The sequence below is a fragment of the Neorhizobium sp. NPDC001467 genome, from assembly GCF_050275975.1.
Classification (GTDB): Bacteria; Pseudomonadota; Alphaproteobacteria; order Rhizobiales; family Rhizobiaceae; genus Neorhizobium.
In genome coordinates this window covers 1-57,671 of the sequence record NZ_JBNNPS010000008.1, presented here as the reverse complement: position 1 = coordinate 57,671, position 57,671 = coordinate 1, and the positions used below count along the sequence as shown (strand labels likewise).

At 58.9% G+C, this 57,671-nt stretch carries 54 protein-coding genes (1 of these 54 running past the window's edge); 26 read left to right on the top strand and 28 right to left on the bottom strand.

The features are described from left to right. The 3 genes from rho to hemE all read right to left on the bottom strand — a co-directional run. Positions 1-1,213: the 5' portion of a transcription termination factor Rho gene (rho, locus tag ACQKKX_RS15865; RefSeq protein WP_427571951.1), read on the bottom strand. It extends 53 nt beyond the left edge of the window; only the first 1,213 of its 1,266 coding nucleotides appear in the window; its start codon is at positions 1,211-1,213; its stop codon lies off the left edge, out of view. 176 nt (positions 1,214-1,389) lie between these two features. Next, a complete protein-coding gene (gene hemJ / locus ACQKKX_RS15860) occupies positions 1,390-1,932 on the bottom strand; it encodes a protoporphyrinogen oxidase HemJ (RefSeq protein ID WP_427571949.1) in 543 nt (180 codons plus the stop codon). Further along, positions 1,929-2,963: a uroporphyrinogen decarboxylase gene (hemE, locus tag ACQKKX_RS15855; RefSeq protein WP_427571948.1), complete on the bottom strand. Its 1,035-nt coding sequence runs from the start codon at positions 2,961-2,963 to the stop codon at positions 1,929-1,931. Before hemE ends, hemJ begins: the two co-directional genes overlap by 4 nt. Positions 2,964-3,365: 402 nt before the next feature. Between hemE and ACQKKX_RS15850 the strand changes: the two genes are divergently transcribed. From ACQKKX_RS15850 to dnaQ, 5 genes are read left to right on the top strand one after another with little or no spacing between them, the layout of a single operon-like run. Beyond that, a complete protein-coding gene (locus ACQKKX_RS15850) occupies positions 3,366-4,187 on the top strand; it encodes a pyruvate, water dikinase regulatory protein (RefSeq protein WP_427571946.1) in 822 nt (273 codons plus the stop codon). Between the two features lie 29 nt (positions 4,188-4,216). Then, positions 4,217-4,810 carry a Maf-like protein gene (locus tag ACQKKX_RS15845; protein WP_427571945.1) on the top strand — a complete coding sequence of 198 codons (594 nt, stop codon included), beginning with the start codon at positions 4,217-4,219 and terminating at the stop codon, positions 4,808-4,810. Then, the gene (locus ACQKKX_RS15840; protein WP_427572095.1) at positions 4,803-5,657 is read left to right on the top strand and encodes a shikimate dehydrogenase; all 855 of its coding nucleotides are present in this window, start codon (positions 4,803-4,805) and stop codon (positions 5,655-5,657) included. Before ACQKKX_RS15845 ends, ACQKKX_RS15840 begins: the two co-directional genes overlap by 8 nt. After that, positions 5,654-6,262, top strand: coding sequence for a dephospho-CoA kinase (gene coaE / locus ACQKKX_RS15835; protein WP_427571944.1), 609 nt, complete (start codon positions 5,654-5,656; stop codon positions 6,260-6,262). Before ACQKKX_RS15840 ends, coaE begins: the two co-directional genes overlap by 4 nt. Next, a complete protein-coding gene (gene dnaQ / locus ACQKKX_RS15830; protein ID WP_427571942.1) occupies positions 6,255-6,956 on the top strand; it encodes a DNA polymerase III subunit epsilon in 702 nt (233 codons plus the stop codon). The genes coaE and dnaQ overlap by 8 nt, the downstream gene beginning before the upstream one ends. A 47-nt stretch (positions 6,957-7,003) precedes the next feature. Here dnaQ and secB read toward each other — a convergent pair whose 3' ends face one another. After that, entirely contained in the window at positions 7,004-7,483 is a 480-nt protein-coding gene (secB, locus tag ACQKKX_RS15825) for a protein-export chaperone SecB (RefSeq protein ID WP_427571940.1), read from the bottom strand. 85 nt (positions 7,484-7,568) lie between these two features. Beyond that, a complete protein-coding gene (locus ACQKKX_RS15820; protein ID WP_427571939.1) occupies positions 7,569-8,087 on the bottom strand; it encodes an FxsA family protein in 519 nt (172 codons plus the stop codon). 120 nt (positions 8,088-8,207) lie between these two features. On the opposite strand from ACQKKX_RS15820, the gene ACQKKX_RS15815 reads away from it, so the two are divergent. The 13 genes from ACQKKX_RS15815 (at position 8,208) to ACQKKX_RS15755 (ending at position 21,478) form a co-directional block, all read left to right on the top strand. Further along, the gene (locus tag ACQKKX_RS15815) at positions 8,208-8,906 is read left to right on the top strand and encodes a Tim44/TimA family putative adaptor protein (RefSeq protein ID WP_427571937.1); all 699 of its coding nucleotides are present in this window, start codon (positions 8,208-8,210) and stop codon (positions 8,904-8,906) included. Continuing rightward, entirely contained in the window at positions 8,903-10,018 is a 1,116-nt protein-coding gene (mltA, locus tag ACQKKX_RS15810; protein WP_427571935.1) for a murein transglycosylase A, read from the top strand. The genes ACQKKX_RS15815 and mltA overlap by 4 nt, the downstream gene beginning before the upstream one ends. After that, entirely contained in the window at positions 10,015-10,578 is a 564-nt protein-coding gene (locus ACQKKX_RS15805) for a Smr/MutS family protein (protein WP_427571934.1), read from the top strand. The genes mltA and ACQKKX_RS15805 overlap by 4 nt, the downstream gene beginning before the upstream one ends. Further along, positions 10,575-10,934, top strand: a complete 360-nt coding sequence (locus ACQKKX_RS15800) for a helix-turn-helix domain-containing protein (RefSeq protein WP_427571932.1) — start codon at positions 10,575-10,577, stop codon at positions 10,932-10,934. The genes ACQKKX_RS15805 and ACQKKX_RS15800 overlap by 4 nt, the downstream gene beginning before the upstream one ends. 136 nt (positions 10,935-11,070) lie before the next feature. Next, entirely contained in the window at positions 11,071-13,506 is a 2,436-nt protein-coding gene (gene gyrB / locus ACQKKX_RS15795) for a DNA topoisomerase (ATP-hydrolyzing) subunit B (RefSeq protein ID WP_427571930.1), read from the top strand. 198 nt (positions 13,507-13,704) lie between these two features. Then, positions 13,705-14,943: a polyhydroxyalkanoate depolymerase gene (locus ACQKKX_RS15790; RefSeq protein WP_427571928.1), complete on the top strand. Its 1,239-nt coding sequence runs from the start codon at positions 13,705-13,707 to the stop codon at positions 14,941-14,943. 164 nt (positions 14,944-15,107) lie between these two features. After that, complete coding sequence (locus tag ACQKKX_RS15785) at positions 15,108-15,527, top strand: DUF2852 domain-containing protein (protein WP_427571926.1); 420 nt, start codon at positions 15,108-15,110, stop codon at positions 15,525-15,527. A 77-nt stretch (positions 15,528-15,604) separates the two neighbouring features. Continuing rightward, entirely contained in the window at positions 15,605-16,366 is a 762-nt protein-coding gene (locus ACQKKX_RS15780; protein ID WP_427571924.1) for a M48 family metallopeptidase, read from the top strand. Positions 16,367-16,430: 64 nt separating this feature from the next. Continuing rightward, positions 16,431-17,102 (top strand): phosphoribosylanthranilate isomerase, encoded by a 672-nt coding sequence (locus ACQKKX_RS15775; RefSeq protein WP_427571922.1) that lies wholly within the window; start codon positions 16,431-16,433, stop codon positions 17,100-17,102. A gap of 3 nt (positions 17,103-17,105) precedes the next feature. Continuing rightward, positions 17,106-18,326: a tryptophan synthase subunit beta gene (trpB, locus tag ACQKKX_RS15770; RefSeq protein ID WP_427571920.1), complete on the top strand. Its 1,221-nt coding sequence runs from the start codon at positions 17,106-17,108 to the stop codon at positions 18,324-18,326. Position 18,327: 1 nt separating this feature from the next. Further along, complete coding sequence (trpA, locus tag ACQKKX_RS15765; protein ID WP_427571918.1) at positions 18,328-19,167, top strand: tryptophan synthase subunit alpha; 840 nt, start codon at positions 18,328-18,330, stop codon at positions 19,165-19,167. 42 nt (positions 19,168-19,209) lie between these two features. Next, positions 19,210-20,094 carry an acetyl-CoA carboxylase, carboxyltransferase subunit beta gene (gene accD, locus ACQKKX_RS15760; RefSeq protein WP_427571916.1) on the top strand — a complete coding sequence of 295 codons (885 nt, stop codon included), beginning with the start codon at positions 19,210-19,212 and terminating at the stop codon, positions 20,092-20,094. A gap of 31 nt (positions 20,095-20,125) precedes the next feature. Beyond that, positions 20,126-21,478: a bifunctional folylpolyglutamate synthase/dihydrofolate synthase gene (locus tag ACQKKX_RS15755; protein WP_427571914.1), complete on the top strand. Its 1,353-nt coding sequence runs from the start codon at positions 20,126-20,128 to the stop codon at positions 21,476-21,478. Positions 21,479-21,527: 49 nt separating this feature from the next. On the opposite strand, the gene trxA is transcribed toward ACQKKX_RS15755, so the two are convergent. From trxA to chvI, 12 genes are all read right to left on the bottom strand, one after another. Further along, positions 21,528-21,848, bottom strand: a complete 321-nt coding sequence (trxA, locus tag ACQKKX_RS15750) for a thioredoxin (RefSeq protein WP_427571912.1) — start codon at positions 21,846-21,848, stop codon at positions 21,528-21,530. A 70-nt stretch (positions 21,849-21,918) separates the two neighbouring features. Further along, positions 21,919-25,467, bottom strand: coding sequence for a double-strand break repair helicase AddA (gene addA, locus ACQKKX_RS15745; protein WP_427571910.1), 3,549 nt, complete (start codon positions 25,465-25,467; stop codon positions 21,919-21,921). Beyond that, positions 25,460-28,660 carry a double-strand break repair protein AddB gene (gene addB, locus ACQKKX_RS15740; protein WP_427571908.1) on the bottom strand — a complete coding sequence of 1,067 codons (3,201 nt, stop codon included), beginning with the start codon at positions 28,658-28,660 and terminating at the stop codon, positions 25,460-25,462. The genes addA and addB overlap by 8 nt, the downstream gene beginning before the upstream one ends. Then, positions 28,657-29,388: a nucleotidyltransferase family protein gene (locus ACQKKX_RS15735; protein WP_427571906.1), complete on the bottom strand. Its 732-nt coding sequence runs from the start codon at positions 29,386-29,388 to the stop codon at positions 28,657-28,659. Before ACQKKX_RS15735 ends, addB begins: the two co-directional genes overlap by 4 nt. Positions 29,389-29,410: 22 nt before the next feature. Further along, positions 29,411-30,925, bottom strand: a complete 1,515-nt coding sequence (tsaE, locus tag ACQKKX_RS15730; protein ID WP_427571904.1) for a tRNA (adenosine(37)-N6)-threonylcarbamoyltransferase complex ATPase subunit type 1 TsaE — start codon at positions 30,923-30,925, stop codon at positions 29,411-29,413. After that, positions 30,922-33,507: an ATP-binding protein gene (locus ACQKKX_RS15725; RefSeq protein WP_427571902.1), complete on the bottom strand. Its 2,586-nt coding sequence runs from the start codon at positions 33,505-33,507 to the stop codon at positions 30,922-30,924. Before ACQKKX_RS15725 ends, tsaE begins: the two co-directional genes overlap by 4 nt. A gap of 193 nt (positions 33,508-33,700) precedes the next feature. Further along, positions 33,701-35,101: an adenosylhomocysteinase gene (gene ahcY, locus ACQKKX_RS15720; RefSeq protein WP_427571900.1), complete on the bottom strand. Its 1,401-nt coding sequence runs from the start codon at positions 35,099-35,101 to the stop codon at positions 33,701-33,703. A gap of 150 nt (positions 35,102-35,251) precedes the next feature. Next, positions 35,252-35,521, bottom strand: a complete 270-nt coding sequence (locus tag ACQKKX_RS15715) for an HPr family phosphocarrier protein (RefSeq protein ID WP_427571898.1) — start codon at positions 35,519-35,521, stop codon at positions 35,252-35,254. 10 nt (positions 35,522-35,531) lie between these two features. Next, positions 35,532-35,933 (bottom strand): PTS sugar transporter subunit IIA, encoded by a 402-nt coding sequence (locus tag ACQKKX_RS15710; protein ID WP_427571896.1) that lies wholly within the window; start codon positions 35,931-35,933, stop codon positions 35,532-35,534. 101 nt (positions 35,934-36,034) lie between these two features. Next, a complete protein-coding gene (locus tag ACQKKX_RS15705; protein ID WP_427571894.1) occupies positions 36,035-36,526 on the bottom strand; it encodes an HPr kinase/phosphorylase in 492 nt (163 codons plus the stop codon). Between the two features lie 14 nt (positions 36,527-36,540). Further along, the gene (locus ACQKKX_RS15700; protein WP_427572094.1) at positions 36,541-38,301 is read right to left on the bottom strand and encodes a stimulus-sensing domain-containing protein; all 1,761 of its coding nucleotides are present in this window, start codon (positions 38,299-38,301) and stop codon (positions 36,541-36,543) included. An 89-nt stretch (positions 38,302-38,390) separates the two neighbouring features. Beyond that, a complete protein-coding gene (chvI, locus tag ACQKKX_RS15695; protein WP_427571892.1) occupies positions 38,391-39,119 on the bottom strand; it encodes a two-component system response regulator ChvI in 729 nt (242 codons plus the stop codon). A 329-nt stretch (positions 39,120-39,448) separates the two neighbouring features. Between chvI and ACQKKX_RS15690 the strand changes: the two genes are divergently transcribed. The 3 genes from ACQKKX_RS15690 (at position 39,449) to ACQKKX_RS15680 (ending at position 42,226) form a co-directional block, all read left to right on the top strand. Further along, positions 39,449-41,059, top strand: coding sequence for a phosphoenolpyruvate carboxykinase (locus ACQKKX_RS15690; RefSeq protein ID WP_427571890.1), 1,611 nt, complete (start codon positions 39,449-39,451; stop codon positions 41,057-41,059). Between the two features lie 98 nt (positions 41,060-41,157). Further along, positions 41,158-41,592 carry an alternative ribosome rescue aminoacyl-tRNA hydrolase ArfB gene (gene arfB, locus ACQKKX_RS15685; protein WP_427571888.1) on the top strand — a complete coding sequence of 145 codons (435 nt, stop codon included), beginning with the start codon at positions 41,158-41,160 and terminating at the stop codon, positions 41,590-41,592. A 22-nt stretch (positions 41,593-41,614) separates the two neighbouring features. After that, positions 41,615-42,226, top strand: coding sequence for an alpha-ketoglutarate-dependent dioxygenase AlkB family protein (locus ACQKKX_RS15680; protein WP_427571886.1), 612 nt, complete (start codon positions 41,615-41,617; stop codon positions 42,224-42,226). Between the two features lie 24 nt (positions 42,227-42,250). Here ACQKKX_RS15680 and coaA read toward each other — a convergent pair whose 3' ends face one another. From coaA to hisB, 7 genes are read right to left on the bottom strand one after another with little or no spacing between them, the layout of a single operon-like run. Next, positions 42,251-43,240, bottom strand: coding sequence for a type I pantothenate kinase (coaA, locus tag ACQKKX_RS15675; RefSeq protein WP_427571884.1), 990 nt, complete (start codon positions 43,238-43,240; stop codon positions 42,251-42,253). Further along, positions 43,237-43,560, bottom strand: coding sequence for a phosphoribosyl-ATP diphosphatase (locus tag ACQKKX_RS15670; protein WP_427571882.1), 324 nt, complete (start codon positions 43,558-43,560; stop codon positions 43,237-43,239). Before ACQKKX_RS15670 ends, coaA begins: the two co-directional genes overlap by 4 nt. 12 nt (positions 43,561-43,572) lie before the next feature. Continuing rightward, a complete protein-coding gene (hisF, locus tag ACQKKX_RS15665) occupies positions 43,573-44,361 on the bottom strand; it encodes an imidazole glycerol phosphate synthase subunit HisF (RefSeq protein WP_427571880.1) in 789 nt (262 codons plus the stop codon). Further along, on the bottom strand, positions 44,358-45,101 hold the full coding sequence (gene hisA, locus ACQKKX_RS15660) for a 1-(5-phosphoribosyl)-5-[(5-phosphoribosylamino)methylideneamino]imidazole-4-carboxamide isomerase (RefSeq protein ID WP_427571878.1): 744 nt from the start codon (positions 45,099-45,101) through the stop codon (positions 44,358-44,360). Before hisA ends, hisF begins: the two co-directional genes overlap by 4 nt. Beyond that, the gene (gene hisH, locus ACQKKX_RS15655; protein ID WP_427571877.1) at positions 45,101-45,751 is read right to left on the bottom strand and encodes an imidazole glycerol phosphate synthase subunit HisH; all 651 of its coding nucleotides are present in this window, start codon (positions 45,749-45,751) and stop codon (positions 45,101-45,103) included. Before hisH ends, hisA begins: the two co-directional genes overlap by 1 nt. Next, positions 45,751-46,233, bottom strand: coding sequence for a DUF2628 domain-containing protein (locus ACQKKX_RS15650; protein WP_427571875.1), 483 nt, complete (start codon positions 46,231-46,233; stop codon positions 45,751-45,753). The genes hisH and ACQKKX_RS15650 overlap by 1 nt, the downstream gene beginning before the upstream one ends. Before the next feature lie 20 nt (positions 46,234-46,253). Further along, positions 46,254-46,862, bottom strand: coding sequence for an imidazoleglycerol-phosphate dehydratase HisB (gene hisB / locus ACQKKX_RS15645; RefSeq protein WP_427571874.1), 609 nt, complete (start codon positions 46,860-46,862; stop codon positions 46,254-46,256). A 178-nt stretch (positions 46,863-47,040) separates the two neighbouring features. Here hisB and hslV point away from each other — a divergent pair, with 178 nt between their 5' ends. The 4 genes from hslV (at position 47,041) to ACQKKX_RS15625 (ending at position 51,516) form a co-directional block, all read left to right on the top strand. Beyond that, positions 47,041-47,568, top strand: a complete 528-nt coding sequence (gene hslV, locus ACQKKX_RS15640) for an ATP-dependent protease subunit HslV (RefSeq protein WP_427571873.1) — start codon at positions 47,041-47,043, stop codon at positions 47,566-47,568. Positions 47,569-47,638: 70 nt separating this feature from the next. Then, entirely contained in the window at positions 47,639-48,949 is a 1,311-nt protein-coding gene (gene hslU, locus ACQKKX_RS15635; protein WP_427571871.1) for an ATP-dependent protease ATPase subunit HslU, read from the top strand. Positions 48,950-49,123: 174 nt separating this feature from the next. Beyond that, on the top strand, positions 49,124-50,080 hold the full coding sequence (locus tag ACQKKX_RS15630; protein ID WP_427571869.1) for a DUF1402 family protein: 957 nt from the start codon (positions 49,124-49,126) through the stop codon (positions 50,078-50,080). Positions 50,081-50,118: 38 nt separating this feature from the next. After that, complete coding sequence (locus ACQKKX_RS15625; RefSeq protein WP_427571867.1) at positions 50,119-51,516, top strand: cytochrome P450; 1,398 nt, start codon at positions 50,119-50,121, stop codon at positions 51,514-51,516. Between the two features lie 66 nt (positions 51,517-51,582). Here the strand turns inward: ACQKKX_RS15625 and ACQKKX_RS15620 are convergent, their stop codons facing one another. After that, positions 51,583-52,254, bottom strand: a complete 672-nt coding sequence (locus tag ACQKKX_RS15620) for a L,D-transpeptidase (RefSeq protein WP_427571866.1) — start codon at positions 52,252-52,254, stop codon at positions 51,583-51,585. A gap of 183 nt (positions 52,255-52,437) precedes the next feature. Between ACQKKX_RS15620 and ACQKKX_RS15615 the strand changes: the two genes are divergently transcribed. Further along, a complete protein-coding gene (locus ACQKKX_RS15615; protein WP_427571864.1) occupies positions 52,438-52,926 on the top strand; it encodes an MmcB family DNA repair protein in 489 nt (162 codons plus the stop codon). Here ACQKKX_RS15615 and ACQKKX_RS15610 read toward each other — a convergent pair whose 3' ends face one another. The 3 genes from ACQKKX_RS15610 to hrpB all read right to left on the bottom strand — a co-directional run bounded on the left by ACQKKX_RS15610 (position 52,927) and on the right by hrpB (position 57,408). Continuing rightward, positions 52,927-53,508 carry an ActR/PrrA/RegA family redox response regulator transcription factor gene (locus ACQKKX_RS15610; protein WP_427571862.1) on the bottom strand — a complete coding sequence of 194 codons (582 nt, stop codon included), beginning with the start codon at positions 53,506-53,508 and terminating at the stop codon, positions 52,927-52,929. A gap of 81 nt (positions 53,509-53,589) precedes the next feature. Beyond that, complete coding sequence (locus ACQKKX_RS15605) at positions 53,590-54,924, bottom strand: ActS/PrrB/RegB family redox-sensitive histidine kinase (protein WP_427571861.1); 1,335 nt, start codon at positions 54,922-54,924, stop codon at positions 53,590-53,592. Positions 54,925-54,927: 3 nt separating this feature from the next. After that, on the bottom strand, positions 54,928-57,408 hold the full coding sequence (gene hrpB / locus ACQKKX_RS15600; protein ID WP_427572093.1) for an ATP-dependent helicase HrpB: 2,481 nt from the start codon (positions 57,406-57,408) through the stop codon (positions 54,928-54,930). Positions 57,409-57,671 lie beyond the last annotated feature (263 nt).

Sequence of the window (57,671 nt, the reverse complement as noted above, 5' to 3'; positions counted from 1 at the left end):
TGTCGATGAGGAACTCGATGGCATCGGTCGTTCCCATCGGCGCCAGAATGCGACGCAACACGAATATCTTCTGGAGATCCTGGCGCGGCACAAGCAGATCTTCCTTGCGGGTACCGGATTTCAGAATATCCATGGCCGGGAAGATACGCTTATCGGCGACCTTGCGGTCGAGCACGATTTCCGAATTGCCCGTTCCCTTGAACTCCTCAAAAATTACTTCATCCATACGGCTGCCGGTGTCGATCAGCGCCGTAGCGATAATCGTCAAGGATCCACCTTCTTCGATATTACGCGCCGCGCCAAAGAAGCGTTTCGGGCGCTGCAGGGCATTGGCATCGACGCCGCCCGTCAGAACCTTGCCGGAAGAGGGCACAACCGTGTTGTAGGCGCGTCCGAGGCGGGTGATTGAGTCCAGCAGGATCACGACGTCGCGGCCGTGTTCGACGAGACGCTTTGCTTTTTCGATGACCATTTCGGCGACCTGAACGTGGCGCACGGCCGGTTCGTCGAAGGTCGAGGAAACGACTTCACCCTTCACCGACCGCTGCATATCGGTCACTTCTTCAGGCCGCTCGTCGATGAGCAGTACGATGAGATAGCACTCTGGATGGTTGGCCGTGATCGAATGGGCGATATTCTGCAACAGCACCGTCTTACCGGTGCGCGGCGGTGCGACGATCAGCCCGCGCTGCCCTTTTCCAAGCGGCGCAACAAGGTCGATCACACGGGCGGAATTGTCCTTCGATGTCGGAATATCAAGTTCCATCTTGAACCGCTCATTCGGATAGAGCGGCGTCAGATTGTCGAAATGCACCTTGTGACGGATTTTTTCCGGATTATCGAAATTGATCGTATTGACCTTGAGAAGGGCGAAATAGCGCTCGCCTTCCTTCGGTCCACGGATCGGGCCTTCTACCGTATCGCCGGTCTTCAGCGAGAAGCGGCGGATCTGCGAGGGCGAAATGTAGATATCGTCCGGGCCCGGCAGGTAATTCGCATTTGCGGAACGCAGGAATCCAAAACCGTCCTGCAGGACTTCCACCACGCCCTCGCCGATGATTTCAACATCCTGGCTGGCAAGAACCTTCAATATCGCGAACATCAGCTCCTGCTTGCGCATGGTGCTGGCATTCTCAACCTCCATGGATTCCGCGAAGGCCAGCAAATCGGTGGGCGATTTGCTCTTGAGTTCTTGAAGCTTCATTTCAGCCATGAAGGAAGGACCATTTCAATTTCGAGGGGGAGCCGTGTCGGTGGAATTCGATCCCGCGGAGAAACCCGCAGACAGAGAACCTGCACACATGCACGAGAGAAGAGATAGTCGGGAAAATAGCCGGTCCGCCCCCTAACTGCAAGGGGGGCCGAACCGCATTTCTCATTAGTAATCCGTCAGAACGGTTTCACCACGACGAGAATGACGATCGCAATCATCAAAACAGTTGGTATTTCGTTGACCAGCCGCCAGTACCGCGCCGTTTTCCGCGGACCGTCCTCTGCAAATCGCCGCATGCTCCGTCCGAACATGACATGCACAACGGTCAGAAAAAACACCATGGCGATCTTTGCATGCAGCCATCCACCCTGGAACCCGTAAACCGTCCACGCGAGATAGAGACCCAAGCCCCACGTAAGCATCATGGCCGGGTTCATGATCACCTTGTAGAGGCGCTGCTCCATCATCTTGAACGTCTGTGACTGCTCCGAACCGATCGGCGCGTCCGTGTGGTAGATGAAGAGACGGGGCAGATAAAGCAAACCAGCCATCCAGGATATGACGGCAATCACATGCAGCGCCTTGATCCATAGATAGAGATCATCCGGCCGCCATGAAAAGACCCCGGCAAGCAAAATGACAAATACGCTCAATGCCGTTAGGGCCCGTCGCCTGGCACGCCGGCCGGGCTTTTCATCCGTTTGCCGTTCGTCTGTCATCGGCCCCGGCCTCGGATACGGTCTACCAGGGTCGTGACATGATCCGGGTTGGCGTCAGGCGTGATGCCGTGACCCAGATTAAAGATCAGCGGACCATTTCCCAGGATCTGAAGAATGCGGTCAACGCCATCGGTCAATGCCTGTCCCCCGGCAACGACACGCATCGGATCGAGATTTCCCTGTACCGGACCATCCTTCTGCAGCTCGGCGGCAAAGGCAAGCGGTACTGACCAGTCCAAGCCGATCGCATCGGCACCGGTTTTCTGCCTGTAAGTTTTCAGATTGTAGCCCGCTCCCTTGGCAAAGGCGATGATCTTCGCATTGGGTCGACGTGCGCGAACCCCGGCAATGATGCGTGCCACTGGCGCAATCGCGAAAGCGGCAAACTCCTCCTCGCCCAGAACGCCTGCCCAGGAATCGAAGATCTGTACGGCGTCGGCACCGGCATCGATCTGGCCCACCAGATAGTCGACGGAAATATCCGCAAGCTGCGTCAGCAGGGAAGCAAAGGCCTGCGGATGCCGGTAGGCGAAGAGACGGGCGGGCGCCTGATCGGGCGTGCCCTTTCCGGCAATCATATAAGTAGCAACCGTCCACGGGGCTCCGCAGAAACCGAGAAGCGTTGTCTGAGCAGGCAGCGCGGCGCGCAGACGTCTTACTGTTTCAAAAACCGGTGCCAGATGGGTCATAGCAGGCGCTGCATCCAACCTGTCGATCCCGTCCGAGTCGATCGGGTCCATCTGAGGACCGACACCTTCCAGAAACCGGACGTTCCTCTTCAGCGCGTCCGGGATGACAAGGATATCAGAGAACAGAATGGAAGCGTCGAAACCGTACCGCCGGATCGGCTGCAACGTCACTTCCGTTGCAAGCTCTGGATTGTAGCAGAGATCCAGAAAGCTTCCCGCCTGTGCACGGGTCGCTCTATATTCAGGCAGATAGCGTCCAGCCTGTCTCATCAGCCAGACGGGAGGAGGGGAGACGGTCTTCCCGTCGAGCACATCCAAAACTGTTCGGCGCACATCGCTCACACCGGCTCTCCTAAAACTAAATATCCTATATAAAGGATTCTTCTATTTCTTAGAGTCTGTGAGTAGCAAGGACTAATGGCTTTACCGATTTTTTCCACTGAGCTTCCGTCCGTGCGGTCATCATGAAGCGAACGGGACATAACCTGTGTTTTCAGAGATCGATCCCGTAAATATCATTGAATTCCAAATGATTATGGAAATCCGCGATCATCGGTTAACTGTGGATAAGCTGTGAAGATCGAAAGAACAGAGAGGATCTATCCATTATGCCCAAATCGGCCTCGGAAAGCTTTTCGTGCGACCGTCCGATGTGGATAAGTTCGAACTTTTCCAAGCGAGAGGCGCCTGGTCACACGCAGCGCGTTATGTCTCCCGAACTATCAACAGGGGAGCCTGTTTAGCGTGGAGAACCGGAAAAACTTCTTCCATCTGCATCTCATTTCTGACTCAACGGGCGATACACTGGTTTCCGCAGGTCGAGCGGCCGCGGTACAATTCACCAATGCCGTGCCGGTTGAACATGTCTATCCACTGATCCGTAACCCGAGACAGCTCTTTCCGGTTCTCGAAGAAATCGACGAAACTCCGGGTATTGTCATCTACACGGTCATGGATGCAGAGCTGGCAGCGCTGATTGAAACCCGTTGCCGGGAGATGAGTGTCCCGACGATCAATCTGCTCGAGCCGGTCATGGCGGTATTCCAAAGTTTTCTAGGCGCACCCTCACATCGACGGGTAGGCGCGCAACACGTCCTCAATGCCGAATATTTTGCGCGGATCGAGGCGTTGAATTTTGCCATGGACCATGACGATGGCCAACTGCCCGGCGATTACGATGGTGCCGACGTCGTCATCGTTGGGATCAGCCGAACATCGAAAACGCCGACAAGCATCTATCTGGCCAATCGAGGCATCAAGGCAGCCAATATTCCGCTTGTTCCGGGCGTGGAATTGCCGCCGGCGCTACTGCGGGCTACCCGTCCGATCATTGTCGGGCTCGTTGCAACAACCGACCGTATCTCCCAGGTGCGCGAAAATCGTGAACTGGGGAACTCAGGGTCCTACGATCACGGGCATTACATCGACAGAGCCGCGATCAACGAAGAACTCAAATATGCGCGGGCGCTTTGTGCCCGTCACAACTGGCCAATCATCGATGTGACGCGTCGTTCCATAGAAGAGACGGCTGCGGCTATCATTGCACTAAGATCGAGGCTACGCTAAGCCGAACTGCATATTGAGCAGGATATACCGTGACCGCTTCCCTTGTCTTGGCCTCTTCCAGTCCGTTTCGACGCGCGCTGATGACCAATGCCGGCCTGAGTTTCGATCATCAAGCAGCCGACATTGACGAGCGGGAGATAGAATCGACCCTTCATGGGGCAAGCCCCGAACGGTTGGCAACGGTTCTAGCTGCGTCGAAGGCGCAGAATGTTGCGCTGTCGCGCCCGGGCAGTCTTGTGATCGGGTCCGATCAGACCATGTCTCTCGGTTCGCGCATCTATCACAAGGCTTCAAGCCACGAGGAAGTGAAGGACAATCTTCGCTCCCTGTCGGGGAAGTCGCATCGCCTGAACAGTGCCGTTGTTATCGTTCGCGACGGAGAAATTTTATGGGAATTCGTCGGGCATGCGGAATTGACGATGCGGCCGCTCTCTTCGGCGTTCATCGATCATTATACCAGCCGCGTCGGGCCCGATGTGTTGAAGAGTGTCGGTTCGTACCAACTGGAAGGCGAGGGTATCCAGTTGTTCTCGAAGATCGACGGAGACTATTTCACGATTGTCGGGCTGCCAATGCTGGCGCTTTTGGAAAAGCTGCGTGAACTGGGGGCTATCCTTGGTTGATTCACGTGAAACCCTGCCGGGTGCATTCGTCGCCGGATTTCCGATCCGCCATTCCCGCTCTCCCATCATTCACAATTACTGGCTCAGTCAGTTCAACATACGAAGCCATTACGAAGCGCTGGAGGTCAGTCCAGATCAGTTGCCCCAATTCATTGCCGAGCTTCGAAAAGGGCAGGCGTGGCGAGGCGGCAATTTTACCATTCCCCACAAGGAGGAAGCCTACCGGCTGGCCGACAGGCCCGACGATCTTGCCAAGGAACTCGGCGCCGCCAACACGTTATGGCTGGAAGACGGGCTTATCCACGCGACCAATACCGACGCGCACGGCTTTGCGGCCAATCTGGATTCGGAATTGCCTGGTTGGGACAAGGTAACAAGTGCCGTTGTGCTGGGCGCTGGCGGTGCTAGCCGTTCGGTCATCCAGTCGTTGCGCAATCGCGGGATCAAGGAAATCCATGTCGTCAATCGAACAGTTGATCGGGCCAGACAACTGGCAGATCGCTTTGGTGCGAACATTCATGCGCAGCCTTTACCTGCTTTGAGTGAGGTACTGAAAGGCGCTGGCCTGTTCGTCAACACCACCTCGCTCGGAATGGATGGATCGGAAGCAATGGCCATCGATTTCAGTCCGCTTGCCGAAAAAGCGCTGGTCACTGACATCGTGTATACGCCTCTCAAGACGAGTTTTTTGGCGCAAGCCGAAGCGCAGGGTTTCGCCATTGCTGATGGTCTGGGCATGCTTCTCCACCAGGCCGTTCCGGGTTTCGAAAAATGGTTCGGCCATCGTCCGATCGTCGATCAGACCCTGCGCCAGCGCGTCATGGACTCCATGGAACACCACGGATGATCATCGTCGGTCTCACGGGCTCGATAGGCATGGGGAAATCGACCACCGCAGCCCTGTTCGCAAAAGAGGGAATCCCGGTTTACGATGCGGATGCCGCGGTCCATGAGCTCTATCGGGGCGATGCTGTGGCAGCCGTCGGCAAGGCGTTCCCAGGCGTTATCAGGGACGGCGTTGTCGATCGACAACAATTGGCGGGGCAATTAAAGACGACACCGGAGGCGCTTCAGCGGCTCGAAGCCATCGTACACCCTCTGGTACGTGACAAAGAGAAACAATTTCTCAAGCGACACCAATTGCAGGGGACCGACATTGTCCTTCTCGATATCCCTCTCCTGTTCGAGAGGGGACGCATTGAAGATTTCGACAGTATCGTCGTCGTGACCTGCGACGCTGACATTCAGCGTCAACGTGTTCTCGCCCGGCCCAATATGACAGAAGAGAAATTCCGACTTATCATGGCACGCCAGACGCCCGACGAGGCAAAGCGCGCCAAGGCAGACTTTCTGATCGACACCGGGCAGGGCCTGGACACCGCCGCGTCCCGGGTAAGAGATATTGTTCGGGCCCTCAAAGCCGGACGAATGAGTGAGAAAAACGATGCGTGAGATCATTTTCGATACAGAAACGACGGGTCTGGAATCCAAGGCGGACCGCATCATCGAAATCGGTGGCATCGAGCTGATCGATCACTTTCCCACTGGCCGAACCTTTCACAAATATATTTCTCCTGGCGATCGCAAGGTTCATCCCGATGCCTTGGCCGTTCACGGCCTGACGGACGAATTCCTGAAGGACAAGCCCACGTTCGCCGAGATCATCGGGGAGCTTCAGGAATTCTTTCACGATGCGAAGTGGATCGCCCACAACGCGAATTTCGATATCGGCTTCATCAATGCCGAGTTTGAACGGTTAGGCGTTGCACCGGTCCCGAGCGAGCAGATTATCGATACGCTCGCTATGGCGCGGCGGAAACATCCGATGGGGCCGAACTCGCTCGATGCGCTCTGCCGTCGATATGGCATAGACAATTCTCACCGCACGAAGCACGGCGCCTTGCTGGACTCCGAACTTCTCGCTGAAGTCTACATCGAGATGATCGGGGGGCGCCAAACTGCCCTGGGCCTCGTGAATGTCAGCGAGACGATCAAGGTGATCGATGATTTCGATGACGATATTGTCGTGGTGATCCCGCCACGTCCCGGGCCGCTACCGTCCCGACTGTCATCGCAGGACATGGAGGATCATCGAAAGCTGGTGGCCGCCATGGGCGAAAAGGCAATCTGGAACCGATACCAATAAGAAAAGCCCGGTCGGAGCCGGGCTTTTTGTCTGTAAGACTGCTTGTATCAGCTGTCGAGCGGCTGGACCTTGGCGCGGGTCTGCTCTTCCGCAATGCGCTGTGTGAACATCTGTGCGAAATCGATCGGGTCGATCATCAGGGGCGGGAAACCGCCATTGCGCGTCACGTCCGCAATGATCTGACGCGCAAACGGGAACAGCAGACGCGGGCACTCGATGAAGAGAACCGGCAGCATGTGCTCCTGAGGGAAGCCGGTGACGCGGAAAACGCCGCCGTAAACCAGTTCCGCCGCGAACACGACCTTGTCACCGTCCATCGCCTGAGCGTTCAACGTCAGGACGACATCGAAATCGGAATCAGACAGCGGATTGGCGTTCACATTTACATTGATGTTGATCGCCGGGGCGGTATCGCGAGCCTGCAGCGAACGGGGTGCGCCCGGATTTTCGAACGACAGGTCCTTCGTGTATTGCGCAAGGATACTGAGCGACGGATTGGAAGCCTGGGTCTCTGTTTCGTTTGCCATTGAATTCCTCGCGGCTTTGGACTTTCAGGCCGTCTAACATTTCAGTTTCGCGCTTACAACCCTACGGACCAGGAAGGCTACCAGGTCAGTCCTTACGGTTATCAGGGTCCGACCAAGGCGATGACGTGTTGGGCGCGCGGTGGAAATCCCGTTCATCCAGATCGAGCACGGTTGGTTCGCTGGCGTGTTTCGTATGCTGAGGATTCTCGGATCGGTATGTTGCGGATGTTCCGCGCGCGGTCCGCATCACGACAACCCGTTTGCCTATGAGCGACCAGAGAAGATGGCGCACAGCGGGAATAAAAAGGAGGAGGCCGATGATATCGGTAAAAAAGCCTGGCAGGATGAGAAGCACGCCGGCGATCACAACCATCGCGCCACTGACAAGCGATTTGCCCGGGAGCCTGCCCTCCTGGCTTTCGCGAGTAGCGTTCCGCAGCATGCTGAGCCCCTGATTGCGTAGGAGTACGATGCCTGCGAGCGACGTTAGTATAACAAGGGCAAGCGTCCACCAAAGACCGATCGTCTTGCCCACCAGCACGAAACCGGCAATTTCGATCAACGGTAGGCCGAGAAAGATGATGGGCAGAAGAATGATGGGCATTGCGCCTGAAGTCCTGTGGTTGGGCCGAAGCCTATTGCAGGCTTCGGCATTTGAATGATCGACGGTTGCAGACTATATGTGAAAGCCAGCGGATAAATTAAATAATCACTGCGGGTGAAGATGGGCGCGAACGATTTTATTACACTGTTTTTTCTGGTGGCCGCGGTGCTGATTTTCCTGCAGCTGCGCAGCGTTCTGGGCCGTAGAACGGGGCATGAGAAGCCTCCCGTCGATCCCTTTTCGGCACGAGAGGCGGCGAAACCCGTGGCTGCTGAGGATGACAGGGTCGTGACCCTCCCAAAGCGTGATCAGATGGACGAGGATCAGCGCTGGGCCGATGTCGATGCGGTCGCGAAACCGGGAACGGACCTCAACGCGGCCCTTCGCGATCTGATCCAAACAGATCAGGCCTTCAAGCCGAAGGAATTCATCAAGGGCGCGGGCATGGCCTATGAAATGATCGTCATGGCCTTTGCCGATGGCGATCGCAAGACCTTGAAGGGGTTGCTGTCGAAGGAAGTCTACGAAGGTTTCGATGCCGCAATTTCCGATCGGGAGGCCCGAGGCGAAACGGTGAAGTCGAGCTTCGTTGGAATTGACAAGGCCGAGATCGTCGGCGTCGCTCTCAAGAATTCCGAGGCCCAGATTACCGTTCGCATCGTCAGCCATCTGATATCGGCGACATATGACAAAGCCGGGACCGTCATCGATGGCGAGGCCGATACCGTTGCCGAAGTGACAGACATCTGGACCTTCGCGCGCGATGTTCGCTCGCGCGATCCGAACTGGAAGCTGATCGCCACCGAATCCGAACAATGAGCACGACCGACTACGACGTCACGCCTGCAGCCTATTCGGACCTCGTCGGCTGGGAGGAAGATGACCCGTCTGCTCTTTTTGCCGCCTTGCAGAACTGTCTGTCGTATGTCGAAACCGTCAAACCCTATCGAACCGGTTCGTTGGGGCTGACCTCCGATGATCTGCGGCCTCTGTTGAAGGCAGCAGCGGGGTTCTCGGTTTCTGGACCTGAAGCATCGCGCCGCTTCTTTGAGGATGAATGTGTACCTTTCAGGCTCAGCAGACGGGACGGGGAGCGCGGATTTGTCACCGGCTTTTTCGAACCGGAAATCGACGTGTCGGACCACCCTGACGGAACCTACCTTTACCCTTTCTACCGGCGCCCGTCTGATCTGATCGACCTGAACGACGGTAACAGACCGCCTCACATCGATAATTCCTATGCGTTCGCCAGATTTCGCAATGACACGATCGACTTCTATCCGGATCGGGGGGAGATTGATCGCGGCTACCTCAACGGAAAAGGTTTGGAAATTGCTTGGGCGAAATCCAGGGTCGATGTGTTCTTCGCCCATATCCAAGGCGCTGCCCGGTTGCGATACGGCGATGGCCGGACCCAGCGGATCACCTATGCCGCGAAGGCGGGGCATCCGTTTACCGCAATAGGACGAATTCTAATCGACCGGGGGGACATCGAAGCGGCGTCCGTTTCAATGCAGAGTATCCGGGCCTGGCTATTGGAGAATCCGGCTAAGGTTGAGGAGGTTCTGTGGCATAATCGATCATACATCTTCTTCCGGGAAACGCCCGGAGGCGACCCGCAGACGGGACCGATCGCGGCGGCCAAAGTGCCGCTTGTTGCGGGCCGTTCGCTGGCGGTGGATAGGCTGATCCATACCTTCGGCTTTCCCTTTTTCATCCATTCCCCGACCTTGACCCACCTTGATGCCGGAAAGCCGTTTTCCCGCACCCTGCTGGCGCTCGATACGGGTTCGGCAATCGTCGGCCCAGCGCGGGGCGATATTTTTACGGGCTCGGGTTTCGATGCCGGTGAGCAAGCCGGGACGATCAGAAACGCCGCTGACTTTTTCATTCTTATTCCGAAAGCTGCGTCAGTGAGGTTTTCCGGATGAGCGGCCGCAAGCTGAGCAGCGAAGACCGCATTCTGTGGGGGAAGGTCGCCCGCTCTGCGAGGGCCATGCCGGGACGTATGGAAAGTCTTCTGGCGTTCGAAACGCTTTTTGAGGACGAGAGTCCCAGCACACACTCCGGCAAAGCAGGCTTAGCGCCAAAGAGCCCCGTCCTTTCATCCAGCTTACAGCCGAAACCCGTTCCGCTCGAACGCAAGATGCATCATCCTCTGGAAAAGCCGGTCAAGCGCAAACTGGCGCGCGGGCATCTGTTGCTGGAAGCGAGGATCGACCTGCACGGACTGGTGCAGAGCGAGGCGCATGGCATCCTCCTCGATTTCCTGTCGAGAGCGCATGAGCGAGGCTTACGGCATGTCCTCATCATCACCGGCAAGGGCAGTTCATTGGGAAGCGAAGGGGCGCTGAAACGCGCTGTCCCGCTGTGGTTCGCCAAACCGGAATTTCGTTTCCTCATCTCATCCTATGAGACGGCGGCCCGCCAGCATGGCGGTGAGGGCGCCCTGTATGTTCGTCTTAGCCGCCATCGCGGGAGCGGCGCATGACACCTTTCGGTCACGCGCTGCGCGAGTTGCGACAGCGCAAGGGGGTGAAACAGGCCGATATGGCTGCCGCCATCGGCGTATCGGCGGCCTATCTCTCGGCGCTGGAACATGGTCACCGCGGCAAACCAAGTTTTGATTTCCTTCAGCGCGTTGCCGGATACTTCAACATCATCTGGGACGAAGCCGAAGAGCTTTTCATGCTGGCGGAAGCGTCGGATCCGCGGGTGGTGCTCGATACCCGTGACCTGCCGCCGCAATATACCGCTTTCGCCAATCGGTTGGCGAAGGAGATTCGCTCTTTATCACCGGATGTGCTAGATCAGATGGCGAAGGTTCTTGGCGGTGCTTCTGGCTAGCGGCCGCATAATCCCGGGTTTATTGCGCCGGAGCTGCCTCTGCGCTTTGGATATCCGCCCGGATTTCTTATATTCGGTGGCACGAAATACGGTGATTCGCCAGATCGCCGCACCACATTAATTGGAAAGATCATTGATGAGCGGAACACCCGTCAACGACAGCGGCGCGACTTCTGAATACGGCGCGGACTCGATCAAGGTTTTGAAAGGCCTCGATGCGGTCCGCAAGCGCCCGGGCATGTATATCGGCGATACCGACGACGGGTCCGGCCTACATCACATGGTCTACGAAGTCGTCGACAATGCGATCGATGAAGCACTTGCCGGTCATGCCGATATCGTCACGGTAACGCTCAATGCCGACGGTTCCGTCAGTGTGACCGATAATGGGCGCGGCATTCCCACCGACATCCACCGCGAGGAAGGTGTTTCGGCGGCAGAGGTTATCATGACCCAGCTGCATGCCGGCGGTAAGTTCGACCAGAATTCCTACAAGGTATCCGGCGGTCTTCACGGCGTCGGCGTTTCGGTTGTGAACGCGTTGTCGGTCTGGCTGAAGCTGAGAATTCGGCGCAATGGTAAAATCCATGAGATTGGTTTCACGCACGGGGTTGCGGACGCACCGTTGAAGGTGATTGGCGATTACGAAGGTCGGTCGGGAACGGAAGTCACCTTCCTGGCAAGCCCGCAAACGTTCACAATGACGGAGTTCGACTACAACACGCTCGAACACCGGTTGCGCGAACTCGCTTTCCTCAACTCTGGTGTCAGAATCCGGCTAACGGACAAGCGCAAATCCGATATTCGCGAAGAAGAGATGATCTATGACGGTGGTCTCGAAGCCTTCGTTCAGTATCTCGATCGCGTCAAGAAGCCGCTGGTCGACAAGCCAGTCGCGATCAAAGGCGAGAAGGACGGCATTACCGTCGAAGTCGCGATGTGGTGGAATGACAGCTATCACGAGAATGTCCTGTGTTTTACCAACAACATTCCGCAGCGTGACGGCGGAACGCATATGGCCGGTTTCCGCGCCGCCCTGACCCGTCAGGTCACATCTTATGCCGATACGTCAGGGATCACCAAGAAGGAGAAGGTTTCGCTCCAGGGCGAAGACTGCCGGGAGGGTTTGACGGCCGTGCTTTCGGTCAAGGTCCCGGACCCGAAGTTCTCATCGCAGACCAAAGACAAGCTTGTGTCCTCGGAAGTCAGGCCAGTGGTGGAAAGCCTCGTCAACGAAGCGCTTAGCACCTGGTTCGAGGAACATCCCGCAGAAGCCAAGGTTCTGGTCGGCAAGGTCGTTGAGGCCGCCGTCGCCCGCGAAGCGGCGCGCAAGGCGCGAGAATTGACCCGCCGCAAGGGCGCGCTGGATATCGCATCGCTGCCAGGCAAATTGGCGGATTGCTCTGAGCGGGACCCGTCAAAATCCGAGGTTTTTCTGGTTGAGGGCGATTCCGCTGGTGGCTCTGCCAAGCAGGGTCGTTCGCGTGAAAATCAGGCCATCCTGCCGCTACGCGGAAAAATTCTGAACGTGGAGCGTGCTCGGTTCGACAAGATGCTGTCGAGCCAGGAAATTGGCACGCTGATTACCGCGCTCGGAACTTCGATAGGCAAGGACGAGTTCAACGCTGACAAGCTGCGTTATCACAAGATCATCATCATGACGGACGCCGACGTCGACGGCGCCCATATCCGCACTCTGCTTCTCACCTTTTTCTTCCGTCAGATGCCGGAACTGATCGAGCGCGGTCATATCTATATCGCTCAGCCGCCACTTTATAAAGTCAGCCGCGGCAAGTCGGTTCAGTACCTGAAGGATGAGAAGGCGCTTGAAGAGTACCTTATCAGCATGGGTCTCGAAGAAGCGACCTTGACCCTGGAATCAGGCGAGGTACGCGCGGGCGCCGATCTGCGCGAGGTCATTCAGGATGCATTGCGCCTGCGTACGCTGATCGACGGGCTTCATTCCCGTTACAATCGATCGCTGGTCGAGCAGGCTGCAATTGCCGGCGCTCTCAATCCGGACCTGACGGACAACCGGGAACGTGCGCAGCAGACGGCAGACGAGATCGCGCGGCGCTTGGATGTGATTGCCGAGGAGACGGAGCGCGGTTGGACCGGTCATGTTACGAACGAGGGCGGTCTAAGGTTCGAGCGGATGGTCCGTGGGGTGAAGGAAATTTCCGTTCTCGACAATGCGCTGATTGGCTCGGCCGATGCCCGTCATATCGATCAGCTGAAGCCTCGGCTTCACGATATCTATGAGGCGCCACCAGTTCTTTCCCGGAAGGATGGGACCATTGGTATCTCCGGCCCTCGTGCCTTGCTGGATGCAATCTTTGCATCCGGCCGCCGCGGCCTCTCCATGCAGCGGTATAAAGGCTTGGGAGAAATGAATGCTGAACAGCTTTGGGAAACGACGCTTGATCCGAACGTTCGATCCTTGCTTCAGGTCAAGGTCAATGATGCGACAGATGCCGACAGCCTGTTCTCACGGCTGATGGGCGATGAAGTCGAGCCGCGGCGCGAGTTCATTCAGGACAATGCCCTCAGCGTCGCGAACCTCGACATTTAAAGGGTTAAAAATGCGTGTTTCACGTGAATCTTTCCTGTGGGTGATTCACGTGAAACATTTTGTTAACCGGCAAACTGAAACTTCCAAACGTGAAACGGAGTGAAGTCCTGAGGCGGCAACGCGGGGTTCGGTAAAGAACGTTTAAAGGGCAGTTCGCGATAAGCAGCTCAGGTCCACGTTCTCGAAGGGCGATAGTGGATGTTCTACCATCTCTATGAATTAAATCACGCTGCTTTGGCGCCGCTCAGGGCAAGTACCGAAGCTGTGCGACGGTTTTACGGAGATCCGCAGAACCCGATGTCGCAGACGGTATTTGGAAAGACGCTCGCTGCCGGTCTGGAGGTGTTCGAGCGCGCCACCCGTCGCTACGCCAAACCCGAATTCGGTTTGAACGAGACGATCATAAACGGGAACCCGGTAGCCGTTACCGAAGATGTCGTTTGGTCTAGGCCCTTCTGCAATGTCGTGCGTTTTGTCCGGCAAGGCGAAGAAGCAAGCATGGACCATCCCAGGATCCTTCTTGTTGCTCCCATGTCCGGTCATTATGCAACCTTGTTGCGAGGTACGGTGGAAGCTTTGTTGCCCCATGCCGACCTTTACATTACCGATTGGACAGATGCCCGTATTGTGCCCGTGACGGAAGGCGCTTTCGATCTCGATGATTACATCGATTACGTGATCGCGATGCTTCATGCGCTTGGCTCCCAAACGCATGTCGTCGCCGTGTGTCAGCCCTCTGTTCCCGTCCTTGCGGCCGTTGCGATAATGGAAGCCGCAAGAGATCCATTGTCGCCGGCGTCTATGACCTTGATGGGTGGACCGATCGATACCCGTATCAATCCGACCGCTGTGAATGCAATGGCGCAGGACCGGCCGCTTTCCTGGTTCAAGGACAATGTCGTCATGAGCGTCCCGTGGCCGCATCCGGGCTACATGCGGCCGGTTTATCCGGGCTTCCTGCAACTGTCGGGCTTTATGTCGATGAACCTTGACCGCCATCTTACCGCGCATAGGGAATTCTTTGATCAATTGGTCGAGAATGACGGCGAGTCGGCCGAGAGGCATCGGGAGTTCTACGACGAATATCTCGCTGTCATGGATCTGACGGCGGAATTCTATCTGCAGACGGTCGATACGGTCTTCATTCGCCATGCGCTGCCGAAAGGGGAAATGATGCATCGCGGCATGCCTGTTGATACGACGGCGATCCGGGATGTGGCCCTGATGACGGTCGAGGGCGGGAACGACGATATTTCCGGTCTAGGCCAGACGGAGGCGAGCCATCACTTGTGCCCCAATATTCCGAACGGCAAGCGACTGCATTATGTCCAGCCGGACGTCGGGCATTACGGTGTCTTCAACGGTTCACGGTTCCGGCAGGACATTGCTCCGCGCATCATTGCCTTTGCCCGCAAGCATTCAAACGCACAGAAATAGGAACAGCGTTAAGACGTGCTCTTCTCCACGTCCGCTGAAATGCGCAGGTCTTTTCAAACGCTTCAGCGATTGAGCCCCCCGTTGTCTTGAAGGGCTGACCGACATTTCCCAAATCGAATCCACGCCGATATCTCGTCGGCCGTATCCGAAGGGAGCATAGACAAATGACGCAGTCAGCACTGATCCGTCCGGACTGGACGCCGGCTACCGTCGCGTTGATGGTTGTCGGTTTTTTCGTTTTCTGGCCACTGGGCCTTGCCGTTCTCGCCTATATTCTATTCGGCGAAAAATTTGGTTACTTCAAACGCTCTGCCGACGAAAAAGCAGAAGCCGTGCGTGCAGGTTTCCGTCGCGCGCGGGGATGTTACGACCAGCATTTCGCGACCGGCAACGTTGCGTTCGACGAATGGCGGCGTGAAGAGCTCGACAGGATTGAGGAACAGCGCCGCAAGCTCGACGAGATGCGGTCCGAGTTCGATGAGTATATGCGCGAGCTACGTTGCGCCAGGGACCGGGAAGAGTTTGAGCGTTTCATGCGCGAACGCGGTGCAGGAACAGGCGGCCGCGCGTCGACAACTGACTGAGCAAGCAGGAGACCGGCGCTCTCATGGCGCCGGTTTTTTCTCGGGCGGGCTTGCATCCGCTGTGCTAAGACGACAGCATGTTTCCCGCTCTCAAAAAACCTTTGCCAACAGCACCGGAAGCGTTGCGATCGACAGAACGAAACCTGACGATCGGCGATCGCGTCCTGCCGCTGACCGTCCGCGAAAACAGTCGCGCCAGCCGTATCACCTTGCGTATCGAACCCGGAGGTCGCGCTCTGAGGCTAACGGTACCAACCGGGCTGAAACGGACGGAAATAGATGATTTTCTGATCCGCCATCAGGGCTGGCTCATGACCAAGATGGCGAAATTTCCCGCCTCGGGCCATTTGCATCATGGCGGGTTTGTTTCGCTTCGAGGCGTTCCGTACCAGATCGCCCATACGGGAATGCTCCGAGGTTTGACCGAAGCAGTTATGGTTGATGGCGAACCGGTGCTTCGGGTCGGCGGGCTTGAAGATCATCTAGGCCGCCGGATTGCTGCTTTTCTCAAGAAGCAGGCGCGCCTGGATCTTGAGCCGCTGGTCGCCCGCCACGCCGCGACGATCGGCAGGCCCGTTCGCTCCGTCACCATGAAAGATACGCGCAGCCGCTGGGGGTCGTGCTCGTGGGAAGGCAATCTCAGTTTTTCATGGCGCATCGTCATGGCGCCGCCCGAGGTTATCGATTATCTCGCGGCCCACGAAGTTGCGCATCTCAAGGAGATGAACCATGGCCCGAAATTCTGGGCTCTGTGCCGCAGCCTCTGCCCCGCCACCGAGAATGCCCGCAAGTGGCTGAAACAGCATGGCTCGCAGTTGCATGCGATCGATTTTAGCTGAAAGCTACAAAGCTGGCACGTCGATTTGGCTCGACTTGCCCCGCTTTTCGTGGCAATTCGCGGCAATGGTTCCCGATATTAAGATATGCGGCCTGAAGACACCGGATGCGGTCGATCGCGCAGTCGAGCGCGGAGCGACCCATATCGGCTTCATATTCTTCGACAAGAGTCCGCGGCACATTGAGCCGATGGAGGCAGGTCTTCTGGCTGACGGTTTTCGCGGCAAGGTGAAGATTGTCGCGGTGACTGTCGATGCCGATAACGAGATGCTCGAAGAGATCGTCGCGTTCGTAAAGCCGGACATTCTGCAGCTTCACGGTCACGAAAGTCCCGAGCGTGTTCTCGATATAAAGGCGTTCTTCGGCCTTCCGGTCATGAAGGCATTTTCGGTTCGCACAGCAGAGGATCTGCGCAAACTCGAGGCCTATGAGGGTCTCGCCGACCGCGTTCTGCTCGATGCCAAGGCGCCATTGGGGTCCGAGCTGCCGGGCGGCAATGGCGTGTCCTTCGATTGGAAACTTCTTGGTGCGCTTGACGATCGCCTCGATTACATGCTTTCCGGTGGATTGAACAAGGATAATGTCGGCCTTGCGCTGTCCGAGACGGCAGCTGGCGGCATCGATATTTCTTCCGGGGTGGAAAGCGCACCGGGGGTCAAGGACCTTCAGATGATGGATGCGTTTTTCGATGCGATTGCAAAGGCGCGTTCCGTCGATAGAGCGGATCGCGAGGAGTAGATTGTGAACCAGGCGGCGACACCAAATTCATTCCGGTCCGGTCCGGACGAAGACGGGCGTTTCGGTATCTATGGCGGGCGCTTCGTTGCCGAAACGCTCATGCCTCTCATCCTCGATCTCCAGGACGAGTGGACCAAAGCCAAGACCGATCCGGAATTCCAGGCAGAGCTCGCGTCGCTCGGCGCCCATTATATCGGCCGCCCGAGCCCGCTCTATTTTGCCGAGCGTCTGACGCAGGAACTCGGTGGCGCGAAAATCTACTTCAAGCGCGAAGAGCTGAACCACACCGGTTCGCACAAGATCAACAACTGCATCGGTCAAATCCTGCTTGCCAAGCGCATGGGCAAGACCCGCATCATTGCCGAGACCGGTGCCGGCCAGCATGGCGTGGCCTCCGCCACCGTCGCAGCCCGCTTTGGCTTCCCCTGCGTTGTCTATATGGGCGCGACGGATGTCGAACGGCAAGCTCCGAACGTCTTTCGAATGCGTCTTCTGGGCGCCGAAGTCGTGCCGGTCACGGCCGGAAATGGCACGCTCAAGGATGCCATGAACGAAGCATTGCGCGATTGGGTCACCAATGTCGACGATACCTATTACCTGATTGGCACCGCTGCCGGCCCGCATCCCTATCCGGAAATGGTTCGCGACTTTCAGTCTGTCATCGGCACGGAGGCGCGCCAGCAGATCCTGGAGGCCGAAGGTCGTCTGCCGGATCTCGTGGTTGCTGCGGTCGGAGGCGGATCGAACGCAATCGGCATCTTTCATCCTTTCCTCGATGACCCGAGCGTCAAGATTGTTGGGGTCGAGGCCGGTGGCAAGGGTCTGCAGGGTGAGGAACATTGTGCGTCGATCACAGCGGGCTCACCTGGCGTGCTCCATGGTAACCGCACCTACCTGCTGCAGGATGGCGATGGACAGATCAAGGAAGGTCACTCGGTTTCGGCCGGTCTCGATTATCCGGGCATCGGCCCCGAGCACAGCTGGCTGGCCGATACCGGCCGCGCCGAGTATGTGCCGATCATGGACCACGAAGCGCTCGAAGCCTTCCAGACCCTGACCCGTCTCGAAGGCATCATCCCCGCGCTCGAACCGAGCCACGCACTGGCGGAAGTGATCAAGCGCGCGCCAACGATGGGCAAGGACGAGATCATCCTGATGAACCTCTCCGGTCGCGGCGACAAGGATATCTTCACCGTTGCCAAGATTCTTGGAATGGAGGTCTGACATGACCGCTCGTATGGACAATCGCTTCGCTGCTCTGAGGGCCGAGGGCCGGCCGGCCCTCATCACCTATTTCATGGGCGGCGACCCGGATTTCGAAACCTCGCTCGCGATCATGAAGGCACTTCCCGGTGCTGGCGCCGACGTGATCGAACTCGGCATGCCGTTCTCCGATCCCATGGCCGATGGTCCGGCCATCCAGCTGGCGGGACAGCGCGCCTTGAAAGGCGGTCAGACGCTGGCCCGGACGCTCGAACTGGCAAAGCTTTTCCGCCAGACCGACACGGAGACCCCGATCGTCTTGATGGGCTATTACAATCCCATCTACGTCTATGGCGTCGATGCCTTTCTAAACGATGCGCTGGCCTGCGGCATCGACGGGCTGATCGTCGTCGACCTCCCGGCTGAAATGGACGATGAACTGTGCATTCCGGCTCTGGAAAAGGGCATCAACTTCATCCGTCTCGCAACGCCGACGACGGACGAAAAGCGTTTACCGCGCGTTCTGAAGAACTCGTCGGGCTTCGTTTATTATGTATCTATGAACGGCATCACCGGGTCGGCGCTGCCGGACCCGTCGCTCGTTTCTGGCGCCGTTAATCGTATCAAGAGCCATACCGATCTGCCTGTTTGCGTCGGTTTCGGCGTCAAGACGGCGGATCACGCCAAGGCCATTGGTGCGGCAGCCGACGGTGTTGTCGTGGGTACGGCCATCGTCGCCCAGGTTGCCGGTAGCCTGGCCAAGGACGGCGCAGCGACCGGCGACACCGTTTCTGCAGTTGCGACTTTCGTGCATGGCCTCGCCACAGGCGTTCGTGCCGCGCGCCTTGTTGCCGCCGAATAACAATCCCACATATCAAGTGGTTTCCAATCGGGAGAATGCCCAGTGAACTGGATCACCAATTATGTCCGGCCGCGGATCAACTCCATGCTCGGTCGACGCGAAGTTCCGGAAAACCTCTGGATCAAATGCCCTGAGACTGGCGAGATGGTCTTCCACAAGGACCTTGAGGATAACAAGTGGGTCATTCCTGCCTCCGGTTTTCATATGAAGATGCCCGGCAAGGCGCGTCTGGCCGATCTCTTCGACGGCGGCGTCTTCGAGGCCCTGCCTCAGCCCAAGGTCGCGCAGGATCCATTGAAATTTCGTGATTCGAAAAAATACGCCGATCGCCTAAGGGACAGCCGGTTGAAGACGGAACAGGAAGACACGATTCTGTCCGGGCTTGGACTCGTGCAGGGGGTCAAGCTGGTTGCCGTCGTGCATGAATTCAGCTTCATCGGTGGCTCTCTCGGCATGGCCGCCGGCGAAGCGATCGTGAAAGCCTGTGAGCGCGCTCTGGCCGAGCGCTGCCCGCTCGTGATCTTCCCTGCCTCCGGCGGAGCCCGCATGCAGGAAGGCATTCTGTCGCTCATGCAGCTGCCCCGCACAACGGTCGCGGTCGATATGCTCAAGGAAGCTGGTCTTCCCTACATCGTCGTCCTGACCAATCCGACGACGGGCGGCGTTACCGCTTCCTACGCTATGCTGGGCGATGTTCACATCGCCGAACCGGGCGCTGAAATCGGTTTTGCCGGAAAGCGCGTGATTGAGCAGACCCTTCGTGAAAAACTGCCGGAGGGTTTTCAGACCGCGGAATATCTGCTGGAGCATGGCATGGTCGACATGGTCGTCAAGCGTCATGATATTCCGGCGACACTAGCACAAATCCTGCGCATTCTGATGAAGCAACCGCTGGCGGACCCTGCGCCTCTCGCCCAGTCGGCCTGATGCGACTACCCACGAAGACAGGGTTTTTGGAATGACGGCGATGACGGATCCGACACCGAGCGAAGCCGGTCAGGAAATCGAGCGTCTCATGACGCTTCACCCCAAGGGCTTCGATATGTCCCTGGAGCGGGTTCTGCGTGTCCTCGACGTGCTCGGCAACCCTCATTTGAAATTGCCAAGGGTGATCCATGTCGCCGGCACAAACGGCAAGGGATCTGTTACGGCCTTTTGCCGCGCGCTTCTGGAAGCCGGCGGACACGCGGTTCACGTCCACACGTCGCCGCATCTCGTCAACTGGCACGAGCGCTACCGAATCGGGGTCAAGGGCGGTCCGGGCCGGCTGGTCGATGACGCCGTTTTCGCGAATGCCTTGAGACGTGTCGGTGAAGCAAATGGCGGACAGCATATCACCGTGTTCGAAATCCTGACGGCGGTCGGGTTTCTGATCTTCTCGGAAATCCCGGCCGACGCCGTCATTTTGGAAGTCGGGATGGGCGGCCGTTTCGATTCGACCAATGTCGTGCCCAATCCGGCGGTTTCGGTCGTCATGCCGATCTCGATGGATCACCAGGCCTATCTGGGCGACCGGGTCGAGCTGATCGCCGCTGAAAAGGCTGGGATCATGAAAAAGGGCTGCCCGGTAGTGATCGGCCATCAGGAACATGATGCGGCGCGTGACGTCCTTGTCTCCACCGCACAGCGCCTGTCCTGCCCCGTTACAGTGTGCGGTCAAGATTATTCCGCTCACGAGGAGTTCGGACGGCTGATCTACCAGGATGAGTTCGGGCTTGCCGATTTGCCACTCCCACGGCTGCTCGGACGTCACCAGATTTCCAATGCTGCTGCCGCCATCCGTGCCGTCAAGGCGGCCGGTTTTTCCGTCACGGACGTGATGATGGAAGAGGCGATGAACACGGTTGAATGGCCGGGCCGGCTTCAACGACTGACAGAAGGCAGCTTGATACAGCATGCGCCGGCCGGTTCGGAGATCTGGCTTGATGGGGGACACAATCCGGGTGCCGGTGAAGCGATTGCCGAAGCGATGGCTGGCCTGGAGGAACGCCGCGCCCGTTCGCTGTATCTTATCACCGGCATGATCAACACCAAGGAACCCGTTGGCTACTTCAGGGCTTTCACCGACATTGCCGAATATGTTTTCACCGTCCCCATTAAGGGCTCGGAGGCCATGATCGATCCGGTCATTCTGGCGCATTCGGCATTTGATGCGGGTCTGGTGGCAGAACCGTCGCTCAGTGTTGCCGATGCCTTGAAGGAAATCTCCGAGCGGCAGATGCCGGAAGACCCGCCACCGCGCATTCTCATCTGCGGCTCGCTCTATCTAGCCGGCACGGTACTGGCAGATAATGGTACACCGCCAACATAAAAAAGCCCGGCACCGGCCGGGCTTTTACATTCCTACGGAAAGTTGCGGATCAAGCCGCGCCTGCGATCCAGCTGGAAAGCGCCGTCTTCGGTGCCGCGCCGACCTTTATGTCCGCCACTTCGCCGCCCTTGAAAATCGCAAGGGTCGGGATCGAGCGGACGCCGAACTGGGCCGCCAATTCCGGGTTCTCGTCGATGTTCAGCTTAGTGATCTTTACCTTGCCGGCAAGTTCCGTCGAAATTTCCTCAAGGCTCGGGCCGATCATCTTGCATGGGCCGCACCATTCAGCCCAAAAATCCACCACGACGGGTTGGGTGGAGTCCAGAACCTCGGCCTGGAAATTCGATGTATCGACTTTAACGGTAGCCATAAGGGCTCTCCTTCTAATTCGTGTTGAGCCAAATGTGCGTGTGGACTCGAAGAAATTCAATGGTCCGAGATCACTTTGTACCCAGCTCCTTGAGCGAACGGGACAGTAACTCATCCGACAGCCGGATGACATGGCCTGTTTCTGTATAGACCAGCACGCAGTCAATTGCACGGTCCGGATATAGCGGCGCGAGGATCTCGCGGTAGATCGCCAATTGGGCTCGGTGCGAAAAGGGTGTATCCGTTTCGGAGTGCGGCGGATTGCGATTGGTCTTGTAGTCCATGATCGTCACGCGGTCGTTGGTGACGACGAGCCGATCGAGGCGGCCGGAGACGGCGTAATCGCGTCCTCCAAGCGTCAAAGTGCCCATGATCGAAACCTCCGCCTGCGCGTGGTCGCTGAACGCCCCGCTGAGCTCGCTTGCGGATAGTACGGCCATGACGGTTTCAACAAGCCGGATGCGTTCCGCTTCCGGCCAGAATGGGACGGCCCGGGACGCATAGCGTTCTGCGGCCGCGCGGCGTTCCGCGTGCGGAAAGTCCGGTAGCATCTGCAGCATGCGATGGGTCATGCGGCCTCGCTGCAACGCACGGTTTCCGCTTGTCGCTGGGCCGAACAAGCGTGATGTCACCATTGCATCATGAACATCGTCGTCGATCATCGTGCCGGCACCTGACGGGCTCAAGGGTCTCGGCAGCGTTCGTTGGGGCGGCAGCGGGTGGGACAGCACTTCAGGCAGCGGAGCACTTCTGCGCGCCTCGTGCTGCGCTTCTTGTCGGGGTAGGTCCCGGAGCAAGGCGCCCTCCAGCCGCCAGCGCAAGCCGGGCCAGGTGCTATTATCGGGTCCCGTGAATTCCGCAGGCTTGCAGTTCTCACCACTCGCGCTGAGTGCACGGGCAACCATGGCCTGCCAACTATCGGGGTTCTCACGCTTGCCGCGATATCCGCAGACGATGAGCCGGTCTGCGGCGCGCGTCATGCCCACATAGAGAAGGCGGCGGTATTCCTCCTCCGTCGAGATGCGCAGCCGCTCTTCGTCGGCGTCGCTGAAGCCATTGGTAAGGGTTTTGGACGGCAACCATGCGGGAATGTCGGCATCACTGACGCGAAGCATCCGTAATTTGGAGACGTGACTATGGACGAAGGCTTTGGAACCACTATCGACCAGAAACACGATGGGTGCCTCGAGGCCCTTCGAGGCGTGCACGGTCATGATCCGCACCTCGCTTCGACCGCTATCCTGTTCCCGTTTGATCACTGGCGATTCCATTTCAAGCGTGGAGACGAATGATTGCAGACCGGGCAGGCCGTTTGCTTCGTGGTCTATCGCGAAGGTCAGAAATTCGTCGAGGATGTCGCCGGCCTCGCTGCCGAGGCGAGCAAGGAATTGCCGGCGGCCACCGTCAGCACCCAAGAGCTGAGCGAAGAAATCGTGGACATCCATGGTTTGCGAAAGAGTGATGTGGCGCTGCAGTCTTGTGACGATTGTCTGGAAAACTGGCGTTTGTACCGCAAGCGTGTGCAGATGCGCCCACACGCTGACATTCTCGGGTCGGCGGGCTGCAATGTCGAAGACCTGTTCTTCGGTAAGATTGAAAAGAGGACTTTTCAAAACGGCCGCCAGGGATAGGTCGTCACCGGGCAGGAGCAGAAAGCGCCCCAGCGCCAGCAGGTCCTGAACGGCAATATGGCTGGTCAGCCGCAGACGATCGGCGCCAGCGACGGAAATATCACCTCGGCGCTTCAGGGCTCTGGTGAGGGCGTTGACGAAGGCATCGCGCTTGCGCACGAGAACCAGAATATCGCCGGCGTGGATCGGCCGTTCGACACCATGTTCGATCACCGTCTCGTTGCCGATCATCGTTCCGATCACATGAGCGATGCGGGCGGCAAGGATAGCGGAGGGCGCCTTGTCCGGCGTTGCGTCGAAGGGCGCCGTCCAGTCGTCCTCAGCTTCAACCACGTCCGGTACGATCGTATCCCAAAGATCGACCATGCCGGGATGACCAAGGCGGTTCGAACGATGAATGATGGCATCGCCACCTGCGCTGAGACCACGGGCGTTGTCTTCCAGCGAAAACACCTGATCGACGGCGCTGAGCACTTCCGCGGTCGATCGAAAGGAGAGTGGAAGACGCACGGAATGAAAGGAAAGTCCGCTCTGTCTTACCTGCTGCAGCGTATCATCGCGCTCTTGGGAGAACCGTTCGGGCCGAGCGCCCTGGAAAGAATAGATCGACTGCTTTTCGTCGCCGACGGCAAACAGCGTGCGGGTGGCATCGCGTGCGCTACGACCGCCGTAAAAATCCTCGGCGAGCGATTTGATCACGCTCCATTGGACCGGGCTCGTATCTTGCGCTTCATCAACAAGGATATGGTCGATACCCTGGTCGAGCTTGTAGTGCACCCAGGCGCCGACGCCGTCACGCGTGAGCAGATTGGCAGTGCGATTGATCAGATCCTCGAAATCGAGGAGGCTTCGCTGCTTCTTGAGGTTTTCGTAGTCGTGGTTGAGGCGATCGGCCAAGAGGAGCGCGGCCTCCGTTGCGATGACCATGCGCAGCGTCCTGAAACGATTGCGACACGTGGCGATATGCCCGCGTGCGGCGCTGACGGCAGCCCCAAGTTCAGGTGCAGCCGTCAGCATCGCTTTCGCGACAAGAGACGAATCGGCCTTCGGGCTTCCATCCTTGGTCAGCAGAATTCGCTCCAGATGATCGGCGCGCTTGAAGACGTCGGTCTCGCGTTGTACCAGCCGCAGCCCATAGGCGACCTCCGTCACCTTGGCACCGCCGCTTCGGTCGGCAAGGTCCAGATAGAGATCGAGCGTCGACCCCGAAAGTCCGGGCATCGGCCAGTAACGCGCAGCGCAGATTTCCGCGTTCTCGTTTTCCGCAAGGCCGTAGGCATGGCGCAATACGGCGGCAACACCACCATTTGCAGCTGCTCTCGCCAGGAACGCACTGATGGCCGTGCGGTTGGCAACGATGTCGGAAAGCAGGTTCTCCAGCCCGCTCTCGTCCCCAAGATCAAGAACATGCGCAAAGGCTGTCCCGAGGGAGGGATCGTCTTCCCCCGCTGTCGCTGTCAGCAAGGAGCGCCGCGCTTCCGCCAGAAGGGTCGCGGCAGCGCGATCGTCCAGCACGGAAAAATGCCCGGCGACATTGGCTTCAAGCGGAAACTGGTGCAGCAGCGATTCACAGAAAGCGTGGATAGTCTGAATTTTCAGGCCGCCTGGCGTCTCCAGCGCACGCGCAAACAAACGGCGCGCCTCCGCCAGCATCATCCGGTCAGGACGCCTGCCTTCCATCGCAGCAATCTGGTCGGCCAGTGCCGCATCCGACAAAACGGTCCATCCCGCCAGCCGATGAAATACACGGTTTGACATTTCCGAGGCTGCGGCCTTGGTATAGGTCAGACAAAGAATGGAGGATGGCCGGCAGCCGGACAGCAGAAGGCGGATGACGCGTTGCGTCAGCACATGCGTCTTTCCCGAACCGGCATTTGCAGAAACCCAGGCTGAGCTTGCCGGGTCGGATGCAAGCGACTGCTGGACGCTTGTCCAGTCGATCCACTGCTTGGGATCGTCATCGATCGGCTGCGGCACAACATCACTCATCGCCGTCGCCTTCTTCAACATCTGCCGTCGACCATTCGGCAACGCGTGCCAGATGGTCGTAATCGCCATCATAGGCGTTTTGCATCGTAGGCACGAGACGGGAGGAAAACCCGGCCTTGCCGCTGCGCAAATGGTTCACGAAGCCGGCCAGTTGCGCGCGGCTTTCGGCTGCCAAATCGAGGGCGGATTTTGGCTGGATGCGTGCCGTTTCCTTCGCATATTCGTTGTTCACCACATCCGCCGCGAAACGGTCACCCGGTCTCAGGCGCACATAGGCGAGTTGCTCAGGCGTCAATGGCGGCAGGTCCTTGAAACCCCCGGCCAGCAGCGCGGCGGCCTCCAGCGCCAGCTGCGGGTCAAGTAGCGATCGGGCCTGATTGACCGAGGGGCTGAGGCCGGTCTTGTAGTCTATGATATCGGCCCGGCCAGACTCCTTGAGATCGATACGATCGGCAACGCCAGTCAGCCGGATGCCGGCTTCGGCCATATCGAACCCGGCTGCGCGTTCCGTGAACGTCTCGCGGATACCGTGCGCGCGGTCTTTTTCCCAGTCCAGAAAGGCTTCGGCAACCTTGATGAATCGCGGGCGCCAGACCTGGTCGATATGGGCAGGCAATTCCTCGGCATCGAAAAGTGCTTCGGTCACGCGCAGCAAAGCAGCGCGCGCGGCAGGTGAGCCGGGAATATGGCCTTCCCGCGTGTATGCGTCGATGATCCGGTGGTAAAGCGTGCCGCGCTGGGCTGCTCCCGGATCTTCGTTAAAGCGAGTCAGTGGATCCAGCTTGAGAATGCGGGCGGCATAGATGGTGTAGGGGTCGCGACGCAATCGCCCGACTTCGCTGAACGAATATTGTGTCGGCTGCACATCTGCCGGTGGGGTAGGGGAGGGGCGCTTGGCGACCGGCTGCGAAGGGGCGTCGTCAATGATCCCCGCCCACTCGCGGTAGACATTTCCACGGGCGCGCAGGTCGCTGGCGAAATCCGGCCCACACAGTGCCAACAGTCGCTGCAGCCAGCGTGAGGCGACGGTCGGCGCCGTTCCCTGCCGTAGGGATCGGGAGTAGATCAGTCGGCGGGTGCCGCTCGCCATTTCAAAATCATGGGCGAGCTGTCCGATCCTTCGTTCAGGCGGCTCGAGGCCAAGGTCGACCTTCATCGTTCGCGACAGGAAAGGATTGTTGATGGACTGTCCGGGCCAGGATCCCTCGTTGAGGCCGCCCAGAACCAGAGTATCGACAGTCTGTAGCCGCGCTTCCAGCGTGCCGAAGATGAACACGCGCGGATGGCGTAGCGCCTTTGGCTTGACTGCCTCCGCGGCCGTGAGCGCGGAGACGATATCGATCCATTGCGGGCCATCGGCCTCCAGCTGGCCGTCCGTCTCCATCACTTCGGACAGAAGGTCGGCCAGTCTTTCGCCAGCTTCGCCGGTCCATAAGGCCGAAAGGTCACCCCGCTCGTCCCTGACCATCTCCTCCAGTACCCGCCCGGACCGCGAGGCCCAGTCGGACAGGGACAATTTCGCGGTTCGGCCGCGCCCGCCCGGCGAGCGGCCCAAGACCGCAGATGCCAGCGGCTCAACCGCAGCGGCGATCCGCATCGCCAGTTGTCTGGCCTGTTCAGCTGCGTGCTCCGGCAACGACAGGCGCCATTGGGGCGGATGGCGATCCTCCTTCTGTTCGCTGATGCGTTGATCCAGAAGCGAACCAAGCGTGCCGAGGGCCATTTCGCCGATGCCGCCGCGCAAGGCGATCACTTCCAGGGCCTGCGCTGCATCGCGCGCCTCCTCTGCAGAGAGGCCGAACCGCGCCAGTGGATGCTTGAGCACCGAGACGATCGGCACCGGATCGCCCGGACGCAGGATCGCCTCAAGCGTCAGTTGCAGTAGCGTTCCCTGCGATGTTGCCGAAAGAGGTGTGCCGGCCGTATCATCGGCGACTATGCCGAACCTTCCCAGCTCTGTCTTGACGCGGCGGGCAAGGCCGCGGTCCGGCGTGATCAGCGCGACCTGCGAGTCACCGTTGCGTCCAGGATCTTCCAGCGCCAAACGCAGCGCGATCGCAATGGCGGTCGCCTCCTCGCGCTCATTGGCGGCTTCGATCAGCGCGGTATCGGCAAAAGCCCTGCTGAGAGCCTGCGCATCAGCCGCGGTTCGCCACTCGTTCCAGTCGTCGGTCGCCTGAGCCGGGGTCAGGGCCTGCGACAGGGCTGCGGCCCGGAAAGCCAGATCGTCCGAAGGTGCTGCAAGCTGGCTCACCTCGTTTCGGTCGATCTGAAGTCGTTTCAATAATTTGTGCAGGCCAAATTGCGGATGGCTGCGCGCTGCGGGATCGGACCGCTTGTCGCGAACGGGGCGATCGTCGAGCAACTGCCAATCGTTCTCCGACATATGCTGGTCAAGGCCGGGCAGGACCACGACGCCATCAGCCAGCATGGCGATCGCTGCGATCAGATCGGCCGCTGCCGGCACCGAACCGGTGGACCCGGCGACGATGACGGGTCCCTGATGGGCAGCGGTCGCAATGCGTCGCGCTTCCCCGCGCAAAATTGCGCTCTGATGTCGGGCAGGGGAAGAACGGCGGATTTCTTCCAACCGCGCCGGCCAGAAGGCGCTTGCGATTTTCAGAAATTCCGCAGTCAGCTGCCACCACAAGGGATGGTCCGACGTGTCGAGTTTTTCGAGATCGCTCCAGTCCCGGTCCTCCGTTTCCACCGAGTCGATCAGTTCGGCGAGCGCGCGCGCCAGCCAGATCGCGTCCGCCGGGCTTGCAGGTGCCACAAGCGGCGAAGTCGAATGGACGGCCGTGATGGCCAGCGGAAGCTGATTGCGCCAGGCCAGGATCAGGCGTGCAAGCTCGAGCAGGCGCGCCACCCCTCCGATCGGCAGCGCCAGATCCATTTCCTCCGGAGTGGCAAGATCGAAATAGCCGCTGTCGTCATCTGTTTCACCGAGTGGACGAATGATCGGCAGAATGGCGGATCGGCCGCCAAGAAGATCCACGAATTCGGAGCGCAACACGCGCGCCGCACGCCGGGTCGGTACGAAAATCGTTACCTTGGAGAGGGATAGCGGATCCGCTGCGTCATGGGTGAAACCAGCGACCAACCTGCCATCCAGCAACGCGGAAGCGACCGTGGGAAGAAACGGTACGCCCGGCGGTATGGTGAAAACGCGTTTATGGCGGCTGGCATTCATAGGCCGAACCCGGACCTGCGAAGCACCGTTTCGGCTTCGGACAGCGCTTCCGGCGTCCCCACCGTCAGCCAGTGGCCCACAAGGCGGATACCGTAGAGCCGACCGGCGGCAATAGCCCGGTCGAAATAGATGTTGAGATTGAAGGCATCCTGCGGCGCGTCGTCGAAAAGCGATGTCTGAAGAACGATCGCGCCCGCATACACGACAGCCTCTCCGGACCCTTCGTCATACCGGGTAAGCTGCCCGTCAGGCGCAAGACCGAAATCCTTCTTGCCGTTATGGCCAGTCGTATTCTCAATCGGCACGCACAACAGCGCCATGTCCATGCGCTCCGGATCGAAGAATTCGGCCAGCCTCTGGAGATTGGTTTTTTCGCCGGCGGTTTCGCCGATCCAGAACAGGTCGGCATTCATCACGAAGATGCGTCCGGGGTTTAGAAGCTTCAAACCCTTGACCAGTCCGCCCCCTGAATTCATCAGCTGGGCGCGTTCGTCAGAAATGGTAACTTCGAGACGACGATAGCCGGCAAGATGGCCTTCCATCTGATCCGCAAAATGGTGAACATTGACGACGGCCCGAGACACACCGACATCCGCCAGACTGTCCAGCGCGTAATCGATCATCGCCTTGCCGCCGACCGGCACCAATGGTTTGGGCATTCTGTCGGTAATCGGCCGCAAACGCGTGCCAAGACCGGCAGCCAGTACCATCGCATCTTTTATTGTCATGATCGCCGTCGTGATTCCGTGGTCAGGCTTCGCTGGGGACTATTCCAGCCTGCCTGAGCCAATCACGCAAGGGGGCAAGTGCCTCATGCTCCAGTGCTGCGGAAAGATAATTTAGCGTGCGGGGCATATGCTGCATGTAGCCCGGCTTTCCGTCGCGCTGCATCAACCGTACCCACAGACCCGCGAGCTTGCAATTACGTTGCGCCGCCATGATCGACCAGGCTTTGAGAAAGCGCCTCTCGTCGAAATTACCCTGGGCATTGCGAAGACGCAGATATTCCTGCATCAGCCGATCGCCGAGCTCTGGCGAAATTGTCACCCGGGCATCCTGAAGCAGCGAAGCGACGTCATAAGCAGTCGGACCGATCATCGCATCCTGGAAATCGATGATGCCAACCCTTGAGATACCCTCGGCCTGCCGCCGCCAGATAATGTTGGGGGAATGAAAGTCGCGCAGGAGAAGATGGGTCTCGCAATCGGATAGCGCAGCGATCAGATCGTCCCATATGGACAGGTAGGTGTCCCGCTGCCGATCGCTGGCCGGACCGCCATTCTTCCACGGCAGATGCCAGTCGAGCAGCAGACGCGCCTCGATCTTGATGGCGATCGGATCAAAATCCGGTACGTGGTGGATGCGGTTTCCGTCAAATGGGAGCCGGTCGCGCACCGGTTGGCCATGCAGGTGGGCAAGAGCGGCAACGCTTTCCCGGTAGCGCTCTGCGATCGGTCGTCCTTGCGCGTCCAATACGCCGTCGGAACCGATATCTTCACTCAGAAGAAACCCGGCGTCGTAGTCGGCGGCATGAATTTCCGGCGCGGCCAGTCCGATCTGGCGCAGATATTCATCGACCGCCGCAAAGGGCGATATGTTTTCGGCAATATGGGCAACCTTCGGATAGGGCTTTCCATCGAGGACCGCGGGCCCTTCGGGCCGCAAGGGCCAATCCATCAGGATCGCGGATCGACCATCGGCGTTCCGGATCCTCTCATAGCCGCGCATGATGGAGGCATCGCCGGTCAGGAACCGACGGCGACTGGAATTGAAGTCATGTGTATCGAGAAAGTCTCGGATGGACAGGGAGCGCGCGATCCGATCGGCGCGCGATCCCGCAGCCACGATCGTCGCCAGCCGACCAGATCCATCGTGCTTCAGCGTCAGTCCGATGCGATCCTCAGGCAATTCATCGCCTGCCGCTTCCGGCCATTCTACCAGGCAGATGCCCTCCGACAGAGCCTCGTCGAAACCGAGCTCATGCAGTTCGGCGCTGTCAGCCAGCCGGTAGAGATCGAAATGGGCAACGGGGATGCGCAACGGGTAGGTCTGGACAAGCGTGAAGGTCGGGCTTGGCACTTCCAGATGGTCGTCATCGGCCAAGGCGCGAAGGAAGGCGCGGGCAAGCGTGGACTTGCCGGCCCCCAGATCGCCCGAGAGTGCGAGACAATCACCCGGCTTCAGGGCAAGGGAGAGATCCTCACCAAGGCGGGCCGTTGCCGCCTCGTCTGCCAACGGGATGGTGAAGACCGTATGCTTGCTCATTCGGCGGCGACGGAGCGGGCATTCAGCGCGCTTGGGATTCGGCAGGTCACGGTCGTTCCCTGACTTGGACCGCTTTCGATGCGAACGTCACCATGGTGAAGCGTCACGAAGCTCTCGACAATCGAGAGGCCCAGCCCAGCGCCGCTGCGTTTGCCGCCCTTGTTGCTGGAGGAGAAGCGATCAAATACCGTCTTCAGCATATCTTCGGGGATGCCCGGACCCTTGTCTGCCACGGAGAAGAAGAAATCCTCGCCCTGACGCCAGCAGTTCAAGGTGATCGTCGATCCTTCGGGTGCGAAATTCGTGGCATTGGTGATCAGCTTGATGAGGATCTGCTTCAACCGCTGCTGATCGGCAACGATGATGCCGAGGCCGCCCGGCGCATTGATTTCCAGCGTGACGCTGTTTTCCTGCAGACGATCGGCAATCTGCAGCGAAACATCGTCGAGCAGCTCGTCTATGTCGGTTTCCCCATAGTTCAGCTGCATGATGCCGGCATCGACGGTGGCGAGATCCAGGATATCGTTGACGATCGTCAGGAGGATCGATGACGATGTTGAGATATGGTCGACATATTCCGCCTGGCGGTCGTTCAGATCGCCCAGGCCCGGCGTCTTGAGCAGATCGGTAAAGCCGATGATATTCGTGAGGGGTGAACGCAGCTCATAGGATACATGCTGAACGAAGTCGTTCTTCAACTCGTCGGCCCGGCGCAGCGCCTCGTTCTTTTCCTTCAGAGCGCGCTCGGCCAGAGCGCTGTCTGTGCGGTTGACGAAGGTCAACATCGTCTGCGCATTCGGCAACGGGATGACGGCGTAATCCAGCACAAGTCCGGAATGGAGTTCGAACGTTCCCTGCACGGAGGGGCGCTCGTCGTCGAAATTGGTCAGCATCTGTCCAAAGTGCCGCCAGCCGTCGGCCTTGTCGTATTCGTAGGCGCAGGCCGCTTCGATGGCACGGATATGCGTACCCGGCTTGGCCTGTTCCTCGGTGACATTCCACAGAACGCGGAAAGCCGGATTCGACAAGCGGATACGACCATCGGGACCGAAAACCGCGACGCCTTCGGAAAGGTGATCGATTGTCTCGCCCTGAACCTTGACGAGTGTATTGTACCGGGTTTCAAGATCCATCTGTTCTGTCAGGTTCTCAAACACCCAGGTCGCGCCGCCCTGAGGGTGTGCCGTCGCAATGACCTGCAATGTCTGGCCATTGGGCAGATGCCAGCGATCGGACTGCGTATCGAGCGAGCGATAGACGGAAAGGACGGATTCCTTCCAGTTGCGCCAGTTCAATTGCTCCGGCAGCTTGTTCCGGCTGCGCAAGCGTTCCAGCATCTCGGCATTGTTCGGCCGGCTTTCAAGAAAACCGAGTTCAAAATCCCAGAGACGTACGAAGGCCTGATTGTAGAATTGCAGTCGCTGCTCGCCGTCGAAGATGGCAACCGGCGTGGCCAGATGGTCCAATGTCTCGGCGTGGCTCTTAAGCGTGCGTTTGAGTTCCTCGCGAACGCTCTCCGCTTCGGAGACATCGATTGCCATCCCCGCGGAACCACCGGTGCCGATCACGTCGCAGATGTCGAAAATGGTGCGATTGCCGCGAACAACGGTCGATAGACGGTCGTGGAAGGGAGAAGCAGCCGTCGCCGTCGCACGGATTTTCTGGCGCGCGATCGTACCCAGGAATTCCTGTTTCTCTTGCACCGCCATGGCGGGCGAAGATGCTTCCACGGCATCGCTATAGGCGCGGTTGACCCAAGTCAGATTGCCGTCGCCGTCGCGGCGCCAGACGGGTTGTTCAAGGCTGTCGAGCAAGGACTGGAACAGTGACATCGAGTTGAAAAGGCGCTCACGCTCGATTTTCAGTTCGGCAAGCTCGGCGCGCAAATTGTTGAGCGCGATAAAACGAACGAAAGCCTTGCCGCCGGATACGCGACCCTGAACCTCAAGAACCTCGTTGCGTGACGTTTCCACAACCATGTCGAAGCTGCGGGCATTGCTGCGAAGTGCTTCGATGGCGCGTTCGAGTTCGGGAGCCGAAGTCGTGCTGAGCCAGCGGCCAAAGGCAAGAAAATCCCGATCCTGCGCAGGTGCACCGGTTTCCAGCGGCAACTGACCCAGAAACTCCGGTCGACCAGGCCCGGCTTCCCAGATCACGATGCGACGGTTCTTTTCCGCGATCAGCGCTTCGTATTTCGAGATCTTCTGCTGAGCATCGGAAAGAGCACCGCGCACCTCCCGGCTTTCAGCCTCGATATTGCCCTTCTGGCGAACAAGCCAGATGGTCGACAGCAGCGCGGCCGCCAGAGCACCGATGGTCAGTGTAGGGACGATGATTTCGGTCGAAGACAGCAGCCGTGCCGCGCCAAATCCGGCCTCCTGCGCGCAAGCAATGCCCGCATAGCCCGATAGCGCCGTGCCCGACAGCGCAACAGTTGCCCAATGCATAAGCCGACCCAGACCACGCCTTGCGGGTCCGCGTTTGATCGCCATGCCTTGGCAAAAATTCACTGTTGCCGAAGCCTCGTCGCCTTCGACAATTCTTTCGGCCCACCCAGGCAGACCCGTATTCCCAACCGCCATTCCGGTCTGTCTCCGTCCATGTGCCGCATCGTCGACAAGACATTCCAGTTCGCGCCACGCAAAAAACCGCGCGAATCAAGTGTTTCTACAATACGTGTTTCCGATTTCTGCGGAAAGCAGGCTGCGAAAAAATAGGCCGCAACCGTTTGTCAACGCTTGCGGCCCCATATATTGTGGATGAACCGGCTAAATATCAGTAGCGGTAGTGTTCGGCCTTAAACGGTCCCTGCTGGGGCACGCCAATATACGCGGCCTGTTCCGGGAGAAGCTCGGTCAGCTTCACACCCAGCTTCTCGAGATGAAGACGGGCAACCTTTTCGTCCAGGTGCTTTGGAAGAATATACACTTCATTCTTGTAAACGCCGGGCTTGGTGAAAAGCTCGATCTGGGCCAGGGTCTGGTTGGTGAACGAAGCCGACATCACGAAGGACGGGTGACCGGTGGCGTTACCGAGATTGAGCAGGCGCCCTTCAGACAGAAGGATGATGCGGTTGCCAGCCGGAAACTCAACCATGTCGACCTGCGGCTTGACGTTGGTCCATTTGAGGTTCTTCAACGCAGCGACCTGAATCTCGTTATCGAAGTGGCCGATATTGCCCACGATCGCCATGTCCTTCATCGCGCGCATATGGTCGATGCGAATGACATCCTTGTTGCCGGTCGTGGTGATAAAGATGTCGGCCGTGGACACGACGTCCTCGAGAACAACGACTTCGAAACCGTCCATGGCCGCCTGGAGAGCGCAGATCGGATCGACTTCCGTGACCTTTACGCGGGCGCCGGCGCCCTGAAGCGAGGCAGCCGACCCCTTGCCGACATCGCCGTACCCGCAGACGACCGCGACCTTGCCGGCCATCATTACATCGGTGCCGCGACGGATGCCGTCGACGAGAGACTCCTTGCAACCATACTTGTTGTCGAATTTCGACTTGGTGACGGAATCGTTGACGTTGATTGCCGGGAAGGGCAGCAGGCCTTTCTTGGCCAGTTCGTAGAGACGATGAACCCCCGTCGTGGTTTCCTCGGTCACGCCTTTGATCGCATCACGCTGCTTGGTAAACCAGCCCGGCGACGCTTCGAGGCGCTTCCTGATCTGCGCAAACAGGATCTCTTCCTCTTCCGAACCTGGGTTCGACAATACGTCCTCACCGGCTTCGGCACGCGCGCCAAGCAGGATGTACATGGTGGCGTCGCCGCCATCATCCAGGATCATGTTGGAATAGCCACCATCGGCCCACTGGAAGATCTTGTCCGTGTACTCCCAGTATTCGGTGAGCGATTCGCCCTTTACCGCAAAGACCGGAATGCCGGCTGCGGCGATTGCAGCTGCGGCGTGGTCCTGGGTGGAGAAAATGTTGCACGAGGCCCAGCGAATGTCTGCACCCAGAACCTTCAGTGTCTCGATCAGGACGGCCGTCTGGATCGTCATGTGCAGCGATCCTGAAATGCGCGCACCCTTTAGCGGCTGGGATTCGCCGAATTCCGCGCGGCAGGACATCAGGCCGGGCATTTCGGTCTCGGCAATATCGAGTTCCTTGCGGCCGAAATCCGCCAGGGAAATATCGGCGACAATATAATCTTTTTCAGTGCTCATGATGGATCTCCAGCTCACGATCGAGCTCTTCTCCTTGGAAGAGCCGTAGAATACCGTCCATCACGGACGGATTTCGTGGCTGGGATGTAGCAGGCTTGCAGCACACTGGCAACAAGACATAAAGAAGTCTTTATATCTTTATCTGTTGCGTTACGCGTCCTCGCCGAACTTGTTGGCAATGAGTTGGTCCAGCGCATCGAGGACAGCTTGCGCATCTTCGCCCGAGCTGGTGACCGATATGCTGCAACCGGGGCTGGCTGCCAGCATCATCAACCCCATGATCGAGGTTCCGCCGACAGTCATGCCGTCCTTGCTGACGCTCACCTGCGCGTTGAAGCCCTCCACAGTCTGCACGAATTTGGCGGAGGCTCGGGCGTGAAGCCCGCGTTTGTTGATGATCAGGAGGTCGCGGGAAAACACGGGCTCGACCTCACTTGCCGCTCAGGACGCGGCTGGCGACGTTGATGTATTTTCGGCCCGCTTCCGATGCCTCGACCAAGGCCTTCTGCATATCGTTATCGGCCCGGATGCCCGCAAGCTTGATCAGCATTGGCAGGTTGACACCGGCGATGACCTCAGTCTTACCGCTGCTCATCACCGAAATCGAGAGATTGGAAGGCGTGCCACCGAACATGTCAGTCAGAATGATGACGCCATGGCCTTCGTCTGCACGCGCTACGGCATCAACAATATCCTGTCGCCGCCGATCCATGTCGTCTTCCGGACCGATACATATGGTCTCGATATATTTCTGAGGACCAACGACATGCTCCACCGCATGACGAAATTCTTCAGCCAGCTTGCCATGAGTGACAAGCACAAGTCCGATCATGAAATGACCCCTTGGAAGACATATTACGCAGGCCTTATCGCGTTGCAACAAGTGCCATCGCGGTGGTGAGCCATCTTCTATATGTCGAACGGAAGTGCAAGTTAAAAATGAAATCGGGTTTTTGGGAAGCTCTCTGTGCCCGTTTCTCGCGTGGAAGGCGCAAGCCTTTCCATCAGTATCGAAAAGGGCGCTGGCGCATCGGCCGCCATGTGTAGCAGAGGCAGATCGAGGCCGATGGGCAGTCGCCAGACTGCTTCAGCCGTTGGCAAGCGGTCCGCATGTGCCCGATCAACGATGAGAACGGCCAGATGAATGACAGCGGCATCGATGCTGTCCACACGGGCAATGCCGCTGTGACGGATTTCGATTAGGCCCGCTATCGAACTGGGGCGTTTTGCAACGACGTGTCCGGAGATATCTTCAACGAAAACCTGGTCATCGGCAATCAGGGCGGTGAAAACCTGAGCCTGCCCGGCGGCCGCCATGCAGGAGAAGGCGAGTGAGGACTTACCGGCACCGGATGGCCCAAGAAAGAGAACGCCGCCCGTTCCGATGACGATGGCAGTGGCGTGAAGGTTGGTCTCGATGCGCATCGAACCGCAGTGCCTTACGGTTGCTGCCCTAACGGCAGTGACAGAATGAAGCGGGCGCCCTTGACGTTGCCGGTCTTGTCATCGGTAAGATTTTCAGCCCGAAGCGTGCCCCCATGCGCCTCGGCGATCTGCCGGCTGATGGAAAGGCCCAAGCCCGAATTCTGGCCAAAACTTTCTCCTTCCGGGCGATCGGTATAAAAGCGCTCGAAAATCCGGTCGATATCCTCGGCCTGGATCCCAGGGCCGTTGTCGTCCACATGCAGGATGCAGCGACCCTTGGCATTGGTGAAAAGGTGGATTTTAATCCTGCCACTCTTTTCCGGAACGAAGGAGCGCGCGTTTTCGATCAGATTGGTAACGATCTGACCGAGACGCAAGTCATGACCGAGAACGACAAATTCGGATTTAAGATCCGTCTTGCGGTCGACGGCGAGGTCGATCTCGACGGGTTTTCGGCCGGTGCGGATTTGCAGCGAGATATCGACGAGGTTGCCGACTAGCGCTTCCATGTCGACCGGTGCCGAATCCGAGCGCGCGAGTTCGGCATCCAGTCGTGATGCATCGGAAATATCGCTGATAAGGCGGTCAAGGCGGCGTACATCGTGGAAAATGATGTTGGTCAACCGCTGCTTGGAATCCTCGCTCTTTGCAAGCGGCAGCGTTTCTACGGCACTGCGCAACGAGGTGAGGGGGTTCTTCAACTCGTGACTGACATCGGCCGCAAAACTTTCGATCGCAGCAATGCGATCGTAGAGCGCGTTCGTCATGTCGCGAAGGGCGATGGACAGATTGCCGATCTCGTCCTGACGGGCGGAAAAATCGGGTATTTCCTCGCGCTGCTTGGCGCCCCGGCGTACCCGGATGGCTGCGGCGGAAAGTCTGCGTAGCGGATTTGCGATCGTGGACGACAGGAGCAGCGACAGAAGAATGTTGACAAGGGTCGCCACGCCAAAGACGCGCATGATCGCCAAACGTTCCGCATGCACGATATTGTCAATATCGCCGGCCTGGGTGGACAAGAGCAGGACGCCGAGTACGGCGCGCGAGCGTTGCACCGGGACCGCCACCGAAACGATGAGTTCGCCACGGTCCGTCACCCGTACCACGGCGCCACGCACGCCGGTCAGCGCGTTCATGACTTCCGGATAAATCGAACCGTCGCCGCCAGGTGCTTCCTTGTAGCTAGGTAGGTTCCCCGGTTGCAGCATCCGGTTGAACAGGCTGGCAAGCCATTCATTCCAGGTCTGCGCCTCGTTTTCGATCGGCGGCAAGTCAAAGCGCAGAACCTGGCCACGAGAATAAAGATGCCGGGAATCGAGCAGCAGATTGGCGTCGGCATCGAACAGCCGCGCACGTGTGCGGGTCGGCGAGATCAATCGGCGCAACACCGGCGCGACCCGTTCGGGATCGATGGGAAAATCGAGATCCTCGTCGTTGGGCACCGGCGTGATGCTTTGTCCCGCCTGCAGTTCCAACAGTTTTTCGGGATCGATCGTGATCGAATTCGTATCGACGGACGCAGACGCCGACACGGCTGCCGAGATGATTTCGCCCTGCGTCAGGAGGCTTTCGACGCGTGCGTCGATCAGGCCCTCGCGAAACTGGTTAAGATAGAGGATACCGGCGACCAGGACCACGGTCGCGGCGATGTTGAAAAACAGGATACGCCGCGTCAGGCTGGAGAAGACGGCATGGCCGAAGACACGTCGGGCAAGCGTGAATGGCCGCGACCAAAGCCGCCGATTGGCCTGCCGCGGTTCGCTCGCGTCGGTCACGTCCTTATCGATTGCCTGGTCGGCCAAGACCATTTCCTTTCCACCGCCGAATCGTCGCCGGTTGTGACAGGCTCAACGCCCCATCGCAATCAAGCAGCTTCGCGGAAGCGGTATCCGACGCCGTAGAGCGTCTCGATCATGTCGAAATCGTTGTCCACCATCTTGAATTTCTTACGCAGCCGCTTGATGTGGCTATCGATGGTGCGGTCGTCGACATACACCTGCTCGTCATAGGCGGCGTCCATCAGCGCGTCACGACTTTTTACGACGCCGGGGCGCTGTGCCAGCGAATGCAGGATGAGGAATTCCGTCACCGTCAACGTGACCGGTTCACCTTTCCAAGTGCAGGTATGTCGTTCCTGGTCCATGGCCAGCTGGCCGCGTTCCAATGTGCGGGCTGCCTGCTGATCGGCTGTTTTTGCGCCGCCGGTACCACCCGTGGCCGCGGCTTCCCGGTTGGCCGATCGGCGCAGGATTGCCTTGACGCGCTCCACCAGCAGCCGCTGCGAAAACGGCTTGGTGATGAAGTCGTCCGCGCCCATTTTCAAGCCGAACAATTCATCGATCTCTTCATCCTTGGATGTGAGGAAGATGACCGGCAGATCGGAGCGCTGGCGCAAGCGACGCAGCAATTCCATGCCGTCCATGCGTGGCATCTTGATATCGAAGATTGCCAACTGCGGCGGCCGGGCGGTCAGACCATCCAGCGCCGACGCGCCGTCGGTATAGGTTTCGACCCGGTATCCCTCGGCCTCAAGTGCAATGGACACTGAGGTCAGGATGTTGCGGTCGTCGTCCACGAGCGCGATTGTCTGCATTCTTTCGGTCTCCGTCGTCGTCATCGTCAAGGCGTCTCCTGGAAATCGCCCCCGCCTCTCGGCTGCCCTGTCGACGCGTTCTGAGTATAAAGGTGGAACAAATTGTGGCAACGTCAAAGCCGGCTGCCGCCAGAGCTTTTACAAAGCGCCACTGAAGCGACTGTTCGTATCAGCAGATCAAACCGATTTAAAACAATGGAAAATTATTTAAATCGATTAATTATTTGATCTTGCTTGTCTTTTCGAATTTTCCATATTGCCTATCCGCAAAACTGACACTAGCTTCTGGCCTTATTGGCATTGCGAGTTTCTAGGAAGGGAAGCGTGGCATGGAGCAAATCGGCTTTCATAACCCGACGAATGGTATCGAGGTCATCGGCCTCTCCGGCGCGTCGAGCGTGCGCTATAACCTCATCGAAACCGAGCTTTACGAAGCGGCTCTTCGCAACGGGGAAGCCGAACTGACGATCGATGGTTCTCTGCGTGCCGTCACCGGTCAGCATACGGGTCGTTCGCCGAAGGACAAGTTCGTCGTCCGGGACGGCAAGACGGACAGCCAGATCTGGTGGGATAACAACAAGCCGCTGTCGCCCGAACATTTCGAGCTGCTGCGCAAGGACATGTTCGCTCATGCCGCAGGCAAGGACCTTTATGTGCAGGATCTGGTCGGCGGTGCGGATGCGGACAATGCTTTGCCGACCCGCGTCGTGACCGAATATGCCTGGCACGCCCTGTTCATTCGCAACCTGCTGATCCGCCCGGACCGCGGCACGCTCTCGCACTTCCTGCCGAAACTGACGATCGTCAATCTGCCGAGCTTCAAGGCTGATCCGGCCCGCCACGGCTGCCGGTCGGAAACGGTCATCGCTTGCGACCTGAGCAACGGCCTGGTCCTGATCGGCGGGACTTCCTATGCGGGCGAGAACAAGAAGTCGGTCTTTACCGTCCTCAACTACCTTCTGCCGGAAAAGGGCGTCATGCCGATGCACTGCTCGGCCAATGTCGGTCCCGACGGCGATGCCGCCGTGTTCTTTGGGCTTTCTGGCACTGGCAAGACCACGCTGTCGGCCGATCCGAACCGCACGCTAATCGGCGACGACGAGCACGGCTGGGGCGAAAACGGCATATTCAATTTTGAAGGCGGCTGCTACGCCAAGGCGATCAAGCTGTCGGCCGAAGCAGAGCCGGAAATCTATGCTGCGACACGTCGTTTCGGAACGGTTCTCGAAAATGTGGTGCTCGACGAAGATCGCGTACCGAATTTCGATGACAACACGCTTACCGAAAACACCCGTAGCGCCTATCCGCTGCACTTCATTCCGAACGCATCGAAAACTGGACTAGCGCCGCACCCGAAGACCATCATCATGCTAACGGCAGACGCTTTTGGCGTCATGCCGCCGATCGCCAAGCTGACGCCTGAACAGGCCATGTACCATTTTCTGTCGGGTTACACTGCCAAGGTTGCTGGCACCGAAAAGGGCGTCAGCGAGCCGGAAGCGACCTTTTCCACCTGCTTCGGTGCACCCTTCATGCCGCGTCATCCGACGGAATACGGTAACCTGTTGCGCGGCCTGATCGACCGCCATGGTGTCGATTGCTGGCTGGTCAATACCGGTTGGACCGGCGGTGCTTATGGAAAGGGCCGGCGCATGCCGATCAAGGAAACTCGCGCGCTTTTGACGTCCGCCCTGAATGGCAGCCTGAAGAGCGCGGAATTCCGGACCGATGCCAATTTCGGCTTTGCGGTGCCAGTCGCCGTCCCGGGTGTCGATACCGCGATCCTTGATCCCCGCTCAACCTGGTCGGACGGTACAGCCTACGACCAGCAGGCTTCCAAACTGGTGGGAATGTTCATCAGTAATTTCGCCAAGTTCGAGGATCATGTCGACAGCAAGGTGCTTGATGCCGCGCCAGGCATGCTGGTAGCTGCTGAATAAATTCCTGATTCACGTGGAACATCCAACCGCCGGTATGATTTCCATCCCGGCGGTTTTCTTATGCGCGAGTTTATGGGAAGAGAAGGCCGGAGACAGACATGGCCAGCGACCCACTCATCATCAACCACCGCATCACCATTTCCGGATGGGAGTTGACCGAGCAGTTCGTTCTTTCGGGCGGCGCCGGCGGTCAGCACGTGAACAAGGTCTCGACCGCTGTCCAGCTGTTCTTCAATATAGCAAATTCGCCTTCGCTGACCGACTATGTGAAGCAGAACGCGTTGCGGCTCGGCGGACGCCGTGTTTCCAAGGACGGCACGCTGATGATCGAGGCCAACCGATCGCGCAGCCAGGACCGAAATCGTGAAGAGGCGAGGGAGCGGTTGAAGGAACTGATCTTGGAGGCCGCCAAGCCGCCTCCGCCACCGCGTAGGGCAACCAAACCGACAAAGGGATCCGTGGAACGCCGCCTCAAGGCCAAGTCCGGCCGCTCGGAAGTCAAGAAAATGCGTGGTCGCCCGACAGGGGATTAGTCGGCAGCCAGAGAGAAAGCCTATGGCGATTTTACCGAATGGCATCAGACACCTGCCCGGCTATCTCGACCGGGAAGCGCAGGAGCATCTCGTCGATCTCATCCGCGCGATTGTCATCGAAGCGCCGCTCTATGTACCGACAATGCCCGGCACCGGAAAACCCATGTCGGTGCGCATGACCAATTGCGGAGCGCTCGGTTGGGTGACCGACAAGGCGCGCGGATATCGGTACCAGCCGATCCATCCGACGACAGGCCGAGTTTGGCCCGCGATGCCGCAGGAACTTCTTGATCTGTGGGAGAAGCTCGCGGGCTACCCGAAACCGCCAGAAGCGTGTCTCATCAATTTCTATGCGGACGATGCCAAAATGGGTCTGCATCAGGACAAGGACGAACACGCGTTTGAAGCGCCGGTCCTCTCCGTTTCGCTCGGCAATACCTGCCTGTTCCGTGTCGGTGGACAGGATCGCAAGGCGCCTACCGGTTCGTTCCGGCTTTCGAGCGGGGATATCGTTCTACTGGGCGGCGAGGGCAGGCTGGCGTTTCACGGTGTGGACCGGATTTATCCCGGGACTTCGACGCTGCTCAAGAATGGCGGCCGTATCAATCTGACGCTGCGACGGGTCAATCCGTAATACCGACCTGGCGGCGTCGACCTTCTACAATTTTCTCAACGAAACCGTTTCGATGAAATGGTCCCGACCCTTGCGCAGGATCAGATCTGCCCGCGGCCGGGTCGGCAAGATATTCTGTCGCAGGTTCTTCAGGTTGATGTTCTGCCAGAGACTTTCCGCCATCGCCAAGGCGGCATCGGCGTCGATCGCAGCATATTTCTTGAAGAACGAGGTTGGGTCGCGGAAAGCGGTCTCACGCAACTTCATGAAGCGTTGAACATACCACTTGTGGATCTGATCCTCATCCGCATCGATATAGATGGAAAAATCGAAAAAGTCGGACACGATCGGGATGATCTTGCCATCGGCCGGCAATGTGCGCGATTGCAGGACGTTGATGCCTTCAAAAATCAGGATGTCCGGCTTGTCAACAAGCGTAAAGTCGCCGGGCAGCACGTCGTAGGTGAGATGGGAATAGCGAGGCGCCGGCACGTTTGGCTCGCCCGCCTTGATGGCGGAAAGGAAACGCAAAATGGCGCCGATATCGTAACTTTCGGGAAAGCCCTTGCGATCCATAAGATTTTCACGCCGCAAGATGGCGTTGGAGTGCAGAAAGCCGTCCGTTGTAATCAGATCCACTTTCGGGCTTGAGGGCCAGCGTGCCAGAAGCTCCTTCAGGACACGCGCCGTGGTCGATTTCCCGACGGCCACGGAACCGGCAATGCCGATGATGAACGGCGTCTTGCTGACGTCCGACAGGCTGAGAAAGCGATTGCGCTGCTGAAACAGCAGATGCGAAGCTTCCACATGCGAAGATAGCAGGCGTGACACCGACAGGTAGATCCGCCTCACCTCATCGATATTGATCGGATCATCGAGCGACCGCAGACGGGCAATTTCTTCGGCCGTCAAGGTCAGCGGTGTGTCGGCTCTGAATTTTGCCCATTCGTGTGCGCTGAAATGGTGGTAGGGCGAATAGAGTTCCGGCGTCGTGCCGACCTCAAGAGCTTCAGCGGACTGCGGCGCACTGATCATGATGATTGACGCTCAGCCTTTTCCTGCAGGCCGGACTGTCCGGTGCGACGCTGAAGTTCGGCCAGCACTTCGGCAAGCGGGATATCAGCAATCTTCAAGACGACCAAAAGGTGATAAAGAAGATCGGCGCTCTCACCGACGAGTTCCCTGCGGTCCTGTGCCACGGCGGCGATAACCGTTTCGGTTGCCTCTTCACCCAGCTTCTTGGCGGCCTTGGTCTGGCCTGCCGCCACCAGTTTTGCCGTCCATGATTGGTCCGGTGAAGCCAAGGCGCGTTCAGCCACGATCTTTTCCAGATCGTTCAAAGAAAATTCGCCCAAGTCCGCCTCCCGTCAGTCCAGTCGCATGGCGATGCCATGGTCGGCCATATAGCGCTTTGCCTCGCCGATCGTATAGGTGCCGAAATGGAAAATCGACGCAGCCAGAACGGCGGTTGCATGGCCATCCTTCACACCGGCAACAAGATCGTCCAGCGTGCCGACACCACCGGACGCGATGACCGGCACACGCACGGCATCGGCAATCGCGCGGGTCAGCTCCAGATCATAGCCAACCTTGGTTCCATCGCGGTCCATCGAGGTGACCAGCAATTCGCCGGCACCGCGTTCGACCATGCGGGCGGCAAATTCGACAGCATCGATACCAGTCGCGTTGCGGCCGCCATGCGTATAGATTTCCCATTCGCTTCGATTGTCGCCGCCGACAGATTGCGTCAGGCGGCGCTTGGCGTCGATCGAGACGACGATGCACTGATTGCCGAACTTGTCGGCGGCTTCCGCCACGAAATCGGGATTGTTCACCGCCGCCGAATTGATCGAAACCTTGTCGGCTCCAGCCAGGAGCAGCTTACGGATATCACCAACTGCGCGCACACCGCCGCCAACCGTCAGCGGCATGAAGCAATGATCGGCGGTCCGGGCCACGACGTCGAAAATCGTGTCGCGATTGTCCGAGGACGCGGTGATGTCGAGGAAGCAGAGTTCATCGGCACCGGCAGCATCGTAAGCCTTGGCTGCTTCCACCGGGTCACCGGCATCGATCAGATCGACAAAATTGACGCCCTTGACGACACGACCGTCCTTGACGTCGAGGCATGGAATGACGCGCGCTTTTAGGGTCATGCCTTCGCTCCCTTGGCAGCGCGGATTAGGGCAAGGGCTTCGTCCGGGTTGATACGACCATCATAAAGGGCACGGCCGGAAATAGCGCCCTCAAGCTTTGCTGCATCGGGCTCCAGCATGCGGCGGATATCGTCGAGCGAAGCAAGCCCACCGGAAGCGATCACCGGAATGGAAACGGCATCGGCCAGTTCGAGCGTCGACACCCAATTGATACCGGCCAGAATGCCGTCGCGGTCAATATCCGTGTAGATGATGGCCGAAACACCCGCGCCCTCAAACTTCTGGGCCAGCTCCACAACACCGAGCTCGGACGCTTCCGCCCAACCCTCGACCGCCACCTTGCCGCCCTTGGCATCAATGCCGACGGCGACCTGACCGGGGAAACGCTTGCAGGCTTCGATTACAAGGTTCGGGTCACGCACGGCAACGGTGCCAAGAATGACGCGTGCCAGTCCGCGCGAAAGCCATGCCTCGATATGGTCGAGCGTACGAATGCCGCCACCCAGCTGTACCGGGTTCCTGGTTGCCTTCAGGATCGCATCGACGGCAGCACCATTGATCGTCTCGCCCGCAAAGGCGCCATTGAGATCGACGACATGCAACCATTCAAACCCCTGCTCTTCAAAGGCCTTGGCCTGCGCATCCGGGTCGGTGTTGTAAACGGTGGCCTGATCCATATCGCCAAGTTTCAGGCGCACACACTGGCCGTCCTTGAGATCTATAGCCGGAAAAAGAATCATCACGGAGCCCATTTCATGAAGTTGGCAATGAGCGCGAGACCGAGCGCCTGGCTCTTTTCCGGGTGGAACTGCGAACCGACCATGTTGTCGCGGCCGACGAAAGCGGTCATCGCGCCGCCGTAATTGGTGGTAGCAATGACATCTTGCTGGTTGCGAGCGGCCAGATGGAAGGAATGGACAAAATAGGCATGCAGTCCATCGGGGCCCGTGGGAATGCCGTCAAAGACCGGATGGCTGGATCTGAGATCCAGTGTATTCCAGCCGATCTGCGGGATTTTAAGCGTGGAGTCGGATGGCGTCATTTCGACAACATCGCCATCGATCCAGCCTAGTCCCTCGGTGACGGTCTTTTCAAGGCCGCGTGAAGACATCAGCTGCATGCCGACGCAGATGCCAAGAAACGGGCGGGCCTTTGTCTCGACCGCCTCCAGCAGAGCCTGGTCCATGCCGCTGACGGCGGCCAGACCAGCGCGACAATCGGCATAGGCGCCAACGCCGGGCAGAACGATGCGATCGGCTGAAGCAACCGCGTCAGGCTTGTCGGTCAGATCGATCGTCGCGTCTATGCCCGCCTCGCGAGCGGCACGCTCGAATGCCTTGGTGGCGGACCGGAGATTTCCCGATCCGTAGTCGATGATGGCGACGCGCATCAGCGTGCTCCAATATTGTCGAAAAGGCCAAGCGCAGGCGCGCTCCAGCCTTGTGTCGATGAAGAATTCGGTTTGGCCCAGTCGGATGCCGCTGGCAGAGGCGTTGCAACGGCTTCAGGCAAATCGGCGAAGAACATCTCTTCGGCTGTCGCTAGATCCGGTGCTATTTCCATTCCCGCCATATGCCAGCCACCACTGATCAGATGGCGGATATGGAGATTGCCGCCTTCGAGTGCAACCAGCGCATGGATGGCAAGGATTGCCAGCAGGCTCGCAGTGCCGAACCCCGGTTGCCGGATGAGGAAAATCGCAAAACATTCGGCGACAAAGACAACGAAAGCTGCAAGCCGCAGACGGCGCGACAGAAGCCAGATCCAAGGCAGAAGCAATGCAGACCAGACGAAGCGATCGGCAATAAAACGTGTCGATGCGTGATCCCGGTCAGCTCCACCCGGCGGCGTCAATACAGTATAGCTGATCACGAAACCTCCTCAAAACCCGATCAGACGAGCGTTCCCTTGGTAGATGGGACACGGTCGGCCTGACGCGCGTCGATTTCGGTGGCCGTGCGCAGCACGCGCGCCACTGCCTTGAAGCAGGTCTCGGCGATATGATGGTTGTTCGCGCCGTAATGATTCAGCACATGCAGGGTAATGCCCGCATTCTGGGCAAGCGCCTGAAAAAATTCGCGCACCAGCTCGGTATCGAACGTACCGATTTTTGGCGCGCTGAAAGCAACGTTCCACACGAGGAAAGGACGGCCGGACAGATCGACGGCAGCTTTGGTCATGGTCTCGTCCATGGCGAGATCGAGCGAGGCGTAACGGGTAATGCCGCGCCGGTCGCCGAGCGCCTGCGATATCGCCTGACCGATGGCAATGCCGGTATCCTCGACTGAATGATGGTCGTCGATATGCAGGTCACCCTTCACATCGATCTCCATGTCGATCAGCGAATGTCGGCTGAGCTGTTCCAGCATATGGTCGAAGAAGCCGATGCCCGAGCTGATCTTCGACGTTCCCGTGCCGTCGAGATTGACGGAAACGGTAATCGCCGTCTCGTTCGTCCTGCGGGAAACCATTGCGGTTCGGCTGTCTTTGGCGGCGGCCATAGAACGCTCCATGCTGGGAATATGGCGGTTCATTATCAGGGGGAAGGCGAAATATCCAGAACAGCGCGGTCACAAAAGCGCAGCATTTGCATTCGCGATTTGCCCACTTACATAGACCTCGACGGCCCATCGAGGCCAAATTCAAAGAGCCCATCCAAGTGGGCAGACAGGTGCTTTAATGACGACAATCATCACGGTACGGAAGGGCGGGAAGGTGATCATGGCGGGCGATGGCCAGGTGAGCCTTGGCCAGACCGTCATGAAGGGCAACGCACGCAAGGTGCGCCGCATCGGCAAGGGCGGCGAAGTGATTGCCGGTTTTGCCGGCGCGACCGCGGATGCCTTCACGCTTCTCGATCGCCTCGAAAAGAAACTCGAACAATATCCCGGCCAGCTGATGCGCGCGGCGGTCGAACTCGCCAAGGACTGGCGCACCGACCGGTATCTTCGCCATCTCGAAGCAATGATGCTGGTGGCAGACAAGTCGATCACACTGGCAATTACGGGCAACGGCGATGTGCTTGAGCCAGAGCATGGCACGGTCGCCATCGGTTCGGGTGGCAATTATGCGTTTGCCGCCGCCCGTGCGATGATGGATTCGGAAAAGTCCGCCGAAGACATCGCTCGCACCGCGCTCGATATCGCCGCCGATATCTGCGTCTATACCAATCACAATCTGATCGTCGAAAGTCTCGACGCCGAATAATCTCCATCGCTGTCAGGACCCTTGGTGCCGGGCCGCAACGGCCGGAGCGAAGGGGGCCGAAAGGAAGACAATGACCAATTTTTCTCCCCGGGAAACCGTATCCGAGCTCGATCGCTATATCATCGGCCAGCATGAGGCCAAACGGGCGGTCGCGATCGCTCTTCGCAACCGTTGGCGCCGTCAGCAGCTCGAAGAAGGGCTGCGCGACGAAGTCATGCCCAAGAACATCCTGATGATCGGCCCGACCGGCGTCGGCAAGACGGAAATTTCCCGCCGTCTGGCAAAACTTGCCGGTGCGCCATTCATCAAGGTCGAAGCCACCAAGTTCACCGAGGTCGGTTATGTCGGCCGCGATGTCGAGCAGATCATTCGTGACCTCGTCGAGATCGGCATCGGTCTGGTGCGTGAAAAGAAGCGCGCGGAAGTGCAGGCCAAGGCGCATATGAGTGCGGAGGAACGTGTGCTCGATGCGCTGGTTGGTTCGACCGCATCGCCGGCCACCCGCGACAATTTCCGCAAGAAGCTGCGGGCTGGCGAACTGGATGACAAGGAGATCGACATCGAGGTTGCCGATACCGGTTCTGGCATGCCTGGCGGTTTCGAGATTCCAGGCATGCCGGGCGCCAATATTGGCGTGCTCAACCTGTCGGAAATGTTTGGCAAGGCCATGGGCGGCCGCACCAAGAAGGTGCGCACCACGGTGCAGAAATCCTACGGTGAACTAATCCGCGATGAATCCGACAAGCTGATCGACAACGAGGGCATCCAGCGCGAAGCCGTGCGTTCGGTCGAGAACGACGGCATTGTTTTCTTGGACGAGATCGACAAGATCGCGGCGCGCGATGGCGGCATGGGCGCCGGTGTGTCGCGCGAAGGCGTGCAGCGCGACCTGCTGCCGCTGGTCGAAGGCACGACCGTGTCGACCAAATACGGACCGGTGAAGACGGACCATATCCTGTTCATCGCCTCGGGTGCCTTCCATGTTTCCAAGCCGTCGGACCTCCTGCCGGAACTGCAGGGCCGTCTGCCAATCCGCGTGGAGCTGCGGCCTCTCGTAAAAGAGGACTTCCGCCGCATCCTGACAGAGACCGAAGCCAGCCTGATCCGCCAATACAAGGCCTTGATGGGAACGGAGGATGTCAGCCTTACGTTCACCGACGATGCCATCGATGCGTTGGCCGATGTCGCGGTTCATCTAAACGCGTCGGTGGAAAACATCGGTGCCCGACGGTTGCAGACCGTCATGGAACGGGTTCTCGATGAAATATCGTTCACCGCTCCTGATCAGGGCGGCACGTCGATCACCATCAACGCGGATTATGTGCGCAAACATGTCGGTAACATCGCGGCCGACGCCGATCTGTCCCGCTACATCCTGTAAAAGGCGTGGCCGCCGGGCCACTGTCCGGCGGCCGCTCTTCAAACTGTGATGCATTTTGCGCTTTGAAAGCTCGACAGCGCGCCTACCTTTCCCGTAAAGGAGGCGCGTTTTACTGAAAAGCGCTGGCTCCTTCCGCAGATCTGCCCAGGATCGCCGAGCGATCGGCAGGAGACGATGGTGCGAATTCTTACCGGTACATCCGCCTTTGCAGGCTTGGTTCTGACTTTGTCCTCGCTGGCGTGGTCCGCGCCGACATCCGCGTTTGCGGATACTGTCGTGCCGCCAGGCAATCGTAACATCGAGCAGCCGAAAATTCCGGGAGCCTCGGTGCGTCGCACGCGTGCCGGTCGCACGACCTTCGATGACAAATACGACAAGATCCGCGAGCTTCTGGCGACCGACAAGCCACTGATCGCGAAGATCAAGACGACGGCACGCGCTTACGGCATCGATCCTTTGCACATGGTCGGCGCGATTGTCGGTGAACACACTTATAATGTCGACGCTTACGACAGGCTGCAGAGCTATTACGTCAAAGCGGCTGCTTATGCCGGCAACAGTTTTCGTTTCGGCTATAAGGACGAAAGCATCGCCGATTTCGTGGGGCGTCCGGAATTCGCGAGCTGCAACGGCATCAGCGACTCCTACCGTCTGTGGTCTTGCCGGGAAAACATTTGGGAGAAGACCTTTCGCGGCAACCGGGTCGGCGGCACCTCCTATCCCGACAACCGTTTCAGTGCCGTCTTCTTCCAGCCATTCTATGCAGGGCAGACATTTGGTCTCGGCCAGATCAATCCGCTGACGGCTTTGATGCAGTCCGACATGGTTGCCAAGCGATCCGGTTACTCCAAGCTCGACGAAAACGATGCCGGCGAAGTCTATCGCGCCATCATGGATCCGGACAAGTCGCTCGCCTATATGGCTGCCACGATCCGCCGTTCGATCGACGATTATTCGTCAATCGCCAATGTCGATATCAGCAACAATCCCGGTATCACCGCCACTCTTTATAACACAGGCGGCTCGGCTGCGCGCGCTGCGGCGTTGAAGGCCCGCGGCGGCCTGCCGGAGGAGAATTATTACGGCTGGCTGGTCAATGACAAGCTGGCGGATTTGAAATCGCTTCTGTGAAGACTGATATAGATCCTCGATAGACAGGAGGATCGTCGATGGACATGCGTCCCGAACCTTTCGTTCCACCGGCACCGGTGCCCCGCACCGTGCCGCCTTCACGGCTTGAAATCATTCGCACCGTCCTGCGCAATCCCCTCGAACTGTGGGGAGAGCCGTCCTACACGCTGCCCTGGATCGATACCAAATTCTTTCAGGAGCGGACAATCATCATCAATGATCCCGGCCTGATCAAACACGTCCTGGTGGACAACGCCACCAATTACGAGATGTCGGAAATTCGCCAGCTGATCCTGCGACCGATCCTGCGCGATGGCCTGCTGACCGCGGAAGGATCGGTCTGGAAGCGTTCGCGCAAGGCGATGGCCCCCGTCTTCACGCCTCGCCATGCCAAGGGCTTTGCCGGTCAGATGAAGGCAAAGTCGGAAGAGTATGCGGAGAAATATGCGGATGTCAGTCCAACCGGCCGCATCCATGATGTTTCGGTCGATATGACTGAGCTTGCTTTTGCGATCCTTTCGGAAACGCTTTTTTCCGGTGACATCATTTCCGAGACCGGCAATTTCTCCGATGATGTCGACCAACTGCTGCATCGGATGGGCCGCGTCGACCCCATGGATCTCTTGCGCGCGCCAAATTGGGTTCCGCGGGTCACCCGCATCGGCGGCAAGCGCGTACTCGAAAAGTTCCGGGAAATCGTTCGCAAGACCATGGAGCATAGAAAAGCAAGAATGGCGGCCGATCCTGATAACGTGCCGCAGGATTTTCTTACGCTTTTGCTACAACTCGACGGCCCCAACGGACTGACGCTGGATGAAATCGAGGACAACATCCTGACCTTCATCGGGGCCGGCCACGAGACGACTGCGCGCGCGCTCGCCTGGACGCTTTATTGCGTCGGGCAATCTCCGCATATCCGGCAGGCGATGGAGAAAGAGATCGACCGCGTCGCGGAGAGCGGCGCAGAGCCGGTCGAATGGTTGGACCTGATGCCGAATGTGCGCGCGGCTTTCGAAGAGGCGCTTCGGCTCTATCCGCCAGCACCATCCATCAATCGTGCGGCAATCGAGGATGACAGCTGGACGTCGCCCGACGGCAAGACGGTGGAAATCGCCAAGGGCACGACCGCTCTCGTCATGCCCTGGACGTTGCATCGCCACGTGCTCTATTGGGAAAAGCCGCGCGCCTTCATGCCGGAAAGGTTTCTCCCCGAAAACCGTGGCAAGATCAGCCGTTTTCAGTATCTGCCATTCGGCGCCGGTCCGCGCGTCTGCATTGGCGCGACATTCGCCATGCAGGAAGCAGTGATCGCTCTGGCCGTTCTCATGAGGCGCTACCGCTTCGACGCGACCCCCCACACGGATCCGTGGCCGGTACAAAAGCTGACAACGCAGCCCCGCGACGGCTTGCCTATGCGGGTAACGCTGCGCACCTGACTTTGCTAAAGGCAAAGAAAAATCGGCCCGATTGCGCGGGCCGATCCGGGTCTACGCTGTTGCCGGTTATTGAACCACGACAACCTTGGTCTGGCGACCCGGCTGCACTCGGCGATAGAGATCGATGACGTCCTGATTCATAAGGCGAATGCAGCCCGATGATGCCGCGGTGCCGATCGATGCCCATTCCGGCGTGCCGTGCAGGCGGAACAGGGTGTCCTGGCCCTTTTCGTTGAAAAGGTACATGGCACGCGCGCCGAGCGGGTTGTTGAGGCCCGGGCCCATGCCGGCTTCGACGTATTTGGCGATATCAGGCTTACGCGCAGCCATTTCCTTTGGCGGATGCCAGGTCGGCCATTCCTGCTTCCATGCAACATAGGCTTCACCGGCCCAGGCGAACCCCTGCTTGCCGACGCCGATCCCGTAACGGACGGCCCTGCCACGTGGCAGGATATAATAAAGGAAGCGTTCGCGCGTATTAACGATGATCGTACCTGGACGCTCGACGGTATCGAAGTTGACGATCTGACGATGGAACTTCTTGTCCAGACGGCTGATCGGGATTGCCGGCAACGTGTAACCGGCATCGGTCACGCTGTTATAGGAGTCGGTAAAGATTTCCGAGGTTTCGACAACCGCCGGAGCGTTGGAAGCCACCTGGGTTTTAGAGGTCGTGGAGCAGCCCGCCAAGGCGAGCAGTGCCAGGCCGGACGCGATCATGCTGTTGCGGATGCGCATGGATTTCTCTTGGGAATGAAGTTTGTGAACCGAAGATGAAATGCTCACCTTTGATCGCGGTTATTTGCCATTACATTAGGCTTTGCAAGGTGCTGCGCCGCGCCAGGTCTTCGCCGGCACACAATTGAAATAGGCATGGCCTTTTTGCAACATGGCCAGCGGCCAGAGCGGAAACAGATTCTGATGACCATTGTTACGCTTGGAAACGACAACCCGCTTATCGACGGGCGGCAATCCGCCCGCGCCATGATGGTCCGGCGTGGCGTCCAGATACTGCTGAACGACATGCGCCACGCGGTCATTCCGGAATTGTCGCTTGCCAGCGGCCGACGCGCCGACTTGATCAGCGTATCCGAGAAAGGGGAAATCTGGATTGTCGAGATCAAGACCTCGATCGAGGATTTCCGCATCGATCGGAAGTGGCCGGACTATCGGCTGCATTGCGACCGGCTGTTCTTCGCCACGCACAAGGACGTGCCATGCGATATCTTCCCCGAAGACTGCGGGCTATTTCTTTCTGATGGTTACGGCAGCCATCTCCTGCGCGAGGCGCCGGAGCATCGGTTGGCGCCGACGACACGCAAGTCGGTCATGCTGAATTTCGCCCGAGCTGCCGCCCAACGCCTCATGATGGCGGAATGGGCAACCGGCAAGTCCTTTGACGAACTGTAGTTATTTCGGCGCACGCTTGGCAAGTATGCGCTGCAGGGTACGACGGTGCATGTTCAGACGTCGGGCCGTTTCCGAAACGTTGCGCTCGCACATTTCATAGACGCGTTGAATATGCTCCCAGCGCACGCGATCGGCCGACATCGGATTTTCGGGTATGTCTGCCTTTTCGCCTGGCCGCTGCGTCAATGCGTTGAAAACCTCGTCGGCATCCGCGGGTTTTGAGAGGTAGTCGACCGCGCCCAGTTTGACAGCGGTGACGGCCGTCGCGATATTTCCATAGCCTGTCAGCATGATGACGCGTGTGTCGGTACGGCTTTCACGAATGGCTTCGATCACATCCAGTCCGTTACCGTCGCCGAGCCTCAGGTCGACCACCGCGTATTTCGGGGGGCGAACCTTAGCCTTTTCGATGCCTTCGCTAACGGATTCGGCCACCTCCACGTCGAAACCACGGGTTTCCATGGCCCGCGCCAGACGTCTTACAAAAGGCCCATCGTCATCGACGAGCAAAAGTGATGCATCGGCGCCGATATAATCCGTGATGTCCAAAGCGCCGTAAGGCCCATTCCGGTCTGCAGTCATGTTTCCGTCTCCGCAAGCGCGTTCTTGCCTGCTGTTCAATATGCCCGTTATCGTCTTTTGCGGCAGCCCGGTAAAGGGCTTTCAGCCGGTTTCGGGTCGTGTCATTCGATCCGCTTCCATCCGCCAGCGCGGCCACTCGATCTCGACCCGGGCGCCACTGCCGTCCGGTTGACGGTTGCTGAAACGCAGTGTGGCGCCGGAGCGCTCCAGCAGGGTCTTGGCTATAAAAAGACCCAGTCCCAGACCTCCGGCACGATCCTGCGAGGTCGGTCGGCTGCTCATGTAGGGCTCGCCGATCCTCAAGAGCACGTCGGGTGCAAAGCCCTGGCCATCGTCTTCGATCGTGACGGCAACCTTTTCCTCATCGTGCCGGACCGTCAGGGTGACGCTGCTGGCGGCGTAATCCACGGCGTTCTCGATAAGGTTTCCCAATCCGTAAAGAATGCCGGCGTTCCTGTTGCCCACAGGTTCTCCTTGGCGCCCATTGTCTTCGACCAACTGAATATCGATCCCGAACTGCCGATGCGGCGCGGTCACTTCCTCCAGAAGGGAGGATAGCGGCAGCAATCGCATATGCTCCTCGTCATCGGTCGAAAGCGAGGTCAGCCGCCTCAGAATATCACGGCACCGTTCGCTCTGGCTGCGCAGAAGGGCGACATCCTCGCTGTATCTGTCGTTCTGGCCGAGGTCCCGCTCCATTTCCCTGGCAACGAGGGTGATGGTGGCCAGCGGCGTCCCAAGCTCATGCGCCGCTGCCGCCGCCAGCCCGTCGAGTTGCGACAGATGCTTCTCCCGCTCGAGAACAAGTTCGGTCGCCGCCAGCGCATCGGCCAGCTGCGTCGCCTCATGCGAAACCCGGTAGGCGTAGAAGGCCGCAAACGACATCATCGAGGCGATTGCGCACCAGGCGCCCAGCTGCATCACCGGCTCGATGGCCAGTGTCTGATCGGCATACCACGGCACGGGATAGGGCGTGAACGCCAGGATGGTCGTGCACAAGATCGCAAAAACCAGCAGGGCCAGCGACGGCACGAGCGGCTGCGATGCAAAGGAGATGATGACCGGTACGCAAATCAGGGGCGCAAACGGATTGGAAAGGCCGCCGGTGATGAAAAGGAGAGCGGCCATCTGCAGCAGATCAAAGCCCAAAAGCGCGAAAGCGGCCGTCGGCGCGAGACGATGCGTCGATGCGAATCGGTAGGACAGAACAAGGTTGGCCGCCGCCAGCGCCGCAATCAATAAAATTGCTTCCCTGAGAGGAAGCGGGAAATCCAGCAACTGCCAGACAATGAGGATGGTGACGCTTTGGCCGGCGACCGCAAGCCAGCGCAATCGTACCAGCGTCTGCAGACGGATCCGACGGCTGGTGTCGCCGAATTGCGCATGCCGCAGGGAGGTTCTGTCTGTCGGGCTCATGGTTCACGTCCCCCGTGGTTTTGCCCGGTTGGTCGGGGCTGCCGCTGCCGGATCTTCGGGCCAAGGATGCCGCGGATAACGGCCTCGCATCTCCGCTCTGACATCTTTCCACGATCCTGACCAGAAGCCGGGAAGGTCACGCGTTGTCTGGATCGGTCGATGTGCTGGTGAGGTCAGCTCCAGAAGGAGGGGCAGGCGACCGCCGGCGATTGCCGGATGCCGCGTTAGTCCGAACAGCTCTTGCACGCGGATGGTAAGGACCGGCTCCTCGCCGTCGTAGCGGATCGGATGCCTTTGCCCCGTCGGCGCCTCGAAATGGCTGGGCGCCATCCGCCCGAGCTCCTGCCGGATTTCGTGGGGCAGCAAGGCCCGCAGACCCTCGCCAAGGCTTGCCGGCTCGATGGCGTTCAGACTGGTCTTTCCGATTTGAAACGGAACGAACCAGTCTTCCAGCCGGGCCAGCAGCACGTCATCTCCGACATCCGGCCAGGGAGCACCAACTGTCCGATGCAGGAAGGCGATCCGATCACGCAGCTGGGTCACCTCCTTGCCAAAATCGATTGCCTGCAATCCGAGTTGTCTCAAACCGTCGGCCAGGGCTTCTGCCGCAGCGGCCCCGGTCGGGCGCGGAAGCGGTGATTCGTCGAGGATGACAGCCCCGATCCGCACGGTCCGACGCGCCCGGATCTGCCGGCTGCCCGCATCAAATATATTCTCATCCCGACGCTCAATGATATCGGCAAGAGCGGTTTCGACTTCCTGGCGATCGACTTCGGCTGCGGCCAGCACACGTGCCTGTCCGGCGCGGCCGGTGAGGTCTGCAATGACCAGCATCCGGGCCCCCGCGAGCCGGTCTGTCTCAGGTAGAACCGCACCCCGGCCGTTTGCCATGACAAAGCGGCCGATACCGCCGCGTTGAATGGCCAGCCGATCCGGATAGGCATGCAGGAGCAGGCTGCCGACGCCGGCACGGGCGTCGCTAGTGGCTGCCGCTTCGGGAAGCGAGCGTCTGATCCGGTCGGCTAGGCGCCGCCCAGCCTCGGCGCGTTCGCTCTTTTCCACGTCGAAATGTCGCAAACGGTCGTCGAGATCGACGGCGTCTCCGCCAAGCCCCGGTTCCGTCATCAGCACCGCAAGCTGGCATGCCTTTGCCGTCCGCCCCTCTTCCGCTCCGGCAATCGCCATGGCCGCGAGCCGAGGCGGAAGAGCCAGGTTCCGCATCAGCCGACCCTTGGGCGTCAGCGAAAAGGCCTGATCGAAGGCACCCAGCATGCGCAGTAACTGCCGTGCTTCCAAAAGTGCTGCAGCCGGCGGCGGATCGAGGAAAGACAAGGCAGATACATCCCGTACACCCCAGTGCGCCATGTCCAGGGCGAGACCGGACAAGTCGCTTGCCAGAATCTGCGCCAACGCGAAAGGCGGAAGGGCCGCAGTCTGGCCCTGATGCCAAAGGCGCAGAGCGATGCCTGGCTCCGTTCGTCCGGCACGGCCGGCCCGCTGCGCCGCCGCTGCCTGCGAGACCCGGGTCGTCTCCAGCCGAGTGATCCCCGTCGACGGCTCGAACACCGCCATTCTGTGCAGCCCGCTATCGATAACGATCCGCACCCCATCGATGGTAATGGAGGTTTCGGCGATCGATGTCGCCAGTACCACCTTGCGCCTGCCGGCCGGTGAGGGCCGGATGGCCAAATCCTGCTCTTTTTGCGAAAGATTGCCGAACAGCGGTACGATCGCGGTATCGGCGTCCAAGAGGCCGTCCAGCCGCCTGGCGGTTCTCAGGATTTCGGCTTGACCCGGCAGAAAGGCAAGAATGGAGCCTGTCTCGTTCCGGTGGCTGTCGACAATCGCCTTCACCATTGCATCTTCCACACGCTCGCCGCCCGGTCGATCCCGGTAACGGATATCGACGGAAAAGGCCCGCCCGGCGCTGCGGATCATCGGCGCGTCCTGCATCAACGCGCTGACGCGCTCGGTATCGAGCGTCGCCGACATCACGATGATCCGCAGATCGTCCCGCAGGCCCGCTTGCGCATCGAGCGCAAGTGCGAGCCCGAAATCCGCGTCCAGCGACCGTTCATGAAATTCGTCGAATAATACGGCGGAAATCCCGGTAAGCTCCGGGTCATCCAGGATCATTCGGGAAAAAACGCCCTCGGTGACCACCTCCACGCGCGTGTTTGCAGAAATCCGGTTATCCAGCCGCATGCGATAGCCGACTGTTTCGCCAACCTCCTCGCCAAGCAGGGACGCCATGCGGCGAGCGGCGGCCCGCGCTGCCAGGCGCCGCGGCTCGAGAAGGATGATCCGGCCGGTGCACCATGGCTGCGTCAATAGAAAGAGAGGGACGAGTGTGGTCTTGCCCGCTCCAGGCGGCGCCGCCAGAACTGCCCTTGTCCCTGCCTCCAGTGCGGCGCCGATCTGTGCGAAGGTCTCGCGTATCGGCAAATCCGGCAGGTCGGGGAAAATAGGTGGGCAGACAGGCATCGCGGATGCGCTTTCATTAAGGGTGGCATTATCGCAGACATGCCGTTCTACAGACGGAAAGACAACCATCGAACGAGAAACCATGCCAAAACCCCTGCCGCACAAGGCCGTCGCGTTTGCCTTTGAGAAAAGTGACAGATTTTTGAAAAGGGGTGTTGACTTGGAAAAGGGTGTTCGCCTATAACCCGGTCACTGACGAGGGCGGCGGCGCTGCTGGCGACGAAGTCTCTCGTTCTGAAGAAAGCCACAAAAGATTAGCGGAA

What these genes read in the sequence shown, in the direction of transcription:
- ACQKKX_RS15615 (WP_427571864.1), top strand. Translation starts at nt 52,438, where the DNA reads ATGACCATTGTTACGCTTGGAAACGACAACCCGCTTATCGACGGGCGG.
- hslV (WP_427571873.1), top strand. Translation starts at nt 47,041, where the DNA reads ATGACGACAATCATCACGGTACGGAAGGGCGGGAAGGTGATCATGGCG.
- trxA (WP_427571912.1), bottom strand. Translation starts at nt 21,848, where the DNA reads ATGGCTACCGTTAAAGTCGATACATCGAATTTCCAGGCCGAGGTTCTG.
- ACQKKX_RS15790 (WP_427571928.1), top strand. Translation starts at nt 13,705, where the DNA reads ATGTTCTACCATCTCTATGAATTAAATCACGCTGCTTTGGCGCCGCTC.
- hisF (WP_427571880.1), bottom strand. Translation starts at nt 44,361, where the DNA reads ATGACCCTAAAAGCGCGCGTCATTCCATGCCTCGACGTCAAGGACGGT.
- ACQKKX_RS15785 (WP_427571926.1), top strand. Translation starts at nt 15,108, where the DNA reads ATGACGCAGTCAGCACTGATCCGTCCGGACTGGACGCCGGCTACCGTC.
- coaA (WP_427571884.1), bottom strand. Translation starts at nt 43,240, where the DNA reads ATGATCAGTGCGCCGCAGTCCGCTGAAGCTCTTGAGGTCGGCACGACG.
- ahcY (WP_427571900.1), bottom strand. Translation starts at nt 35,101, where the DNA reads ATGAGCACTGAAAAAGATTATATTGTCGCCGATATTTCCCTGGCGGAT.
- ACQKKX_RS15710 (WP_427571896.1), bottom strand. Translation starts at nt 35,933, where the DNA reads ATGATCGGACTTGTGCTTGTCACTCATGGCAAGCTGGCTGAAGAATTT.
- secB (WP_427571940.1), bottom strand. Translation starts at nt 7,483, where the DNA reads ATGGCAAACGAAACAGAGACCCAGGCTTCCAATCCGTCGCTCAGTATC.
- ACQKKX_RS15755 (WP_427571914.1), top strand. Translation starts at nt 20,126, where the DNA reads ATGACGGCGATGACGGATCCGACACCGAGCGAAGCCGGTCAGGAAATC.
- ACQKKX_RS15735 (WP_427571906.1), bottom strand. Translation starts at nt 29,388, where the DNA reads ATGACAATAAAAGATGCGATGGTACTGGCTGCCGGTCTTGGCACGCGT.
- hrpB (WP_427572093.1), bottom strand. Translation starts at nt 57,408, where the DNA reads ATGCCTGTCTGCCCACCTATTTTCCCCGACCTGCCGGATTTGCCGATA.
- hisB (WP_427571874.1), bottom strand. Translation starts at nt 46,862, where the DNA reads ATGGCCGCCGCCAAAGACAGCCGAACCGCAATGGTTTCCCGCAGGACG.
- ACQKKX_RS15690 (WP_427571890.1), top strand. Translation starts at nt 39,449, where the DNA reads ATGGAGCAAATCGGCTTTCATAACCCGACGAATGGTATCGAGGTCATC.
- addA (WP_427571910.1), bottom strand. Translation starts at nt 25,467, where the DNA reads ATGAGTGATGTTGTGCCGCAGCCGATCGATGACGATCCCAAGCAGTGG.
- ACQKKX_RS15805 (WP_427571934.1), top strand. Translation starts at nt 10,015, where the DNA reads ATGAGCGGCCGCAAGCTGAGCAGCGAAGACCGCATTCTGTGGGGGAAG.
- hslU (WP_427571871.1), top strand. Translation starts at nt 47,639, where the DNA reads ATGACCAATTTTTCTCCCCGGGAAACCGTATCCGAGCTCGATCGCTAT.
- ACQKKX_RS15625 (WP_427571867.1), top strand. Translation starts at nt 50,119, where the DNA reads ATGGACATGCGTCCCGAACCTTTCGTTCCACCGGCACCGGTGCCCCGC.
- hisA (WP_427571878.1), bottom strand. Translation starts at nt 45,101, where the DNA reads ATGATTCTTTTTCCGGCTATAGATCTCAAGGACGGCCAGTGTGTGCGC.
- ACQKKX_RS15680 (WP_427571886.1), top strand. Translation starts at nt 41,615, where the DNA reads ATGGCGATTTTACCGAATGGCATCAGACACCTGCCCGGCTATCTCGAC.
- arfB (WP_427571888.1), top strand. Translation starts at nt 41,158, where the DNA reads ATGGCCAGCGACCCACTCATCATCAACCACCGCATCACCATTTCCGGA.
- ACQKKX_RS15610 (WP_427571862.1), bottom strand. Translation starts at nt 53,508, where the DNA reads ATGACTGCAGACCGGAATGGGCCTTACGGCGCTTTGGACATCACGGAT.
- trpA (WP_427571918.1), top strand. Translation starts at nt 18,328, where the DNA reads ATGACCGCTCGTATGGACAATCGCTTCGCTGCTCTGAGGGCCGAGGGC.
- ACQKKX_RS15775 (WP_427571922.1), top strand. Translation starts at nt 16,431, where the DNA reads ATGGTTCCCGATATTAAGATATGCGGCCTGAAGACACCGGATGCGGTC.
- dnaQ (WP_427571942.1), top strand. Translation starts at nt 6,255, where the DNA reads ATGCGTGAGATCATTTTCGATACAGAAACGACGGGTCTGGAATCCAAG.
- mltA (WP_427571935.1), top strand. Translation starts at nt 8,903, where the DNA reads ATGAGCACGACCGACTACGACGTCACGCCTGCAGCCTATTCGGACCTC.
- gyrB (WP_427571930.1), top strand. Translation starts at nt 11,071, where the DNA reads ATGAGCGGAACACCCGTCAACGACAGCGGCGCGACTTCTGAATACGGC.
- ACQKKX_RS15605 (WP_427571861.1), bottom strand. Translation starts at nt 54,924, where the DNA reads ATGAGCCCGACAGACAGAACCTCCCTGCGGCATGCGCAATTCGGCGAC.
- ACQKKX_RS15820 (WP_427571939.1), bottom strand. Translation starts at nt 8,087, where the DNA reads ATGCCCATCATTCTTCTGCCCATCATCTTTCTCGGCCTACCGTTGATC.
- ACQKKX_RS15815 (WP_427571937.1), top strand. Translation starts at nt 8,208, where the DNA reads ATGGGCGCGAACGATTTTATTACACTGTTTTTTCTGGTGGCCGCGGTG.
- chvI (WP_427571892.1), bottom strand. Translation starts at nt 39,119, where the DNA reads ATGCAGACAATCGCGCTCGTGGACGACGACCGCAACATCCTGACCTCA.
- hemJ (WP_427571949.1), bottom strand. Translation starts at nt 1,932, where the DNA reads ATGACAGACGAACGGCAAACGGATGAAAAGCCCGGCCGGCGTGCCAGG.
- hisH (WP_427571877.1), bottom strand. Translation starts at nt 45,751, where the DNA reads ATGCGCGTCGCCATCATCGACTACGGATCGGGAAATCTCCGGTCCGCC.
- ACQKKX_RS15780 (WP_427571924.1), top strand. Translation starts at nt 15,605, where the DNA reads ATGTTTCCCGCTCTCAAAAAACCTTTGCCAACAGCACCGGAAGCGTTG.
- coaE (WP_427571944.1), top strand. Translation starts at nt 5,654, where the DNA reads ATGATCATCGTCGGTCTCACGGGCTCGATAGGCATGGGGAAATCGACC.
- ACQKKX_RS15630 (WP_427571869.1), top strand. Translation starts at nt 49,124, where the DNA reads ATGGTGCGAATTCTTACCGGTACATCCGCCTTTGCAGGCTTGGTTCTG.
- ACQKKX_RS15620 (WP_427571866.1), bottom strand. Translation starts at nt 52,254, where the DNA reads ATGCGCATCCGCAACAGCATGATCGCGTCCGGCCTGGCACTGCTCGCC.
- ACQKKX_RS15725 (WP_427571902.1), bottom strand. Translation starts at nt 33,507, where the DNA reads ATGGCGGTTGGGAATACGGGTCTGCCTGGGTGGGCCGAAAGAATTGTC.
- addB (WP_427571908.1), bottom strand. Translation starts at nt 28,660, where the DNA reads ATGAATGCCAGCCGCCATAAACGCGTTTTCACCATACCGCCGGGCGTA.
- tsaE (WP_427571904.1), bottom strand. Translation starts at nt 30,925, where the DNA reads ATGAGCAAGCATACGGTCTTCACCATCCCGTTGGCAGACGAGGCGGCA.
- ACQKKX_RS15705 (WP_427571894.1), bottom strand. Translation starts at nt 36,526, where the DNA reads ATGCGCATCGAGACCAACCTTCACGCCACTGCCATCGTCATCGGAACG.
- ACQKKX_RS15800 (WP_427571932.1), top strand. Translation starts at nt 10,575, where the DNA reads ATGACACCTTTCGGTCACGCGCTGCGCGAGTTGCGACAGCGCAAGGGG.